Origin of the sequence: Methanothermobacter defluvii, from assembly GCF_003385755.1 — an archaeon.
Taxonomy (GTDB): Archaea; Methanobacteriota; Methanobacteria; order Methanobacteriales; family Methanothermobacteraceae; genus Methanothermobacter; species Methanothermobacter thermautotrophicus.
Window position 1 is genome coordinate 498,811 of sequence record NZ_QREL01000001.1, and the last position, 57,000, is coordinate 555,810.

Genomic DNA, 57,000 nt, shown 5'->3' on the forward strand with positions numbered 1-57,000 from the left:
CTGCAGGCGACGCCATCACCGTTTCAGGCAAACTGGTTGAGGTGACCTCCCTTGAACTCAAAGGTGGTAAGAGGGTTGATAGGGCCACTGCAGACGATATCGAGACGGTATGGGCAGTTTCACTTGAGGCACCTGCACGTGTCGGTGTCTCGGTTGACCTCCATGGTGAGGTCTACTCAAGGAAGGTTGAGATCGACAGGGATTTCATCTTCAGGGTTGGTGACGTCCTGAAAATCGGTGAACACGTCTTCAGAATAAAGAGCATGAAGACAGGGGACAGGATGATAAGGAGGGGCTCAGCACCCGCACACAACATTAAGAGGATCTACGGAGTCCCGGTTAATATGAGGTTCACCCATGACCTGACAGACAGGGTGGTGTGATCCCTGAATTTCGGCTGATCTGCTGTGGTCACATGATGGATGAGAGAAGGAGAATGGTTCAGGACCTCATGGAGAGGGGATACATAAAATCTGAGGCCGTCAGGAGGGCCATGGAGAGGGTGCCCAGGGAGGAGTTTGTCCCTGAGGATGAGAGGCACAGGGCCTACATGGACATGCCACTCCCCATAGGCGAGGGTCAGACCATATCGGCACCCCACATGGTTGCCATGATAGCTGAGATCCTTGACCTTGAACCCGGGATGAAGGTCCTTGAGATAGGCACCGGCTGCGGCTACAATGCAGCTGTTATAGCTGAAATCATAGGACCCGAGGGACACCTCTACACCGTTGAAAGGATAGGGAGCCTCTATGAAAGGGCCCGCAGAAAACTCAGAAGCCTTGGATACGATAACATAACGGTCATACACGGCGATGGCAGCCAGGGATTCGCTGATGAGGCACCCTACAGCAGGATATACGTGACTGCAGCGGCACCGTACATCCCGGATCCCCTCATGAAGCAGCTGGAGATAGGGGGAAAACTTTTAATACCCGTGGGTTCTGATAAATTCTATCAGGAACTGGTTCTGATTGAGAGGACCTCCGCCGACGACTACAGGTCCAGAAATCTCGGCGGGGTCGCCTTCGTCCCGCTGATAGGGAAGCATGGATGGAAATTCCACTGAACTGGAGACCACAAATCCATTTTTTTCAGGTTAACATTTAAAGAGTGATTTCCAATGGATGGTATCAGGGTTTATATAGAGACATTTGGATGCACATTCAACCAGGCAGACTCTGAGATCATGGCAGGCGTCCTCAGGGAGGAGGGCGCTGTGCTCACAGGAATCGATGATGCTGACGTCATAATTATCAACACATGCTATGTTAAGCATCCCACGGAGCACAAGGTTATAAACAGGATAAAAAAGATACAGGAGACCTACCCTGAGAAGGGCCTTGTTGTGGCTGGCTGCATGGTCGAAATAGACCCCTCTAAACTTGAGGCCATCTCAGGGGATGCCTCATGGCTCGGCCCACACCAGCTGAGAAGGGCGCCTCAGGCTGTAAGGGCCGCCAGTAATGGTCTGGTTGAGCGCATAACCGGATTCACGTCAGATGTGAAGGTGAAGGTCCCAAGGGTCAGGTCAAATCCTCTTATACACATCATACCGATATGTGAGGGGTGCAATGGTAGCTGCAGTTACTGCTGCACCCGGTTTGCCAGGGGAAGAATCCAGAGTTATCCATCGGACCTCATCATCAGTGAGGCAAGGGAGGCAGTGGCCAGTGGCTGCAGGGAGATACAGCTCACAGCACAGGACACAGCCGCCTATGGGGTGGATACCGGCGAAAAGCTCTCAAACATCATAAAGGGGATATCAGGGATCCCCGGGAATTTCAGGATACGTGTGGGTATGATGCACCCTGCAAGCGTCCTCAGGGATCTTGATGGACTTGTTGAGGCATTCAAATCAGAGAAGGTCTACAGCTTCCTTCATCTCCCGGTGCAGAGTGGCAGTGACCGCGTACTCGGGGATATGGAGAGGGGACACACAGTGGATGAGTTCCGGATGATTGTTGAAAGGTTCAGGTCAGAGATCCCTGACATATCCATCGCAACGGACATAATCGTTGGCTACCCCACAGAGGAGTGGGAGGACTTCATGGATACATGCAGCCTCCTTGAGGAGGTTAAACCCAGCTTCATACACCTCTCAAAGTACCGGCACCGCCCACGTGCCAGGTCATCTTCACTTGATGAGATAGACTTCAGGGAACTCCGCAGACGTTCCAGGGCCCTTGAGGAACTCAAGATGAGGATAACTGAAGAGGAAAACAGACGGCTGGTGGGATCATTCCAGGAGATACTCGTTGTTGAGAGGGGAAGGAAGGGGGGTTTCATTGGAAGGACGGGTTCATACATCCCGGTTGTTACAGAAACCGGTGAGCCAGGGTCCTTCAGGAGGGTCAGGATAAGGGATGCCACGGGGACATACCTCCTGGCTGATTAGAATCCCTCATTCAATGGATTCTGCGGTCCTCTCCTGACTAATTTTTAAAATGATGGGTTTTCAGTGATTAAGCATATGCTTTGGATCTTCTCACGAGACCATCGCAAAAATAGAAGATGAACTCCATCTCCGATAAACACAGATAAGCTGGTCACAGAACTGGTTTTTAAGAGTCAGTTGATAAGTAGTTGCTATAAATTAATTTTTTAGGGTCTCAAAAAAACCTTAATCAAAATATAGAGGTGGTTATAAGTGCCGTGGGCCGGACTTGAACCAGCGACATCCAGATCTTCAGTCTGGCGTTCTCCCAACTGAACTACCACGGCATGATGGGCCGGACGAGATTCGAACTCGTGATCACCTCCGTGTCAGGGAGGTATCATACCCCTAGACCACCGGCCCGTGTTCCTTCTAAAGTATGGAAGTGGTCATATATAACCTTTTCCCTTCATGGGGGGTGATCCGATGATAAAGGCACCCTTTATGCCTGTAAAGGGTGTGATGGACACATTAGCTCAGGTGGAGTTCATCCACCGATACAATTTTGAATTGGAGCGTTGAAGATTCATTTATCCCATCAGATTCTGTTAGATATTCAATGGTAAATGTCTGTCCATGGAACAATTTAAGCTAATGTTAAATTTGATGGTTTAACTTTAAGTATAACCTTGTGAATAATGTAACTTGAAACCATAAATCCATGTGATCACATCTAACATCATCATCTGATTAAGCTGGTACACTTTGATGGGGGATGTTTCTTGACCTACAAGAGTCTTCCTGTTGCAGAAAAGATACAATCATACTGGAATAGAAGAGCCCGGCTGGTAATTGTCACATCATTCACCATACTCTGCGCAGCAGCCACCATCTACTTTCACATGATCCTCGGCGTTGAAATAGTATTCACCCACCTATTTTACATACCCATGGTATTCGCTGCGGTATGGTTCGGGAGAAGGTCTTTCCTAGTGACGGCCTTTCTTGGCACCGTGCTCCTTGTGACTCATGCCCTCGCATCCCTCGGTGGATTCCAGGATGATGCCATGCGTCTGTCTGTGATGTTCTTTGTTAATGCCATCACCGTGATCCTATCAGAGTCCATTGGGGAATCAGAGGAGGCACTGGCAGAGAGTGAGGAGAAATACAGGACAATAGTCGAATCTGCAAGGGACGCCATAATAACCGTTGATGGGAATGGGAGTATTGTATCATGGAACAGTGCAGCGGAGAAGATATTTGGTTACAGAGCAGCTGAAATGATGGGTAGGCACATCGACACCATAATCACAGAGGAAAACCTTGAAAAGCACGATTTCAACAGGATTATTGACAGAGAAATTTCCATCATGGTAACAGATGTTGAGGGTGTACGGAAGGATGGAACAAGGGTGCCGGTGGAGATATCTGTCTTCAGCTGGAATTATATGGATGAAAAATTTATAACAGCCGTCATAAGGGATGTAACTGAAAGAAAAATGGCAGAAAATGCCTTGATTGAAAGTGAAAGAAAATTCAGAGCGGTTTTCGATGGAGTTGAGGACATAATAACCATCGTTGAGATCAGGGAAAATGGTCTTCCCGGTAAATATATTGAGGTTAACAGGGCGGCAGTTGAAAAGCTGGGCTATTCCAGGGATGAATTCCTCAGCATGACACCTGCCGATATGGGGGTAAGCAGGGAACAGTCATATGATATCATAAAAAAACTCCTCAGAAGTGGGAGAGTGACATTCAACAGGACCTACATCTCCAGGGATGGCAGGAGGATACCTGTTGAGGTTAACTCAACACTACTTGAACTTGGGAAGATGAAGGTGGCTGTATCGGTTGCAAGGGATATAACACAGAGACTGGAGAACGAAAGGAAACTGCGAGAGAGTGAGGAGAAATACAGATCCCTCTTCAACCTCTCACCAGAATACATACTCCTCCTGGATCCTGAGGATGGGAGGATACTTGATATGAACTCAACCCTCGCCGGGACCCTAGGAATTCCATCAGAGGAACTGAGGGGAAGATCCATCTATGAACTGGAATTCCTTTCTGATGATGTTAAGACGGAATTCAGGTCCAAAATTGAGGTGATAGAGAGGGATGGCACTCTGGAACCCTATGAGATGGTCCTTACAGATCCATCTGGAAGGGAATACACCGTGAGGATATACAACAAGCTCATACACGCAGAGGGAAGGGAATGCCTCCTTATTGTATTGAATGACATCTCTGACCTCAAGAGGACCCAGAGTATGCTTGAGAAGTCCCTTGCTGAGAAGGAGCTCCTCCTCAAGGAGATCCACCACAGAGTCAAGAATAACCTCATGATAATATCAAGCCTCCTCAGCCTCCAGTCCAGACAGGTCAAGGACAGGGAGACCATGGATCTTTTCAGGGAGAGCGAAAACAGGACACGGTCCATGGCCCTGATCCATGAGAGACTTTACCGTTCAGAGGATCTGAAGAACATTGACCTTGCAGAATACCTGGGTAGACTCGCATCGGAGATATTCAGGAGTTACTCTGCGGATTCACGTATCCGGCTGAACCTGGAGATAGATGAATTAAAGGTTGATGTGGAGACGGCTGTCCCCCTGGGTCTCATAGTAAATGAACTTTTAACAAATGCCGTGAAGCATGCATTCCCTGATGGGGAGGGCACGGTAACGGTTTCCCTCAGTAAGAGGAACGGCACGGTTACCCTTGAGGTCAGTGATGATGGTGCAGGTTTTCCAGAGGATATTGACTGGGAGAGTAGCCCATCACTCGGACTGCAGCTTGTAAGAAGCCTCACTGAACAGATCGATGGTAAGGTCGAGATGATTTCAGATGGGGGGACAACCTTCAGGATAATATTTACAGAGAAGGGTCTGGTCCTCAATAATTCTGGTTAGTGGCATTTAATACAAAGTTTCTGGGACTTTAATCTGCTGTGAATATGCTAAAAGAAAGTTGAGGTTAATCTATCTTTTTGAACTCGTCCTTTGGAGCTCCACAGATAGGGCACCTTGAAGGAGCCTCGCCCTCAACGGTGTTACCGCACCAGTTGCAGACGTAGTAGTCCACCTCAACGTTACTTCCAAGGTTCTCCAGGGCCTTCTTGTACAGCTCTGCATGGATCTTTTCAACCCTGTTTGCAACGTCGAAGCTCCAGCGAGCCTGTTCATGGCCTTCGGCTTCGGCCTCCTCAATGAAACCAGGGTACATATCCTCGAATTCAGCTGTTTCTCCCTCTATTGCCTCCCTGAGGTTCTCCTCGGTACTCCTGACAGCATCCATGGCATCAAGGTGGTTCATCGCATGGACGGTCTCTGCCGCCGCGGCTGCACGGAAGAGCTTTGCGACCTGGTGGTATCCCTCTTCATCTGCCTTCTTTGCAAAGGCAAGATACTTTCTGTTTGCCTGGGACTCCCCTGCAAAGGCTTCCTTCAGGTTATCCATTGTTGACATAAAAAATCACCTCACTGCTTATACCAGTAATAATATATTATCATCAGTTATATATCTTTATTGCAGATACAGAAGGGACTGGAGATACAATCAGGAAGCAGAGGCCCTAAAATTAGATTAAAATTTGCAGTGTCCCTAAAAATAAATAAATAGTAGTAATAAGACCTAATTATAACTGTTTAGCGGCCATTTCTATGTCTGTGGCTTTAACAGTTTTTCTGCCGGCGTGTTTTGCAAGTTCAACGGCTTTGCGTGAGATTTCTTCACCCATTTCTTCAAGGGCCTTTGCTAAAGCCTCTTTTGCATCATCACTTATTCTCTGGGCACCGGCATTTTTTATTATTCTACCTACTGGTGCAATTGGTAATTCAGCCATAATTTCACCTCCAAATTAAGCTGGTACGCTCTAATATTTAAATTTATTGGTTACGGGTGATTAATGGACCACATGGACCATATGGGGTTGAATGGGTGTGGATCTCACAAAAACCAAAAATTTTAAACTTGCATAACCAGATACTAAATCGCATGTTTGGCACCATGAACATCAAAACCCGCACAAAAAAAATACTTCAGAAGGCGATGGATGAGCCAATCACAAAGGAAGAAGCCCTCTATTTGATGGGAGTAACCGGCAGGGATCTCCAGGCCCTTATGATAGCTGCAGATATGGTTAGGGAGGCCGAAGCCGGTGACAGGATAACCTACATCGAGAACTGGAATATAAACTTCACCAACATATGCTCGGGGCAGTGCGGGTTCTGTGCATTCAAAAGGGATGCTGTGGATGGTGACTCCTACTACCTTGAAACAGAAAGGATCCTTGAAATCGCAGCAGAGGCCATTGAGAAGGGGGCCAGGGAGCTGTGCATACAGGGAGGTCTCTACCCGGGACTCGACACCTACTTCTATGAGGACCTCATAAGGACAATAAAATCCGAGTTTCCGGACATCCACCTCCACTCCTTTTCCCCAATGGAGGTCTATTATGGGGCTCAGAATGCTGAATTAACGGTTGAAGAGGCCCTGAAAATACTTAAGAGGGCTGGCCTTGGTTCAATGCCAGGAACAGCTGCAGAGATACTGGATGATGATGTCAGGGCAGTCATATGCCCCACCAAGCTGAGTACCGCTGAATGGGTTGAGGTCATAGAGACAGCCCACCGTGTGGGGATACCCACCACCTGCACAATGATGTACGGTCACATAGACGGGCCTGAACACCGTGTTGAGCACATGGATATACTGAGGAGGATCCAGGAGAAGACCGGGGGCTTTACAGAGTTCGTACCCCTCCCCTTCATGCACCCACACGCACCCATCTACCGTGAGGGGCTGGCAATGCCCGGAGCAACGGGTGCAGACGACCTCAAGGTTTATGCAATATCCAGGCTCATGTTCAGGGGTCTCATTGAGAACATACAGGCCTCATGGGTTAAACTGGGATTCAAATTTGCCCAGGTGGCCCTCCTTTCAGGTGCCAATGACATAGGGGGCACGCTTGGTGAGGAGAACATTTCAAGGTCCGCCGGGGCATCACATGGTGTGAGGACAGAGCCTGAAGAAATAATAAGGGTTGTGAGGGACATAGGAAGGATCCCTGCAAGAAGGGACACCCTTTACCGTGAGATAGAGGATGTCTAGCACATCCGTAATGTAATTCTCCAGAATAAACCCTTCCTTTTCTATTGTAATAGATCTACTTCCCTTCCTATTGGGATGAATTCAGGGAGGCTCACCCCCTTTCAGCAGGTTACTCTTCCCTTTCTATTATTATCCTGTCACCCTCATCCACACTGAAGAAGAGCTCAAGGTTTTCGGTTACCCTGCCTATGTGGTTCACAGGTGAATAGGGCTGTGTTGATCCAAAGAAGATGCACAGGGCATAACCGGGCGGCCAGTAGGAGATGTCACCAGGGGAGGCACTATCAGAGGGGTTCTCATAGTCAAGGTCGAGGGGTATGTCAAAGTAGACCTCTTTCATCCAGAGGAGGGCCCTCCCCTCAATAGGAAGGCTATCATAGATTCTACTTGCAGATTCAGGGTTTCTATCATCAAGTTCACCGATGGCATGGCCCTTACCCTCAACGGTTATCCTTATCCTCATGGTCCTCACCAGCCACTACCTCCATCCCTCGATTATCTGTACACCGGTTGATGTCCCGATCCTGTCTGCCCCGGCATCTATCATCGCAAGGGCTGTTTCAAGATCCCTTATTCCCCCGGATGCCTTGACTCCCATCTCATCACCCACCGTTTTCCGCATGAGCATCACATCCTCAACTGTGGCGCCGGCCAGTCCACCATAGGCTGTTGATGTTTTAACGAATGCCGCACCAGCCTCCTTACTTATAAGGCAGGCTTCAACCTTCTCCTTGTCTGTGAGATAGGCTGTTTCAAGTATAACCTTGACGGGGACGCCGGCGGCATCAACAACGCCGCTGATATCCCTGTATACGAGCTCCCTATTGCCTGACTTCATGGCCCCGATATTCATGACCATGTCCACCTCACCGGCCCCGTTCTCAACAGCCTCAGAGGCTTCAAGGGCCTTAACGCGGGGTGTACTGACGCCTGCCGGGAAACCAACAACTGAGCAGACCGTCACATCGGTCCCCTCAAGGAGCTCAGCCGCCAGCCTGACATTGGTGGGTGTGACCACCGCGCACCTGAAGCCGTAGCTGACTGCCTCCCTGCATAGCCTCTCAATATCATTTTCTGTTGCATCAGCCCTCACATTGGTGTGGTCTATAAGTGATGCAAGTTCCTCCCTTGTTTCCACATTCATTTTAACCACCTAAAGTTTCTTTGCCATGTAGGGGCCCTCCCTCCGGTATCCAAATTTGCTGTAGTATTCACGGGCACCTATCCCACTTGTTACAAGTATCTTCTCCATTCCATTATCAGCCGCCAGGGACTCTGCCCTTGCAAGTAGCTCCTCACCGTAGCCCCTGTGCTGACCAACTGCATCCCCCCTTTCTCCTATGGGGAGCATTGAACCGTATACATGCAGTTCCCTTACAAGGGCTGTTTTATCATCGACCTCGGGGCGGTGGGCCTCCTCTGATGGGAACCTCAGCCTCAGGAAACCCACAAGGACGTCATTCTCAGGGTCCTCCTGGGAGAGGAAGAACTCCCGCCCACCGGTGGCTTTGTACTCCTCCACCATGAGGGTAACAGCATCCTCGTCGACCCTCACACCCCTCCTTGACATGTGTCCAACCTCACGGCACCTTATACACCTGCACCTCACCCCCTCCTCCTCCAGGCGCCTGTAGACCAGTTCACCGAGGTTGGACTTCCTGACACCGTCCACTATGAGCTGTGAGGGAATATCCCTCTGTATCCTCATGGTCCTCACCCACTTCGGCATCATCTTCTTTATCTCCACGATAAGTTCAACCGCCTCCTCAGTGGAGTAGGGCTTATAGAGGCCCCTCTCCCATAGGCTGTAGAGTTCGCTGCCACGGGTCACAAGGCAGGGGTATATCTTGATCATATCCGGTCTGAAGGAGGGGTCCCTGAATATCCTCCTGAATATGCGCAGGTCCATTTCAAAGTCTGAGAACAGGCCGGGCATGAGGTGCATGGCAACCTTCACCCCGGAGTCCCTGAGGATCCTGTTGGATTCCACCACATCCCTTATGCTGTGGCCTCTCTTGATCCTCTGGTAGATGTAGTTGTATATGGTCTGAACTCCCAGCTCGACCCTGGTAACCCCCAGGCCCAGCATCCTGTCCACGTCCTCCTCCCTGCAGTAGTCTGGCCTTGTCTCGAAGGTCATGCCAACGCATCTCACCGGCGAGGACTCGTTTAGTCTCTGGGCGTCCTCAACCTTCACGTATCCATGGTGTTCTGGCACATCCACCCTGATGCCCCTGAGTTCCGCCCCGAAGTCCACCATGGCCTTGAGGCACATGGAGATGAACCACTCCTGGTAGCAGAGGCTGTGGGAGGGGAAGGTCCCCCCCATAACTATGAGTTCAACCTTATCCACGGGGTGACCTATGCTGTGGAGCTGCTCCAGGCGGTTGTAAACCTGCCTGTAGGGGTGGAAATCGTACATCCTAGCCCTCAGGGCTGCAGGTTCCTCTCCAGTGTAACTGGGAGGTGCCTTTTCACTCTCCGGACAGTACAGGCACCTCCCATGGGGGCATTCCCGGGGCTGGCACATTACAGCGACGACAGCAACCCCTGAGATAGTCCTTGTGGGTTTTTTTCTCAAGAGGCCCTCTATAACCTTTTTCTCCTTAGGAGTCGCATGTTCAAGGATTTCAGAGTTGCTCATGAATCTCTCAAGTCCCATTTCACGGCAGACCCTGTGCTTGAACCTCTCAAGGTCCTTCCGGGTCCTTATTTTACCTGAAATTATTTCATCGATTATGAGGCGTGACGCGTCCTTCATGATCCTGATCCCCTGTTTATAGGTGTTCATCCATTACGTCGGTATTCATTCGGTTGTTCATCCATCGAGTTTTTTTGTCCTGGTTATTTGGTTTTTTTGTTCATCAGGTTGAGTGTTCTGACTATATCTGTCCTTGAAATTATACCTGTGAGTTTACCGTCCCTCATCACAGGGAGCCTTCCAAGCTGCAGCCGGTTCATCTTCTCAAGGGCTCCTGTAACCTCCTCATCATCTCCCACTGTAACAACGTCCCCTGTCATGACATCCTCCACCCTGAGGTCCCTGCTGGCATCAGATATATCATGGAAGGTAACAATACCCCTCAGTTCACCGGCCTCGGTCACAGGATAACCCATGTGCTTTTCACGGAACATCACATCGAGGGCCTCCTTAACCGTCATATGAGGGTGAAGGGTCACAGGGTTCTCTGTCATAACATCTGCCACCCTGACACCCTCCAGGAGTGATGAGATGAGGGTTGCCTGGTACTCCTGCTCTGCTCCGATGTAGATGAAGAAGCCGATGAGTATCAGGAAGAAGTTGTAGAAGAGACCGGTTACGGCCATCAGGACCGCTATGATTTTTCCGAGGTTCGAAGCTATCCGGGTGGCCCTGATGTAACTCAGTCTCTCAGCCAGGATGGCCCTCAGTATACGGCCACCATCCATCGGGAAGGCAGGTATGAGGTTGAAGATTGCAAGAAGCAGGTTCACAGCAAGGAAGTCACCTGCGAAAGTTGCAGCAGCTCCTTTCAGACCAAAGAAGAGCGGGACCGCCGTGATGAGGGCCATGAGTATATTTGTGAGGGGCCCGGCGATTGATATCATGAACTCCTGGCGTGGGATGCGGGGTATCTCCTCCATCCTTGAAACCCCACCGATGGGGAGCAGAAGTATGCTCTTTATCTTCACACCGAACCTCAGGGCAACGTAGGAGTGGGCCAGTTCATGTATCACCACGGTTACAAATACAAGGGTTATTAGAACTGCAAGGTTCACTGAGAGGAATCCAAGGTAGGCGAGGATGTATATGAACAGCATCAGCAGTAGAAATGAGAAATCGAGTTCAATGGGTATCCCTGAGACACTGAATATTTTAACTGAAGTCATGTTCTATTATATGGGGTGCTATGAATAAATCATTTTTTATAGCATGACTGACATAACACTTTATGGTGTTCAAATGAAGGTGACGGAGTTCCTCGGTCTTAAGGTGCTGGATAAAAATGCAATGGAGATAGGTAAGGTCTCTGACCTGGAGGTGGATCCGGAGGAGGGCCTCATAAAGTCCCTCATAATATCCAAGGGTGAACTGTCCCTCAAGCAGAGGACCTTCATCGTTGATATGGAGAGTGTCAGCCGGGTCGGCGATTACGTCGTCCTTGCAATAGCTGCAGATGAGGCAGAGGAGGCCCCCGAAGAGGAGGAATCCATGGAGATATCCCCTGAATGAGGGGTTGAATGGCATGGAGGTAAAGGACATAAACGGAAATGTGCTGACGGTGGGAATGGCTGTACGTTACACTGGAACAGGGACCACCGGTGAGATCTCAGCCATCAAGGTTGAGGATGGCGAGGGATGGGTCCGCCTTGAGGACTCAGACCTCTGGTACAATACAGGATACCTGGAGGTTGTGGATAAATCCGAACTCCGGAGGGCGGTCAGGAAGGGGGGTCGCGGTGACACCATTGACCGCATCAGGAAGATGAAGGAAGACTTTGAGGATGTGGATATGGGTTCAGAGGTATGTGATGGTGGTGGTTGATCTGCATCACCTTTTCTTTTCCTGCTGAACCATCTACTGATTTTTTTCTATCTGGATTTGACCTCTTATTAAATTCATATTAGTATATACAATGAAAGGGGGGTGAAAGTGTGTCTGATACAAAGATTCCAGGTCTCATATCTCTGATCCTGGGGATCCTTGTGATTCTTTTCCCGGTGTTCTCAGTGTTTACCCTGAGTGTCCTCACGGGTGTGGCAGTGCTCTTTGTTGCTATCTGGCTCTTCCTGCTTGGTTCTGGAACATGGAAGGTTAGCAGGGGAGCTGGGGTGCTCTACATTCTGTTGGGGGTGCTTGGTGTAATCGTTGCAGCGACCATTGCAGGTAATGTGGCTCTCTTCAGTTTCCTAGCGGCATTCTGGATATACATAACGGGTATAATCCTTATAATTGCAGGTATAACAGCTCTTTTCTCAAGGGAACACAGGGCTGGAAGGGCTGCAGCCATATCTGTTGTGGTTCTGGGATTCATCTATATAATCCTGGGGATATTCGTAAGCAACCCGGTATTCCTGGCCTTCCTGATAGGCCTATCACTGGTAATTGATGGAATCGGTCTCCTGATGTATTAGGAGATAAGAAGAGAGAATAACCTGCTTTCAGGCTTCTGGTACGGGTCTCGTGACGTATCAGGAGATATCAGGGTCCTGGATGCTGACACAGAAACGGCAGAGGGCACCGGGAGTGTTTATCTGTCTGTCCTTGACAGGACAGTAGAAGACATTTCCCTCCCTTCTAACCGTGAAACCACCGGGAAAGCGGGTCCCCACTGGATGAACGGGTTCCTTCCTTACGAATGTGACGTAGATTGTTATTATACGGGCGATCTTCTGAAAGCACCTTTCATTTTCTGTTTTTGCCTGGCTTAACTGCTGGTCAAGGAAGTCTATGAATTCCTTTAACCTTGCGGTGTCAACATGACCCGGGTAGATGTTTTCATCATTCTTTATATCCCTTATCCTGTTAAAGAAGGCCCTGGTGAACCTTTCGATGAACTCCTTCTGTTCCCTGGGCGGCAGGTACCTGGCGTCTTCCCTCAGGTAGACCGATGCACTCATTATATCCTTTATATGGACAGAGGATGCCTCCTTTTTAAGCATTTCAAGGAGCTGCATCTCTGTCATCTTCTCTGGAATATCACTGCTTCTTATCATCTGCTCACGACCTGCACTCTGGACGATTTCGGGATATTTTTTCTGATGATTTGCTGAGGGTATCCCTATTTATCACAGTAGACAAGGGCTGAATCCTCCTGGAAGATCAGGGAAGTGGGGTCTGTCTGGCGATACAGATATCACATAGGGCTTCCGGGTTATCCTTCTGTTTATCCTTAACAGGACAGTAGTAGACACCATCCTTTTCTTCAACCTCAAAACCTCCAGGAAATGGTGTTCCTGGAGGGTGCAGCGGTTCCCCCTTAACATAGGTTCTGTATAAAACTGTTAAACCAACAATTTCCGGAGCATGGATTTCATCCAGCCTTTTAAGGGCATCCCTGAGGCTGTAACGTGCATCATCCATTTCAGGCGTCCCTGAGAACCCTGCCTTAAGGTCAAGCACGGAGTCGACAACCATGGACATATATGCATCCACATATATTGCCCTGTATCTCTCCTGAACAAATCTGCAGCTCCTTTCTAGGAAGACACGCACCTCCATCAGATCATACACACCTAGAGTGGCTGCCATGTTCCTCAGAGCCATTATGAGGGCATCAGAACCTTTCACAGTACCTTCTAATAGCCTCTGCCATTTTTGGTCCGATTCCATCAATACGTTTAAGTTCATCTTCCCGCACATGTCGCAGATCCTCACCAAAGGTTTTGATGATCCTACGGGCCCGGACTCTTCCAAGCCCTCTCACACCAACCACAAGGGGTATGGCATCCTCTTTCACACCATAATAGAGCCTTGCAGAAAGAATTTCGAGTTGACTGGAGTGCCTGTATACTCCCATTATCTCGCAGATCTTACCAAAGAATTTAACGATTTTTGAGGCTTCGTAGGCCGAGCGCCTCGTTGAAGCAGCGTAAACATGAAACGCATTCTCTATTTCATATTCTGTTCTCTCATTGATCCACTCAATCAGAGCAGCTGCCGTCGCCTCTTCGTTCCCGACGTCCATGAGGAAGAGCCCATGTTCCATCAGCTTATCACGGACAGGGTCCCGGCTCTTCCTCCCCTTGAATGATATCAGGGGCATGTCAGGTGTCCTTGTTATCTCATAGATGAGGCGGTATATGTCCATCTCATCCATCTCTGATGCAAACTGGTGGAGTTTGATGGCTGTCTCCACACTGTAATTGGATTTTGCTATGAGGAGACCGAACTCTGTTGCTGAGAATCCTTCAGGGCCAGGGTAGAGGATTCTGTTCCTCATAAGGTACTCTGTGGCGTTCTCGACCTCATACTGGATAGCGTCCATCCCGAATGAATCACTGAAGGGACCCTCAACCATCTGGTAACCATAGAATGTGTTCCTGAAGAAATCTGCCAGCTCCTCCGTGGTTCCTGAGAGACCGGAGGCGACCTGTGCAATTATCTGTCTGTAAAGGGCGTCCCTGTTCTCTATGATGCGTGAGGTGGTCCTCTCGACTTCACCCCTGATGTAGTACTCCTCCAGATCCAGGGCCTCATCATGGCTCCTGGCTATGAGGTAGGAGTAGCCGGCATCATCATACTGGGGCCGCCCGGCCCTACCAGACATCTGCTCATAATCAAATACAGGGATCCTCCTGGGGCCCTGACTCGTCCACCTTGTGTAGTCCCTTATCACAACTGTCCTTGATGGGAGGTTGACTCCGTACATGAGGCTGGGGGTGGCGGTTATCATCAGTATATTCCCATCCCTGAACTCATCCTCTATTATCTCCCGCTGCCTGTTGAAGAGTCCTGCATGGTGGAATGCGATCCCTGCCTCCAGGCATTCTGCAAGTTTCAGGCAGGTGGAGGTTGGAGGGGATCCCCTGGACTTTGGAACCTCAAGAACCTTCCCGGCCACCTCCCGGAACCTCTCCACCATGTCAACAGGTATCCTCCCTGATATCTTATCTGCAAGGTGGGATGCGAGGGACTCTGTGAACCTCCTGGTGGATACGAAGGCGAGGGTCTGGCTCCCATCCTCAAGGGACCTCTCAAGAACCTTGAGGACAACATCGTTCTTTTCCCTGACCCCGAACATCTCAGTGTCAAGGACCTCCCGATGAAGGGGAACAGGCCGGTAGTCGTGCTCCACAACCCTTGCGTCGAGCCATCCGGCTATCTCATCCATATTTGAGAGGGTTGCAGAGAGTGCAACTATACGTACTGATGGATTCAGGGTCCTTGCCCTTGTAATTGCAGACTCGATTACCGGGCCCCTCGTGTACTCTCCTATCATGTGGAATTCATCAACGATGAGGAGGTCAACCTCCCGGAGGATATTCCATGAGAACTTGGTGAGGCTGTCGAAGGATTCAAAGACCATGACCGCGATGTCAGAGGTCCGCGGGTCCTTACCGACCCTTATACCGTGTTCTTCAAGTTCGCGGAATTCCTTTATCTTTTCGTTCTGGATGGATAGAAGGGGCACTGTGTAGATCACGCGCCCACCTTCCATGACCGTTTTCAGGGCTGCAATGATACCCAGGAGGGTCTTTCCGCTGGCGGTGGGTATGGCTATTATGTAGTTGTCCTCTGATTCAAGGTAACCCGCTTCAATGGCACTCCTCTGGGCAGGGTTCAGCTCCCTTATATGGGGGTAGCAGTCCCCGAGGATCTGTCTCATTTCAGGTGGGAGGGACTTCATATGAACACGCCTCAGAGTTCCAGCTTTTCCTTTTTAATGACTCTTATGTTGCTGATGGCCGTTTCAGGGTACTGGCCATCATCGTCCTTCTCAACACTTTTGACCATGTCCCATATTGTGAGCAGGGCAACGGATACACCGGTTACGGCCTCCATCTCAACACCAGTCTTCCCATCGCATCTCACAGTAACCCTGGCGGTGATCCGGTCATCATGCAGGTCAAATTCAACATCAACACCTGTGAGGGGGAGGGGATGGCAGAGGGGTATTATTTCCCAGGTCCTCTTAACGGCCCCTATGGCTGCTATCTGGGCCGTTGCAAGCACGTTCCCCTTTTCAATCTTCCTTTCACGGATTAAGTTTATGGTGTCTTTACGCAGGAGTATATGGCCCTCGGCTGTTGCGGTTCTCCTAACAACTGGCTTTGAGCCCACATCAACCATGCGGACCCCCTTTTCATCTGTATGGGTGAATTCTTTCATTATCATCACTCATGAATTTCTTTGATGGATTCTAAAATACTTCAGTAAATCTGTGGTTCCTTTTAGTCTTGAAGTTTGAGTTGAGGATCCGGCCATCCAGGCTGAAAATCAGGACATCGGTATCAAAGGAGAACCTCTCATTGAATCTCTCCCTTATGGCATCTGCTATGCTGTTGAAGACCCTACCTGTCAACCCTTCACCCTCGAGTTCAGATATCATCTCCTCAACGGTCCCATCGTTGAATATTCTGGTCACCGTATCTCTGGAGGCACCCATGAGGGCTGCATGGGCAGCCATTATCTCGCGGCGGGCATCTGCATCTGAACTCCGGGTCTGGAATATGCCGGCAGACAGCTTGATCAGTTTACCTGCATGGCCCATGAGTATTATCCGCTCAATCCCCCTGCCATCGGCCTCCTCCAGCATGTAGCCTGGGAAGTTGGCCATCTGGATTATCCTCTCATCCTCGATGGATTCAAAGTACTCCCTGGCGAATCTCTCCCCTATGTTACCCGGTACAAATACGAGTTCCCGGAAACCCCTGGCGGTGGCGATATCGATCTGACAGGCAAGGGATTCCCGGTATGCCTCGGTGGACATGGGCCTGGCTATGCCTGTTGTCCCAAGGATGGAAATACCCCCGATGATCCCGAGACGGGGGTTCATGGTCCTGGAGGCTATCCTATCCCCCCCGGGCACAGACACTGTGACCACAGCACCCTCATCATCCCTGAGGTGTTCCCTGAGGTTCTCCTCTATCATTCTCCGGGGGACAGGGTTTATGGCTGCTTCTCCGGGGGGGACCTGGAGACCGGGCTTTGTGACGATTCCAACACCCTCACCACCCCTTATCATGATTTCAGGGGTCTCTGTGATCTGAACAGTGGAGATGATCTCAAGATTCACGGTGACATCAGGGTCAGGGTAGGGTCTCTTGATGACACAGGCCCTGGCGGTGTCACCTGAGATGCGCTCAACATATTCAACGTCAACCTCCAGGATCCCGGATGGGGTCCTGACCCTGACCTTACTGGCTTCACAGCCCTTCAGACACAGGAGTGAGGCGAGGGCTGCTGCGGTGGCAGCTGTTCCAGTGGTAATCCCGAATACCCTCTCATCATTCATCAGAAAAATCCTTAAAAATTAATTGAAAAAGAAGTTATTCCATCTCATCATTTATGGCTTCAAAAAGTTCTTCCCTGCTTGGGGCCCCAACGAACCTGACAACACCGTTGATTGCTATGGCAGGGACAGCCATCAGACCATATTCTATGGCCTTTTCCCGGTCAACCATTATGTCGATCTTTTCGACATCAATTTTGTCTCCGAATTCCTTTTTGGCCTCATCAACGACCTCGATTGCCATTGGACAGTAAGGGCAGGTTGGGGATGTGAAAACCTCTATATTAACAACCATTTCTTAACCTCCGTGAGAGTAATATAATTATCTTCTTCCCCTTTTTAGATAAATACTTATCCTTTTCCACCTTCATCAATGGAGCTGCAGCTCTTCTGTTGTGTTCCCTGAGGCAAATCCCAGCCTTGAGAACATGCTGGAAAGGACCCTGAGGAAGCCAGAAGGAGGCTCAAGGGTTATCGTGTTATAGTTCTTCACACCTGCGAGCTTCGCAGCCACCTCAACTGCATAGTCCTTCCCTCCAGTGAAATCCACCAGCCGGTTGCGTACAGCCTGTCTGCCTGTGAATATCCTGCCCTCTGCCAGGCTCTTCACGTAGGAGACGCTAAGGTTTCTGTTGGTAGCCACGGTCTTTATGAAGTAGTCGTACTCCTCATTGACCATTGACTGCAGCATCTGTCTCTCCTCATCGGTTATCATGCGGTAATCGGCACCCATGTCCTTGTATTCACCGGCCTTTATGGCGTACTTGTTTATCCCCATCTGTCTGTACATCTGGGAGAGATCCGTCAGGTCGAGTATGACACCTATGCTTCCAACCCATGCTGAGGGACTTGCGACTATCCTGTCAGATGCTGATGCTGCAAGGTATGCTCCTGAGGTCCCTGAATCACTTATCCAGCTCACCACAGGCTTTTTTGATTTATTTATGGCATCCATTAGTTCCTCACTTGCCACAGGTGTCCCTCCTGGGCTGTTTATGTCGAGGACAATGGCCTTAACTGATGGATCACTGTTGGCTTCAGCGATGAGCTCCTTTATATCATCCGGGTTCACGCCATCAGTGAACCCTGCCGTGTCATAGGCTATGGCTCCGTGGACAGGTATTATTGCTATCGTACCCTCGCCGCCCTCCAGCAGAGCGGCTAATGAAAGCACCAACCCTGCGATCGAGAGGACCACGACGAGGCCAATGACTATCTTGCTGTTTCTATCCATGGTATCAGACCTTTTTGCCTCCAGTCACCTTTTCAGGAGTTTTTGTTATATCAGACATCCATGTACCATCCTAAATTTTTCACCATTTTTATTAATAGAATGTCCACCACTATATAAATATTGCACTTAGATACTATTTAATTGATGAATACACTTTGCAGTGTTTGATAGCTTGAGGTGCTCTCTGGAGTGCTTTCCTAATCTATTCAGTGAACGATCATAGAATCCGGGAGTGATTGTTGTGAAGAAGACTGTAAGGTCCCCTGGATCCGCAACCGTGATTAATGCGATTGCAACTGGGAGGGGCTCAGCATTTGGCATAGGACTCAGGGTGGTGGCAGAGGCAGAGCTGATTGACTCCGGGGTGGAGTGCATCTCCCGGGAGGGAGCTGACACGGCCCTAATGGAGCTCTGCACAGGGATGGTGATTGAATATTACGGGGTGGATGCAGGTGTCAGGGTCGTAACATCCTCGAACCTCCCAGTTGCCAGCGGACTTTCAAGCAGCAGCGCGGCCTCCAATGCCACTGTGATGGCAGTCTCCTCCCTCTTATCAGAGGAATTCTGTCTTGAACCCATGGAGGATCTTGAGATGCTTAACATGGCAGTTGACGCATCCCTCAAGGCGGGTGTGAGTGTTACCGGGGCCTATGATGATGCAAGTGCATCATTCTACGGTGGCTTAACCGTGACAGATAACATGGAAAGGCGCATAATCCTCAGGGAGCAGATGGAAAATCAAAAGGTATTAATATATATGCCGGACAGAAAATCACTGACTGCACAATCAGATGTCCCGCGGATGAAACTGCTGGCCCCCTGGGTTGATATGGCCTTCAGGGAGGTCCTTGATGGAAGGGTACACAGTGCCCTAACACTCAACGGGATACTCTACTGTGCATCCCTGGGATTCGATCCGGGAATAGCCCTTGATGCCCTTGAGGCGGGTGCCCTTGCAGCAGGTCTCTCAGGAACCGGGCCATCCTTTGTGGCCCTGGCTCATGAGGACTCTGAAGCTGATATCATTGATGCCTGGGAGAACCTTGAGGGGGATGTGCTTGTAACATCAGTGGACAACGAGGGTACACGCATCCTTGAATAACTCCATTGACCCTTAAGCAGAAGAAAGGGGAATGATTTATGGATGAGTACAGAGCACGGGAGGTCCTCAGAAGATCCAGGCAGAAGATAGATGGAATAGACAGGGACATACTTGACCTCATAGCCTCAAGGATAGCCCTTGCACGGGAGATAGCAGAGGCCAAGGAGGTCCTTGGAATGGAGATCCTGGATCCTGAAAGGGAACTCCAGATTATAGAGAGAACCCGGAAAATCGCCAGGGAAAATCGTATCGATGAGAATAAACTTATAGAACTGATGAAGATTCTGATGGATCTCAGTAAAACGGAACAGAAAGAAATGTTAAGGAGGCAATGAAATGGGAAACATAAGGACATCCTTTGTAAAAAGAATAGCTAAAGAGATGATAGAAAATCATCCAGGGAAATTCACAGACGACTTTGACACTAACAAGAAACTTGTGGAGGAGTTCTCAACAGTAAGCACCAAACACCTCAGAAACAAGATAGCAGGTTACATTACAAGGATCATCAGCCAGCAGAAATAAGACCAGAATTTTTCATTTTTTTCCCCAACATTTAAAAGGTTGTGAAGGTTAATGGAGTTAATAGTTGCTAAATTTGGCGGTACATCAATAGGAAATGGTAGGCGAATTAAGAAGGCGGCCCGTTCAGTTGTGAAGGAGTACATGAAGGGCAGGAAGGTCGTTGTCGTTGTATCTGCCATAAACAAGACAACCGATGAACTCCTCCAGATAGTGGACGAGGCAATGGAAGACGCTGTCACAGAGAAGCAGCTGGCTGAGATAGTATCCATGGGTGAGATGACCAGTGTCAGGATATTCTCATCCGCCATAGAGGCACTCGGAGTCAAATCCGAATATATAGACCCCTTCATGGATGAATGGCCAATAATAACCGACAGCAACCTTTTAAATGCTAAGGTGGATTTTGAGGCAACTGAGGAGAAATCAAAGGAACTGCTTAAACTCCTTGATCAGGGAATAATACCCGTGGTTTGTGGCTTCCTTGGAAGGGACCCCAACGGCTACATAACCACCCTGGGGAGGGGTGGAAGTGACATAACAGCATTCCTCCTTGGTCACTGCCTTAAGGCAGATGAAGTTATAATAGTAACAGATGTTGGGGGTGTCATGTCCACGGATCCCAACAAACTTCAGGGTGCCAAGAAACTTGATAAGATATCAGTTGAGGAGATGAGGGACCTTGCAACCCATGGGGCCCAGGTACTCCATCCCCACGCCCTAAAATACAAGGACCCGGATATAAAGGCAAAGATAATAGGATTTGAACACGGGGACCTATCCGCCCCTGGAACCGAGATAATCGGACCCTCAAAGAACAAGATGGTCAAGACAACAACCCTCAACCCGGATCCAATATCCGTGGTCGCTGTTGTGGGTGAAAAGATACTGAACAAGCCAGGTATACTGGCCAGGTTAACATCAAGGCTTGCAGAGAACTCCATAAACATCATAGGAATTTCAACAGGACAGAACTCGGTCACAATATTTGTTGACAAGAAGGACGCCGATGAGGCCCACAGGCTCCTCCACGATGTGGTCATTGCAGACGATGACCTCAGCTCACTCTCACTGGGAAGAGACATCGCAATGATAACCATATCAAGCCCGGATTTCATAGACACACCCGGCATAATATCTGAAATCACCGAACCCCTGCGGGATAATGACCTTAACATAGTTGAAATTTCATCCTCACAGACATCTGTGGTTATCTTTGTTGACTGGAATGATGGTAAAAAGGCATATGAACTTGTAAGGGGTGTTCTTGAATGAAGATTGAAGGCACAGTAGTGGCCATGGTGACTCCATTCACAGAGGACGATGTGGTGGATGAGGCCGGGCTGCGGGAGAACATAAACTACCTTATAGAGAACGGGGTTGATGGCCTCCTGGTTGCCGGAACAACCGGTGAATCAGCGACAATAACCCACGAAGAGCAGAGGAGAATGATCGATATACTGGTGGATGAGGTCAACGGTCGCGTCAGGACGGTTGCAGGTGCAGGTAGCAACTCATCCAGGGAGGCAATGGGCCTTGTGGAGTATGCAGAGGACGCCGGTGCAGACGCAGCCCTTGTCATAACCCCCTACTACAACAAGCCCCAGCCCCACGGACTCATTGAACACTACACCATGCTGGAGGAAGCCGCCGACATACCCCTCATAATATACAACGTTCCCTCGAGGACAGGTACCGACATAGATGTTGACACAGTCGCCGAACTCGCAAAGCTGGAAGGTATAATAGGGATAAAGGAGGCCAGCCCTGACCTGGACAAGGTGTCCATGCTCAGGTCAAGGCTAATGGACCTCGGCCTTGATGACTTCACCATCCTCTCAGGAAACGATAACCTTACACTCCCAATGATCTCCATGGGCGCTGAGGGAGTGATATCAGTGGTTGCAAATGTCGACCCGGCTCGCATGAGCCGGCTTGTTAACGAGGCCCTATCAGGGGACTTCGAGTCTGCAATGAAAACACACTATGAACTTTACAGCCTTATGAAGGCCCTTTTCATTGAGAGCAACCCGGTACCGGTCAAGGAGGCCCTTAACATGATGGGCAGACCTGCGGGTCATGTGAGGATGCCCCTGGCACCCCTGCAGGATGCAAACCGTAAGAGGCTCAGGATGGTCCTTGAGGAACTGGCACTGATCTAGGGGTGTTATGCTTGATAAGGGTCGCAGTTACAGGCGCATGCGGGCGCATGGGCTCAGGGATAATAAGGAGGATCCTCGAGGAGGAGGACATGGAACTGGTGGCAGCCATTGAGGCTCCAGGGACACCCCTCAGTGGCAGGGACATCGGAGAGTTCACAGGCAGGGGTATGGTTGGAGTTGAGGTGACCGACGCATCAGACCTTGCTGATACCCTCGCAGATACAGAACCCGACGTTCTCGTTGACTTCACAGTAGCACCTGCAGCGGTCAAAACAATAAAGACTTCAGCCGAGGCAGGTGTTAACCTTGTGGTTGGCACAACCGGATTTTCAGAGGAGGAGATGCAGACAGTAAGGGACTGCATAGGAAGGTCAGGTGTGAGGGCTGTGATCGCACCGAACATGGCGGTTGGGGTCAACGTGTTCTTCAAGGTCCTCAGGGACCTTGCACCGATCCTCTCTGACTATGACGTTGAGATCATCGAGGCACACCACAGGCACAAGAAGGACGCACCATCAGGTACAGCTGTACGTGCACTGGAGGTCATCTCAGAGGCCACAAACAGAAGGGCCGAGGAGGTTGCCGTCCATGGCCGCTCTGGACTTACAGGTGAGAGGAGTAAAGAGGAGATAGGTGTCCATGCAGTGAGGGCTGGTGACATCGTCGGGGACCACATCGTCCTATTTGCAGGTGACGGTGAGCGCCTTGAGATAGTTCACAGGGCTCACAGCAGGGATGCATTCATAGGTGGAGTTATAAGGGCCATAAGGTTCATTGAGAAAGCAGAACCTGGAAGGATAATGGATATGGGGGATGTGCTGGGAATAAACTGATAAGGTGATGTTATGGTTAATGTGGGTGTTCTGGGAGCAACAGGAATGGTTGGACAGCGTTTCATTCAGATGATTGATAAACATCCTGAATTTGAACTTACAACACTGGCGGCTTCTTCACGATCCGCAGGGAAGCCCTACGGGGAGGTGGCGAACTGGTACCTCGACTGTGAGATGCCAGAATCTGTGAAGGACATGGAGGTCGTTGAAACAGACCCCTCAAGTGTGGGAGACGTTGATATACTCTTCTCAGCCCTCCCTGCAGGTGTGGCGAGGAAGGTTGAACCAGAATTTGCAGAGAAATACATAGTGGCATCAAATGCCAGTGCAATGAGAATGGAGCCGGATGTCCCCCTCGTGATACCCGAGGTCAACCCCGAGTTCCTTGACCTCATAGAGGTGCAGCAGAGGAAGAGGGGTTGGGACGGTTTCATAGTCACCAACCCCAACTGCTCAACAATAGCCCTGACCCTCACCCTCAAGCCCATCTACGACGCCTACAACATAAAGAGGGTCTACGTATCAACCATGCAGGCGGTTTCCGGTGCCGGTTACAATGGAGTCCCCTCAATGGCCATACTTGATAACTTGGTGCCATTCATAGGTGGTGAGGAGGAGAAGATTGAAACAGAGACCCTCCACCTGCTGGGAGAACTCGATGATGGTGTGGTGAAACCAGCAAGCTTCGGCGTGAGCGCATCCTGTCACCGTGTACCCGTAGTTGACGGCCATACCGAGGCGGTCTTCATTGAACTGGATGATGACTTTGAAATTGATGATGTAAGGGAGGCAATGGATAAATTCAGGGGGCTCCCGCAGAAGTTGGGCCTCCACTCTGCCCCTGAAAAACCTGTGGTGGTCAGGGATGAGGAGAACAGGCCCCAGCCAAGGATGGACAGGGACAGGGACGGTGGAATGGCTGTCACTGTTGGAAGACTCAGGAAGGACGCTGCATTTGAAAACAGTTTAAGGTACGTCCTTGTGGGTCATAACACAGTGAGGGGTGCTGCAGGGGCATCTATTCTTAACGCTGAACTCATAAATGAGATACTGTAGGATACCATGCACCCCAACCTTCTGGGAGCTGATCTATCCATCCTCTATTTTTTCAATTCATTCCTGAGTTCGCCATTCCTTGACCTTTTAATGCCGCTTTTAACCTTCGGCGGGACCCAGGTCTTCTGGGTGATACTCTGTCTCATCCTGTACCTACTTGGAGGCGAGGATGAGAAGGAGGCAGCATTCATAGCCCTCACAGCTCTTGTAATGGGCTTCTTTCTGAGTGAATCCCTGAAGATGGTTATCGCAAGGCCACGACCCTATGAGGTGATTGGGTGGGTGAGGCACACCACAGTCGCTGGGGGCTATTCTATGCCATCGGGTCATACGGTGGCCGCCTTTGCCGGCTTCATCTCCCTCTACTTCAAATTCGGTAGCCCATGGCTTTTCATCATCCTCGCATCACTTGTGGGGACTTCAAGGATATACCTTGGCCTCCATTACCCAAGTGACGTTCTCGCGGGTGCTGTTCTTGGGGTTTTATGTGCATTCACCGCCCTGAAGATAGAGGAAAGGGTTAAATGTTTTGGTCTCTGCCGTTTTGACAGGCTGCAGCAACATTAGGCGCATTTTAAAACCAGGCAAACTTCTTCTGATTTCAGTGTTCTTTTCTGTAATGATGGAATCGTCATCCTTTTCAGGACCCCTCTGGTGTCATGGGAATCAGATGCTCATCGGCAGGGACTCATATATGCTTTGAGAGGTTTTCCTTGTTAATGCAGCTACGGTGATCCACGGGCTTCATTTGGGAAGGTTTTTAAGTTTTAATGTGATATCTATTAAATGGAAAGGGATACCATGAGGTTCATGAGGGATTCAGAAAAGGAACAGCTCAAGCTTCTTGTAAAGGCGTGCATGCTGGAGATAAGCAAGCTAAAGATGGATCTCCGGAAATGCCGTGAGAATTCAGATAACTGTGAGATGGTTAAGGAACTTGAGGATGCACTTAAAATCAGGGACAGGCGTATAGATGAACTTGAAAGAATCATGGCTGAAAAGGACAGGGTGATACAGGAACTCAAGGGCATCATAGCAGATAAGGAATCCCAGATATCTGACCTCAGAAGGTACAGGGAATACTTCCAGGCCCTTACACAGAAACCTGAAAAGGATTTAACATCATTCCAGTCACAGATCTACCGTCTGCTACCCGATGAGAGGGCCACCACAGAGGAGATGCTTGACTTCATAAATGAGATAGGATTTAAGGACCTGAAACTTGAGAACATGGTCCAGATACTCAGGAACCTTGAGAGGAAGGGATACTTCAGGTCGGTGAGTGAGGGCAGGAGAACCCTCTGGGAGAAGGTTAAGAGATGAGTTTTGCAGCTGGAATGAGCTTCTATCTATTAGTTGATACACCTTTCAGAGCCTGTAACTGCAAATACCCTTGCAGGGGATGCTTCGGCTTTCACAGAGAGTGGAACAATGAATAATCTGAATTTAGGTGGTAGCAGGTCAGTGTTTGTTATGTTCTCCACAACCCATATCCCATTTTTGAGGAGGAGTCTGTGGATATCTGTTTCTCCGGGTCTGTCAACACTGGGGCCGTCGATGCAGACGCCCAGAACTTCATGTTCCACCAGTTCCTCTGCAAGATGTCTCTTTATACCCGGGTAGTTCTGGAAGTACTCCTCCGAGCCCCACCTTGAGCTCCAGCCAGTTTTTATGACGGCTATATCGCCCCGGGTTAACATCTCTCCCCCGGATACAAGGAAACCCGCACCTGTGAGTTCCTCCAGTCCTATTCCATCAACGGTGAGGGCACTGCAGCGCGCATGGAGGGGGGCGTCTAGATGGGTCCCGCTGTGCATACCAAGAGATAGTGAGGAGGTAATGTAATCTGCATCTGAACTTTCAGTTCTCAGTTTAACGGGTGGATCACCCGGGAAGACAGGCATGGAGTCCTCTATTTTATGGGTCAGGTCGATTATTTTCATAATGATTGTTTCATCTGTGAAAATATTAACTGTTTTCTAACTGCAGGGACGAAGATCCTTATTAAAGCCTGTATTCAGTGAGTACCTCGTTGACCCTCGAGACAGTTGTGTTCCAGTTACTTACATGTCCTAGTCTGTTGAGGGAGTGTGTTGCGTCTGCAGTAACCCATCCATGACCCCTTATCCATACCTGGGCCCATACATGGGAGTACCAGTTCCCGCTTATGAATCTGCAGTAACCACGGACGTAGCGCGCGGGTATACCACTGGTCCTTGCAAGGGCTACCATGAGGTGTGTCTGGTCAACACAGTTACCCTCCCTTAACCGGAGTGTACCCGAGGCACCGTAACGTGTCCTGTAGTAGAAGGAGTAGTCGACACTGTCACGTACCCAGGTGAAGAGGTTCAGTGCAGTGGCGTAGCTGGTGTTTCCTGAGAGTTCACGGGCGAGGTATACCACATTGGGATCCGTGACGCTGCAGTAGGCTGTTGAACTCAGATACCTCCTGAGGGATGGGGGGACATACCATGGGCTGTTCTTAAGGCCCTCATAGTATCTGAGTTGCCCCCTAAGATAGTTGTATCTATTCTCAAGTGACCTGAGTTTGTTCTGAAGCATGGTCCTGGTCCTGATGTTTCCTGTGGTTCTTATTCTTATTCTGATCCTCTTGATGAGGGAAGATGTCTTTCTGATTTCAGAGTTTATACTCCTTATCCTGGAGTCAACGGTCTGGGAGTTGATCCTGTATGCATTGAGGGGTACTGGAGTCCTTATATACACGTCTGTGGGCATCCTCCCCTTCTGGTATCTGTAACGCCCAATCTTTGAGAGGAGGTAGACGGTATTGTAGAAATCGATTTTACCTCCACTGTAGGATAACGTGGAGGGGCATCTACTGTATTTATCTGTAAAGTCCCTGAATCTTACTGTTATCTCATTGTACCGTGTGCTGCTCAGTTTCAGGGATATGCGGCGAATATTGAGGGCGGGTGAATTCACAGTTCTGTATTCAACGGTTTTTGAGCCACTAAGTACCCTGCTAAGTGCATATGTGTAGGATGCACAGTCAAGAGTTCTGTTTCCAGCACTTATATTTTCAGGGAGCCTCTGATAGTTCTCCATGAAATTAGCTACCCTTAAACTTGCCTGCAGGACATCAGAACTGTTTAGGGGTTCTGAATCATTTTCAATGGCATGAGAACCTTCCATGGCCACAATCAGAATGAGGGTCACGGTAAGGTATACCGAGGCTTTAATGAGCTGCCTCATATCAATCACATATTAATATTAAGATTTATCTTCGTTAAATACTCTCCCAAAGATCAAACGAAAACTATTTATAGAACCTCTAACCCATTGATAACTGCATACTGATTTATAATAAAACTGAGGTGATTGAATGGCACAGGGACAGCAGCCAATTCTTGTACTACCCGAAGGTACAAGCAGGTATCTTGGAAGAGACGCACAGAGGATGAACATCCTTGCGGGTAAAATACTCGCAGAGACCGTGAGGACAACCCTTGGACCTAAGGGTATGGACAAGATGCTGGTTGACTCCCTTGGGGACATTGTCGTAACCAACGACGGTGTCACAATACTCAAGGAGATGGACATAGAGCACCCAGCAGCAAAGATGCTCGTCGAGGTTGCAAAGACCCAGGAAGACGAGGTAGGGGACGGTACAACCACAGCAGTCATAATAGCAGGGGAACTACTCAAAAAGGCTGAAAACCTCCTTGAAATGGAGATCCACCCAACAATAATAGCAATGGGTTACAGGCAGGCCGCTGAAAAGGCTCAGGAAATACTCGACGACATTGCAATCGATGCCAGCGACAGGGACACCCTCCTGAAGGTTGCAATGACAGCAATGACCGGAAAGGGAACAGAAAAGGCAAGGGAACCACTGGCACAGCTCATAGTGGATGCGGTCAAGCAGGTTGAAGAGGATGGCGAAGTCGAGAAAGACCACATAAAGATAGAGAAGAAGGAAGGCGCAGCAGTGGACGACTCAACACTCGTCCAGGGTGTCATAATCGACAAGGAAAGGGTCCACCCAGGAATGCCAAAGAAGGTTGAAAACGCCAAAATAGCACTCCTCAACTGTCCGATCGAAGTTAAAGAGACAGAGGTTGACGCAGAGATCAGAATAACAGACCCATCACAGATGCAGGCATTCATCGAACAGGAAGAACAGATGATCCGCGACATGGTCAACTCAATAGTTGACACAGGCGCAAACGTTCTCTTCTGTCAGAAGGGTATTGATGATCTGGCACAGCACTACCTGGCCAAGGCAGGAGTCCTTGCAGTGAGGAGGGTCAAGAAGTCCGACATGGAGAAACTCTCCAAGGCCACAGGAGCAAACATAGTCACAAACATCGAGGACCTCAGCCCAGAGGACCTGGGTGAAGCAGGAGTCGTATCAGAGAAGAAGATCTCAGGCGAAGAGATGATCTTCGTTGAAGAGTGCAAGGAACCAAAGGCAGTGACAATACTTGTCAGGGGATCAACCGAGCACGTTGTGAGCGAAGTTGAAAGGGCAATCGAAGACGCAATAGGTGTCGTCGCCGCAACAGTTGAGGATGGTAAGGTCGTCGCAGGAGGCGGAGCACCTGAAATAGAAATCGCAAAGAGGCTCAAGGACTACGCTGACTCAATAAGCGGCAGGGAGCAGCTGGCAGTATCAGCCTTCGCAGACGCCCTTGAAATCGTGCCTAAGACCCTTGCAGAGAACGCAGGTCTTGACAGCATCGACGTCCTCGTTGACCTCAGGGCAGCCCACGAGGAATCACCCTACATGGGAATCGACGTCTTCGATGGTGAAATCGTCGACATGAAGGAAGCAGGAGTAATCGAACCACACAGGGTCAAGAAGCAGGCCATACAGTCTGCAGCTGAAGCAGCTGAGATGATACTGCGCATAGACGACGTCATAGCCGCATCATCATCCAGTTCCAGCGAGGAAGGAATGGAGGAAATGGGCGGAATGGGCGGAATGCCTCCAATGTAAGGCATCCCCCACCCTTTCTATTTAAACCATCAGTTCACGTCCAGATGGACTTTTTTTGATTACTGAGAGATTTACCTGATGTAGGGGCAGAGATCTTTTCTTTTTAAGAAAATTTTCTGTAAGTCGGGATCATTTATTCTGCTCTGGCAAGGCAGAGACTCATCCTACAATAAAAGGAAGTTAACTCAGCTGTACTCCTTTCTAACACTGGTTTTCGGATGTAGGGGACCTACTCAGTTCAAAAGGTCTGGTTCCCTGCTGTCTGGAATGAGAAAAAAATCGACCATTTAAATAGATCTGAGCCGTTCTTAAATTAATAAAAAAAGGTTGAATGGTTATTTACCTTGAAAATATGTGGACCGCCGCTGTTCCACCGGTTCCACCGATGTTGTGGGTCATGCCGATCTCAGCACCTTCCACCTGTCTCTTACCGGCTTCACCACGCAGCTGCCATACCACCTCGGCTGCCTGGGCTATACCGGTGGCTCCAAGGGGATGACCACGTGCCTTGAGCCCACCTGATGGGTTAACGGGTATGTCACCATCAATCCTTGTCATACCATCCTCAAAGGCCTTTCCACCTTCACCCTTCCCAACGAATCCAAGGTCCTCAACAGCCAGTATACCGTTTATGCTGAAACAGTCATGGACCTCAACGAGGTCTATGTCCCCTGGCGTCAGTTTGGCCATATTGAAGGCCTTTCTGGCTGCATTAACTGTTGCATCAATCCTTGTTATGTCCCTCCTATCATGGAGTGCGATGGTACCTGAGGCCTGTGCAGATGCCTTCACATATACAGGGGTGTCTGTGTACTCCCTTGCCATCTCTGCGGGGCACAGTATAACTGCTGCAGCCCCATCAGATATCGGTGAACAGTCGAGGAGCCTGAGGGGATCCGCTACCATGGTGGAGTTCATGACCTGTTCAACCGTGACCTTCATGGGGAACTGGGCTCGGGGGTTTTTTGAGGCGTTCTCATGGTTTATCACTGAGACCATGGCGAGCTGTTCCCTTGTTGTACCGTACTCATACATGTGCCTCCTCGCCATCATTGCATACAGTGATGGGAATGTGACCCCCTGCTGGGCCTCCCACTCCTGGTCAGAGGCTGTTGCAATTGCCGGTGTTGGGTCAACAACGTCGGTCATCTTCTCAACACCTGCAGCTATCACGATGTCATGGTAGCCTGATGCAACCGCCATTATACCGCTCCTGAGGGCCAGTCCCCCTGATGCACAGGCAGCCTCAACCCTTGTGGATGGTATGGGTGTCAGGCCAGCATGGTCTGCGATGAGCGAGGATATATGCTCCTGTTTTATGAATAGACCGGCTGACATGTTACCAACGTACATAGCATCAAGGTCGGCGCCCTCCACTCCGGCGTCCTCTATGGCCCCAAGTCCGGCCTCGGTTATCATGTCCCTGAAGGAGACATCCCAGAGTTCTCCAAATTTTGTCTGTGAAACTCCAATAACTGCTACATCCCTCATATTATCACCCTCTTAAGCCATCCTGAGTTTGCCCTTGAATTTGGCGTATATGGCATAGTCGACGTACCTCTTATTTTTGATGATCTCGGCCACGGATGGTGCAAGGTTACGCCTCTCTTCTATGAGGTCATTCACCTCTATTATGAAGGCGTCGCTCCCGGCACCTGAACCATAGGACACTGCCAGTATCCTTGCGCCTGGCTCTGCAACGTCAAGGGTTGCTGCAAGGCCTATTGGTGTTGCACCTGAGTAGGTGTTCCCTATCACAGGTGTCAGGAGTCCTGGTTTTACCTGTTCGCTTTCAAATCCCAGTTTGCGAGCGGCCTTCAGGTAGAATTTTCCGTTTGGCTGGTGGAAAACAGCGTAGTCGAAGTCATCTGCGCTGAGGCCGGTCTTCTCCATCATACCCCTCGCGGCTCCCAGGACATGCTTGAAGTAGGCGGGTTCACCGGTGAATCTTCCGCCGTGTCGGGGGTAGGGCATTCCCTCCCTCCTGTAGAAGTCGGGGGTGTCTGTGGTGAAGCTGTAGGTTTCCTTTATATCTGCAAGACAGTTCTTTCCACCTATAACATAGGCTGCCCCGCCTGCTGATGCAGTGTATTCGAGGGCATCGCCTGGGGCTCCCTGGGCTGTGTCAGCGCCGACTGCAAGACCGTAATCTATTATGCCTGAGTCAACAAGCCCCATGCAGGCCTGTATACCCGCGGTACCTGCCTTACATGCGAATTCAAGGTCAGCTGCTGTCATCTCGGGGGTTGCATCAACAGCCTCTGCAACGATTGTTGCTGTTGGCTTAACAGCGTAGGGGTGGGATTCGGATCCCACATAGACAGCTCCTATCTCTGAGGGATCTATCTGGCTCCTCCTGAGGGCATTACGGGCAGCTTCAACTGAGATTGTTGCTGTGTCCTCATCAGGACCAGGGACTGATTTTTCCTCCACAACCAGCCCCCTTGATATGGCCTGGGGGTCGTCTCCCCAGACCCTCGCGATTTCTTCAACCTTTATTCTGTATGATGGAATGTAAACTCCATATCCGACTATTCCAGCCATGAATATCACACCATAATATTAGTCTGGATCCTGTTATTATTCTAAAATTAAAGTATTTATTCCTTGCTCTACTATCGTGGCTTCTGATATATATAGATGATATATGGCACCTGCGTTAGAGAATCGCATGTAAATCTGAAATGGGGCCTATACTCTTTAAACTGGATGCAACCCCCGAATCTGAAATCAGATGGGCATTGAATCAATAGAACAGAATCGGTGTACGTGGAAGTCTAGGAGGACTTATAGAATCAGTTTATATGCGGTTGCCGGGATTTGAACCCGGGTCGCGGGCTTGGAAGGCCCGAGTCCTAACCAGACTAGACTACAACCGCTATGCGGCGTCCGGGATTTGAACCCGGGTCGCTGGCGTGGCAGGCCAGTGTCTTAACCAGGCTGGACTAACGCCGCAATTCGTAGGCATAGAAAAGATTTGAGGTCATCTTATATAAAGTTTTCTATTTTTCTTTTGATTCTGTCAGGAGCCAGAGCATCTGCTTTTATCCTCAAGGGTTTCATATATTAAACGGAGATCCGCATGGGTACACTTCATGCAACTGAAAGGTTCTGGGAGGTCGATGCACTTAGGGGTGCTGCTGTCATGATGATGATCGTATATCATACCCTCTTTGATCTTGACTTCCTGGGTGTGCTGGATCTTGACATGGGGTCCCCGGTGATCTGGTTCACAGGCAGGCTGACGGCGTTCCTTTTCATATTCCTCGTTGGGGTATCCCTCACCCTGAGCCATTCAAGGAGGGGTACCTCCAGGTGGCATTACATCATAAGAGGCCTGAAGATATTCCTCTGGGGGATGATCATCACCGCCGCAACATGGATCTACCCCCACAACGGTTTCATTGCCTTCGGGGTCCTCCACTTCATAGGCCTTGCAGTGATACTTACACATCCCCTTGCTGGAAGGAGAACCGCTGCACTTGCATTATCGGCTGTTGCGATCACGGTGGGGGTCCTGATGTCAGGGCTGCGGGTTGAAACTCCACTCCTTATGTGGCTTGGAATCAGACCCCATAATCTTTACACCCTTGACTACTTCCCGCTTTTTCCATGGCTGGGTGTTGTGCTCCTTGGAATTTTCACCGGGGACACCCTCTACAGGGGATACCGTAGAAGATTTAGATTAAGGGCATGGAACCCATCTCTGCTTCAGGTGATTGGAAGAAACTCACTGAAGGTTTACCTGGTCCACCAGCCGGTGATAGTGGGGATAATCTGGGCAGCCATGTATCTGACCTCTTAAATGACTGAAAAGAAAGATTCATGGCTTAAATAACCTCCTGTAAATGGCCTGGACGATACTCATCAAAGGTTTATTAACCGGTAAAAATCAAAGCTTATTAATAGAAAAGTAATAGAAAAGTTTATTAATTACTAAAAAGGAAATTGGCCTTAGGTTTTGATCTCGTAGTTTGTTACTGATAAAAAGCAAACCAGGTTTAAACTTGTTAATGTATCTATTATCTTGTGGAGGTAATATTACGGATGCCAGAAAAGGATTTATTCTGAGCCTTTTATTGGCCCTTGCAGTATACCTGGTACCACTACCGGGTCTGAGGGCTTCAGGACACGCAGCACTTTCTTTACTTGTTTTTGCAGTTACAATGTGGGCAACAGAGGCAGTACCCCTGGCCGTGACATCACTCATAATACTCTTTGCACAGCCACTTATTGGTGTTGAGAGCTTTGAAAACGCGGTTATAGGCTTTGCAAATCCCATACTCTTCCTCATGATTGGAGGATTCATAATGGCAGAGGCCCTAAGGAAGAGCGGTCTCGCCCAGAGATTCACCTACTACCTCCTGGGGAGGCTTGGAACCTCACCGGAGAGGGGACTGTTTGTAAGCATATTCTCGACGGGTCTTCTCTCTGCATGGATTGAGAATGTTGTTGCCTTTGCAATGCTCCTCCCCATCATAAAGGAGATCGTGGATATAATGGGCTGCTCTGAACCCGAGCGGGGAAAGAGTAACTATGCAAAAGCCATGATACTCGGGGCATCATTCGGGTCCCTTGCCGGTGGATTCGGTACAGAGATAGGAACTGCCCCCAACCTCATGGCAGCGGCCTACACCAGCATACCCTTCCTTAACTGGATGATATTCGGTCTTCCACTTTCGATTGCAATGCTACTTGTCACATGGTTCATCCTCATGAAGATTTTTCCAAGCGAGGTAAGGGCCCTAGAGAATGGGGAGGCCCTGATAGGTGAGAAGATAAGGATGATGGGTTCATTGAGCAGGGATGAGAAGCTCAGCGCAGGGATACTCCTCTTCGCCATCCTGCTATGGGTTACAGCGGGCTTCACAGGTATCAACAGCTACTCAGTGTCACTTATAGCTGCTGTGATGTTCATATTCGCGGGTGTAATAACATGGAAGGACGCACAGAAGAACATTGACTGGGGTCTTGTGGTGTTCTTTGGAGGGGCACTCTCCCTTGGAAGCGCACTCCTCAAGACCGGGGCAGCAGCATGGATAATTGATAAACTTGTGGGCATGCTTGGTTCAGACCCATCGCCTGTAATCGTCATGCTCGTGCTGATGGCTGTGGCAGTGATCATCACCCAGGTGATGTCCAATATAGCCCTCTCAGCCATCCTTGTCCCCCTCTCCGTGACCCTTGCATCTGCGCAGCACCAGCCCATTGGAGTATATGCTGTACCCGTTGCAATCGCATGTTCACTCTCATTCATGCTCCCGATGGCAGACCCAACAGTTGCAATGGCCTACGGTTCCGGCTACGTTAAGTTGAGGGACATACCGAGGGCCGGGATTCCCATCATAGCTGTGGGTGTCATCCTGACGGTCCTTGTGATCACAACCCTGGCAGTGCCCTTCATATCATGACCGTAGTCTCCAGCTACTTCCCCCTATTTTTTCTGATGATGATCCTCTCTAAATGCGGAACTTCAAAAAGAATTCTGTAGAGATTGAGGGGTCCAAAATTTAATCCTGGCAGAATGTCTGTTTTTGTTTGCATGGAACAGTCTCTTTTAAAATATGCTGACGTCCTTTAATCCTTTAAGAATTGAGATAAGATAATTATATGAAGAATGAGCACTGGGTCCTTAAAATCTATCTTTCAAGGATTTCCTCGATGATGGAGAGGTCCATGTTTTCCTCAACGATCTCTGCCAAGAATCTATCTTTCAAGGATTTCCTCGATGATGGAGAGGTCCATGTTTTCCTCAACGATCTCTGCCAGCCTGTCAATTGAGAACCTTCTTGATGCACTGAAGTTATCGTCCACGTACTCAAGTGGCTCAAGGCCCTTCCTCTCCCTGAGGATATTTGTGAAGTACCTCCTGAATCTGAAGTTATGGAATATTCCGTGGAAGTACGTGCCGGCCACGTTTCCATTGACTGCCCCATCGAATCCGCCACTCCTGGTGTTCCCGAAGCCCCTATCAACCCTCAGAAGGGGTTTCACATCACCGAGGACTGTGGTCCCCTCATGGAGTTCATAGCCATCCACAGTCTCTCCCCTCATACCCCTGAAGATCCCGTTACCAAGGACCCTTCCCCTGCTCTGAGATATTATCTTACCCTTCCCTGTAAAGCGGGTTTTACAGTCAAGAAGACCAAGACCATCAACACTGCCTTCACGGGACTCCTGCCGGGCATCATCAATTATCCTCTTCCCCAGCATCTGAAAGCCGCCGCATATGCCAAAGACGGGTATCTCACGGCTTAAGTCCCGGATCTCGTCAGCAAACCCCTTCTCCTCAAGGTGGATGAGGTCGCTTATGGTGTTCCTGGTCCCGGGGATTATGATGGCGTCAAGGTCATCAAGGCTGTCACCCGTCTCTATGAGCCTCACAGCAACATCCTCCTCGTACTCAAGGGGGTCTATATCTGTGAAGTTTGATATCCTGGGCAGCCTCATAACCCCAACCCTTATATCCCCACTCCCCCTGTACTTCCTCTGGGAAAGGGATGCTGAGTCCTCCTCGGGGAGTTTCAGACCTTCATCGTAGGGCAGAACCCCCAGTACAGGGACTCCTGTGATTTCCTCGATCCTCTCAATGCCTGGCATCAGTATGTCAATGTTACCACGGAACTTGTTTATGACAACACCCTTTATCCGGGACCTGTCACGTTCATCAAGGAGCATGAGGGTGCCTGCAATTGATGCGAAGACACCCCCACGGTCTATGTCAGCCACCAGTATAACGTCGGCATCTGCGAGGTGGGCGATCTCCATGTTGGCAAGGTCCCTGTCCCTCATGTTTATCTCAGCGGGGGATCCGGCCCCCTCTATCACTATAAGCTCATACCTGCTCTTAAGGTACTCAAGGGACTCCCTTATCGCCTCAAGGGCAGTATCCCTGAATTCTGTCTGGTACTCCTGGAAGTTCATGTTTCCTGCAGGTCTCCCATGGACTATTACCTGGGATGTGAAGTCCTCCTTGGGTTTGAGGAGGACGGGGTTCATGTGGTGTGATGGCTCTATCCCTGCGGCCTCTGCCTGGAGGACCTGGGCCACCGCTATTTCCCGGTTCTCAGCTGTTGTGAAGGAGTTCAGTGACATGTTCTGGGATTTGAAGGGCGCAACCCTGTATCCCCTCCTTGAGAATATACGGCAGAGAGCTGCAACCATTACGCTCTTACCTGCACTCGATGACGTGCCCTGAACCATTATACACTTTGCACTCATGGCCTCACCCTGATCCAGTGGACAATGCCCCCTCAACGGTTTTCTGTTTATAATATTATGAGGCTGGTCCTGACCAATTAAACTGGAGTCTGGTCCTAACAATATTGAACACTAAAATCTTAAATACATTGCTGGCGAAAATATTACTCAAGATGTTCATTGTGGGAGATGGTTAAATGGCCTCTGTTCCTCCTGAAGTTCCTGACCTGTCAGAAGATGATCTTAAGTCAATTCTTGAGACCGTTATCAGTAAAAGTCCCGACGGCATTATCACGGTTAACATGGATGGCGTTATAGTCTTCTCAAACCCTGCAGCAGACAGGATGTACGGATACCCGTCCCTTAGGGGTAAAAATCTGGACGAGCTGGTCCCGGAACTCATGAGGGAGGATCTCCACATTAAAATGGAGGAGTACCGTGCTGAGGGTATACATGAGCTCAGCGGGAGGGTCTTTGAGACGGTTTCCCTCAGAGCTGATGGGACCGAATTCCCTGTTGAGATGACCATCAACCCTGCAGAAACCCCTGCCGGACGGTATATAACTTCAATAATAAGGGACATCTCCCAGAGAAAGGAAATGGAGGAGGAACTTAGGAACCGTGAGGAACAGTTCAGGGACCTCTTTGAGAACGCCAGTGACATGATACAGGCCGTTAACCCTGAGGGAAAATTCGTCTATGTTAACAGGGCCTGGAAGGAGACCCTCGGCTACACTGACAGGGACCTCGAGGAACTCACACTCTTCGATGTGATACACCCCGACAAACTTGATGAGTGCCGTGAACTCTTCAGGAGGGTGATGTCTGGTGAGAGGATACCCACCGTCGAGACGGCCTTCATAACCAGTGACGGGGAGAAGGTATTCGTCGAGGGGAACGTCAATGTCCGGATGAGGAACGGGGAGGTGGAGTACAGCAGGGCGATTTTCAGGGACGTTACAGAGCGAATGAAATTCCAGAGGGAACTTGAGAGGCTGGCAGCCATAGTTGAATCGTCGGGTGACGCCATCGTGAGTTACGACCTTGAGGGCAACATAATGGACTGGAACAGGGGAGCCGAGATGGTCTATGGCTACAGTGCAGAGGAGGTCAGGGGAAAGAACATCTCCATCCTCATGAGTGAGGAGGAACTCAAGAAGCTGCGGGGCCTGATATCAGAGGTTAAATCAGGAGGTTTAGTTTCAAACTTTGAGGCAAAGCGCATAAGAAAGGATGGTGAGGAGATCTGGGTTTCAATCTCCATGTCACCATTACGTGATTTTAACGGCGAGATCATCGGGATTTCAACCATTGCAAGGGACATCACCGAGATGAAGAGGACTCAGGCGGCACTGGAGGCGAGCGAGGAGAAGTACCGCAAGATCGTTGAGAAATTCATACAGAACGCCCTGGCCCTTATATCTGAGATAAACCGCTGAACCCTGCATTATGGTGGAGATACCTTTATAAGGGGAACCCCCATATATTAAAATAAAAATTTGTAAGTAAAATATTTTAAGTAGGAGAAACAATTGATAACTGTGATTTTAATTTTAACCACTTCACTTAATGGAGGCATTTGAATAGAAATGAAAACCACCATTAAAAACTCCAGAACTCAGGAATCTGTTTCATATGAGGGTAAAGAGACTAAAAAGGGAACCGGGGAGACCCTATCATATGAAACATCAAAGGATATAGAAGTCCCCGAAAGACTCATAGATCAGATCATAGGGCAGGAAGAGGCCGTTGAGACAATAAAAAAGGCGGCTGAACAGAGACGTAACGTTTTACTGATAGGTGAACCAGGTGTGGGTAAATCCATGCTGGCAAAGGCGATGGCAGAGCTGCTGCCACGTGAACAGTTACAGGACATACTGGTCTACCCAAACATAGAGGACCCCAACAACCCACTCATAGGTGCTGTGCCTGCAGGAGAGGGCCGTAAGATCGTGATGAACCACAAGAATAAGGCAAGGGCCCAGGATGAGAAGAAGAACCTCTTCATGATGCTCATAATATCCTTCATCCTTGTCCTGGGGTTCATGATGAACCAGTTCCTGGCGGCTATAATAGCTGCAGGTATAATATTCCTGGCACTGCAGCAGTTCAGGCCACGTACAACGGTCATGGTCCCGAAACTCCTGGTGAACAATGAGGGAAGGCAGGTCGCACCATTCGTCGATGCAACCGGAGCCCATGCAGGGGCCCTCCTGGGGGATGTGAGGCATGACCCATACCAGTCAGGTGGTCTTGGCACACCTGCACATGAGAGGGTGGAAGCAGGGATGATCCACAAGGCCAACAAGGGTGTGCTCTACATAGATGAGATAGGGACAATGAAGATGAAGACCCAGCAGGAACTCCTCACGGCCATGCAGGAGAAGCGGTACTCCATCACTGGCCAGAGCGAAACAAGCAGCGGCGCCATGGTACGCTCACAGGCGGTTCCCTGCGACTTCGTACTGGTGGCTTCAGGTAACCTCCAGGTACTTGAGGGCATGCACCCGGCCCTCCGTTCAAGGATAAGGGGGTACGGATACGAGGTCTTCATGAAGGACACGATGCCCGACACACCAGAAAACAGGGACAAACTCGTTCAGTTCGTTGCACAGGAAGTTGAAAAGGATGGAAGGATCCCCCACTTCAGCAGGGAGGCAGTTGAGGAGATAATAAGGGAGGCCCAGAGGAGGGCCGGTAAGAAGGATTCACTGACCCTGAAACTCCGTGAACTGGGGGGCCTTGTAAGGGCAGCCGGTGACATAGCCAAGAGCCGTGGAGCAGAACTTGTGGAAACAGAGGACGTTATAGAGGCAAAAAAACTTTCAAGGACCCTTGAACAGCAGATTGCAGATAGATACATTGTCCAGAAGAAGAAGTACAGTGTCTTCAAATCAGAGGGTGGAGAGGTCGGCCGCGTCAACGGCCTTGCAATAATCGGTGACAGAAGCGGAATCATACTCCCCATAGCTGCAGAGGCCGCCCCCGCCCAGAGCAAGGAGGAGGGCAGGATAATAGCAACAGGTAAACTGGGTGAAATCGCAAGGGAGGCTGTGCAGAACGTGAGTGCCCTCATAAAGAAATACACCGGTACAGACATATCCAACTATGACATCCACATACAGTTCCTCCAGGCCTATGATGGTGTGGAGGGGGACAGTGCAAGTGTCTCCGTCGCAACAGCAGTCATATCGGCCCTTGAGGAGATACCTGTGGATCAGTCAGTTGCCCTCACCGGCTCACTGAGCATACGCGGAGATGTTCTCCCTGTTGGAGGAGTCACAGGGAAGATAGAGGCAGCTGCAGAGGCGGGAATAAGGAAGGTCCTGATACCTGCATCCAACATGGGTGATGTGATGATCGAGAAGAAGTACGAGGACATGGTTGAGATAGTACCCGTTGAGACCCTCGGGGATGTCCTTGAACACGCACTCATTGGTAAGGGAAAGGAGAGCCTGATTCAGAGGATGCAGAAAATAAGTGATATTGTGCCTTCAATCATGAAGAAACCAGCCATGCACTGATCCTCTGCATTTACTTTTTCTTTTCGGAAGTTCCAGCCTGTTTTCAGGATTTATCTTTGCTCTGGCGAAATAGTTCTAATGGGTTATTTAGGATATATGTCTTTCTTATACTGAGCTCCCTTTCATGTGCGCAGGTCCAGATGATTCTTAAAAAAGTTAATAAGGGCCGGGAACTGAAAAAATATCTGAAATGGGTTAAATTAATCTTTTATGACCTCTGCAATAAGCGGTGCAACTGAGATCTCGCTAACATCAGATTTGAGGGTGTCCGTTGCAATGACCCTCTCAACACCGGCTGAGAATATCTTCAGGAGGGCGTCCTCCACAAGGACCGGGTGGACACAGCAAACAGTTATGCTTGAGGCTCCACATTTCCCTAAAATCCCGGCGGCGTTTACTATGGTCCCACCGGTGCTTATGATGTCATCAACAACCACAGCATCCTTTCCTTCAACATCAAGGTCACTCACACGGGTCTCAACCACCTCAGGGGATATGCGGACCTTCTCCATGTAGTCACATTCACATCCAAGTATATCACTGACCTCCCGGGCATGACCTAGGGCACCCTTATCAGGGGCGATGATTACCGGGTCATCAAGGAATGAGATGTGTTCGGCGATGAGGGGCATTGCAGAGAGTTCCCTCACAGGTACACGGAAGAACTCACTCAGGCAGTTCTCATGGAGGTTCACAGTTACAATTTCATCTGCACCGGCGGCCTCAAGGAGGTGGGCGACTATTTTCGCCGATACGGCTTCACCACTCTTGAAACGCCTCTCCTGCCTCCCGTATCCAAAGTAGGGTATGGCTGCACGCAAATAATCCGCCCCCAGATCTTTAAGGTTCTCTATCATGAAAAGGAGTTCCATGAGGTTTTCATCCTGGGGGTAACCCGTTGACTGCACAACGGTCACCTCTCCCTCCACTTCCTCCTTAACCCTGATGTAACGTTCCCCATCAGGGAATTTACGGGTTTCAACGGGGCATAAAGGTTCATCTAGTAAATCTGCAACTGAGGCAGCAAGTTTCTGTGATGCTGAACAACCTATTATCATGAAAATCACCCTTCAGGTAATTAACAATTTTTATATAGATAACTCTATTAATTCTAATTATAAAATTTTGTCAGACTAAAGAGGTGAAATGGGTGCATGAACTATCCATGGCCGATGCAATTGTGAGGACGGTTATCGATGCTGCAGAGAAGAATGACGCCGTCGAGGTCCTTGAGGTCACGGTTGAGATCGGCCAGCTTACCCTGCTGAACCCGGAACAGATAGAATTTATGCTGGACGTCCTCAGCGAGGGAACAATACTTGAGGGCGCCAGGTTCAACCTTGAGGTTGTCCCCGTGGAAATAGAGTGTGAATGTGGATATGAGGGCGTGGTCGAGGCCGATGAACTTGACCACTTCGCTCCGGTCATAAAATGCCCCGCCTGTGGGGGCCATGAGTTCCATGTCAGGGCTGGCAGGGAATGCAACGTTAAAAATATAAAGATTGAGAAGAAGGACTAGAGGAGGAATTTCATGCATAAAGTAGCAGAGGTTGAAATTCAGAATGACATCCTGCTTGCAAACAGGAAACTCGCCAGAAAGAACCAGAGACGCCTTGACAGGGCAAATGTCTTTGCAGTTGACTTTCTGGGTGCAATAGGTTCAGGAAAAACAACACTCATAGAGAAACTCATTGAGAACATGGACAGGAAGGTTGCGGTTATTGCAGGGGACGTTATAAGCAAATTCGACGCTGGAAGGTTTGAGAAGTACGACGTACCTGTTGTCGGGCTCAACACAGGTAAGGAGTGCCACCTTGATGCCCACCTCGTTGAGCACGGACTTGAGGACCTCCCCCTTGATGATGTGGACCTGCTATTCATTGAGAACGTCGGCAACCTCATCTGTCCGGTGGACTTTGATCTTGGATCCCACATGAGGGTTGTTGTTGTAAGCTCCACAGAGGGCGACGACACAGTCGAGAAGCACCCCCTCATATTCCGGGAGGCGGACCTTGTTGTTATTAACAAGGCGGACCTTGCAGAGGCCGTTGGCGCGGACCTTGACAAGATGGTTGATGATGTTAAGAAGATCAACCCGGAAGTCAGGGTAATAAAGACCAGCCTCAAGACAGGTGATGGTGTTCAGGAGATCATAGAAGCCATTGAAGGGGCAATGGCAGATTAAAATCTTTTTTGGTGGTTTTCATTGAAGATATGGATTGATATTACCAACGCCCCTCATGTCAGGTTTTTCAGGGATGTGATAACATACTTCCAGGAGGAGGGCGAGGATGTCATAATCACCGCCAGGAAGTTCGGTGATATACACAGGCTCATGAAGCTCTTTGGCTTTGAGTTCACATCAATAGGTAAACATGGCGTAACCCTCTCTGAGAAACTCATTGAGAGCACAAAGAGGGCATATAACCTCTCAAAATTTATAGCAGAACAGAGACCAGATGTTGGTCTTTCAAAACACTCCATAGAACTCCCAAGGGTAACCTTTGGTCTTGGAATCCCAAGTGTCTATGTACTTGACAATGAGCACGCACTGGCAGCAAACAAGCTAACACTCCCTCTCTGTGACAATATAATAATGCCTGAGGTCATTGACCTCTGGGACATAATGAAGACAGGTGCTGACCCAAACAGGATAAGGAGATACAGGGGAACCTCTGAGATAATCCACTTCCAGAACTTTGAATACAATGAGAACATCTTCGAGGACCTGAACCTGAAACTTGAAAGGGAGAAGACAATACTCATGAGGCCGGAGCCGTCACTGGCATCCTACCTTGATGCTGACTGTCATGAATCGGTCCTCACGCCGATAGTGGAGATCCTGAAGGATTACGCCAATATACTCATAATACCCAGGTTCAGGGAACAGGCAGAGATCTTCGAGGGATATGATAATGTTACCATAATAAAGCCACCAGTTGACACCTTCAGCCTCATGAAGAGATGTGACCTTGTTATAGGCGCCGGCGGGACCATGAACAGGGAGGCGGCTCTCCTTGGCACACCAGTCATATCCTGTTACCCTGGAAAGCCCCTTTCAGTGGACAGATTCTATATAGACAATGGCCTCATGTACCGATCCACCGACGTGGATGAAATCGTAAACACGGCCCTGAGACTCCTTGTATCAAAGAGGGAGCAAAAGAAACTCAGAACAGATGACCTCTTCAGGATAATAGTGGACATGGTCTACGAGGCCGCTGAATCCAGTTAGGGCCCCCAGTGACTCCCTTTAAACTTAAAAAATCATTGGGCACTTCCCTGTGGCCTGGAATGATTTTTTTATTTTAATAAGGAAACCTGAAAAACTTCATTTAATCAGTAAAAATAAATGAAGGACAATAAAAACAGTTTAAAAACAGTTTTGAGTGGACTGGCCGGGATTTGAACCCGGGGCCTCCGCCATGCCAAGGCGACGCTCTACCAACCTGAGCTACCAGCCCCAACAAAGTATACATTAAGCCTTTTAATATTTAAACTTAACCTTATTAAATCTTCGACGGATAATTAATATGGTGATTGGTGTGATGGTGAGGAAAGCAAGGGAGGAGGACTTCCTGGCCATAGCTGAACTGGCACATGAATGCCCACCTATGGTTACAGAGAGAAACTCCATCTACCATATATTCACGAGGTTCTTCAGCACAACCTCATTTATTGCTGAGGATGGGGATGAAATTGTGGGGTTCCTGCTGGGGTTCATATCACAGGATAACCCCTCCGAGGCATACATCCATCTCCTCTGTGTTTCACCGTCCCTCAGGGGAAGTGGAATCGCCGGAAGGCTCCTTGAAAGGTTCGCAGGGACCGTGAAGGGTATGGGTGCAAGGGAGATCTACCTCATTACAAAGCCATCAAACGACCGTGCAATAAGGTTTTACCTTAAAAACGGTTTCAAGCCAGTTAAAGAGGGCAAAACAGTTGAATCCGGTTCTTTAGTGGCTGTGGCAGACTACAATGGTCCCGGTGAGGATATGGTTGTCTTCCGAAAATCCATACCTGGCGGAAAAACTTTTTAAGATAACCCTCAATATATGATCTAGTTGCAATCCCTATATCTCTGGTTTCAGGGTCCGGATTTTTGCTCTGAAACATGTTTGCAGTACCCTATCATCAACATCTCTGGAGGATTAAATTGGCCCTTATAGCACAGAATCACCTTCAGCTCATAATTGAGGTTGGCATAATACTCTACGCAGCAATGGTTTTCATACTCAACCTTGCACCAATGTCCCTCAGCATGGTTCTATTCATCTGCATAGTCCTTGGAATAGGATTCAACATAATCTTCGGACTTGACGTTGTTGCACTCTTCATGTCGTTCGGTCAGAGTGAGTTCACCCACCCCTTTGGCCCAATAGCCCTGCTTGTGACAGTGTCATCCCTTGCAGCCCTTGCAATCATGGAGGAATCAGGGGTTGATGTGAGGGGCCTTAGAGGTTTTGTTTACCTGCTCATGGCAGGCATAACCCTCTTTGGGGGTCTTATGCACAGGTCATTCCTCCTTCTATGGCTTCTGGGCCTTTTTATGGGACTTTTCATAATATCAAAGTCCATGAGGCAGAGGTCCATCATCACGGTTAAGCGTGTCGCCGGTTTCGCATTAATAGCAGTGGCTGGATTCGGGGGCCTTGAGTTAATCTCAAGGGTACTGGGGATGACTGTTCTAAGCCCTCTTCTACGTATAGAGAGACTCGAAACATTTTCACTCCCGAGCATGAAACTTGTCATCAAGAACACCACCCTCCTGGGCCATAATCCAATGTCTTCCTACTGGGGTGAACTCTCAAGTGGATTTGCCGATGGATACATTTCACTTCCACTTCAGCTCATACTCTTCTTTGGTCTGCCCTTCCCGGTTTTCTATGGCATACTCGTCAACAAGAAGGACGTGATAGATTACATGGTGCCTGGAGTATTTGGGTGGGCCTATGACTTTGGTTACATTACCATGCTCTTCCTTCTAATCTGGTGTGTTAGTATCATTATAATGGGATTGAGGGTGCTCAGCATATACCGTGAAAGGCGTGAAAATGGCTCAAGAAGCTACCTTGGAAGGGAGGTTCTGCTGACAGGGGCCCTCGCAGCCTTCATGTCGCAGGCCATAATAGGACTCTTCGTGATAAACAGGACAATAAACGGGACAGCCCTCCTGACCTTCATCTTCCTCAGCTCACTCATATTTGCAAACTCTGTCGGCGTGAAGGAGTAGGCGGCCCCAGCTGGTGAATGATCACGAACCCATAAGGGGAGATAATCATGAAAACTGAATCAACAGGGAAGGCTTTAATGGTACTGGGATGCCCGGAATCACCGGTTCAGATCCCCCTGGCAATATACACATCACATAAACTCAAAAAGAAGGGTTTCAGGGTGACGGTAACAGCCAATCCAGCCGCACTCAGGCTTGTCCAGGTTGCTGACCCTGAGGGTATCTACACGGATGAAATGGTGGACCTTGAATCATGCCTCAACGAATTAGCTGAAGGTGACTACGAATTCCTCGCAGGCTTTGTACCCAACGATGCTGCAGCAGCATACCTTGTGACCTTTGCAGGGATACTGAATACAGAGACCCTGGCAATAGTCTTTGATAGGGACGCGGATGTCCTTGAGGAACTCGTTAATGAAATAATGGAGACCCTTGACGCGGAGATCATTGCTGCAAGGGCACACCACAACCCGGCACCCCTGCGTGTGAGGATAGACAGGTTCATGGAGGAGAAACCATGACGTTCTGCCTGGAGACCTATCTGCAGCAGTCAGGGGACTATGAGATCCACATGAAGAGGGCCGGTTTCAGGGAATGTGCAGCAATGATAGAAAAGAAGGCACGGAGGGTCGTCCACATAAAGCCCGGTGAGAAGATCCTCGGCGCAAGGATAATCGGCATACCACCCGTACCCATCGGTATAGATGAGGAAAGATCAACCGTCATGATACCATACACCAAGCCATGCTACGGTACAGCCGTGGTTGAGCTCCCGGTTGATCCAGAGGAGATAGAGAGGATCCTTGAGGTGGCAGAACCCTGAGGGTGATGGTGTGATCACAACAGTTGTTGGAAGCTACCCCACAGAACCCAGGGGTCCTGAGACACTGGGTGAACGTGTGCTGAATTTTTTTGGCTCCTACGATAGATACAGACCGGCCATAGAGGCTGCTGTGAGGGACCAGTTCAGGGCGGGAGTTGATATAATCTCTGATGGTCAGGTCCGTGGCGACATGGTGGGACACTTCGCAGCGGCAATTGGAGGCATGAAGATCGAGGACGGCACATCAATCATATACTCAAGGATAACACCGCCTGCAGGTTCCATAGGAGCAGCTGACCTCAGATATGCATACCGGATTTTAAGGGGCCTCACAGATGATGAATCAAGGGGTGTTAAGGGCATAATAACCGGACCATCCACCATGATCTACGCATCCAGGATAGAGGGGTTCTACGACCCCCAGAAGAGGGATCGGGCTGTCATGGACATGGCAGGAGTTCTTAAAATAGAGGCAAAGCACCTCCAGGATGCAGGGGCTGCAATGATACAGATAGATGAACCCTTCCTCTCAACGGGAATTGTTGACATGAAAACAGCGGGGAGGGCCATAGATCACATTGCAGCCGGCCTGGACATTGAGGTCTCACTGCATGTGTGTGGAGACATAAGGAATGTGCTCTCTGATCTGCTCAGATTTAAGGTTGATGTCCTGGACCTTGAATTCGCGGGAAGACCATCCAACCTGGAGGTCCTTGAGGAGAAATGGAGGGGTGATAAGGGGGTAGGATTCGGATGTGTGGATACCACAACCGAGAGGGTTGAATCCATGGAGGAGATAAGAAACCTTATTAAAAGGGGTGCTGATATAGTTGGAGAGGAGAACCTCTACATCGACCCTGACTGCGGAATGAGGAAACTCCCGAGGAAGGCGGCCTTCAGCAAACTCCGCAACATGGTGATGGCAGCAGGTAATTGAGGGTGTTCATGATGGCCTACAGTATAGAAGTCAATGAAATTGCAGATGGCTGGAAGAAACTCGTTGAGAAGATAATGCGTGATGGGCGGGAGATAAGGGATGAAAGGGGATCCCTTACAAGGGAGGTCATGAACACCGTTGTGACCATAAAGAAGCCCCTCGGTAAATCAGATGACTTTTACCATATCAGGAGGGGTTCGCTGCTCAACATAAAGGTCCCTGAGGGCTACTTCTGGAGCGGTGAAAAACTTGAGAAGTACTCTGAACAGTTCCTCTCAGGGGACAGGAAGGGATTTGTCTACACCTACGGCAACCGCCTGAGGGCACACTTCGGAGTGGACCAGCTGGATGAGGCCATAAGGAGACTTAAAAACTGCACAGAATCAAGAAGGGCCACCATGGTAACCTGGGATCCTCCTGAGGACACTGCGAGTGATGAGGTTCCCTGCATGATCCTCGTTGACTTCAAGATAAGGGATGGGAGGCTCTTCACAACGGCCCTCTGGCGCAGCCATGACATCTACGGGGCATGGTTCCCAAATGCTGTGGGCCTTGCCTATCTTGCTGATCACGTCGCAGCAGAGGTGGGTGTTGAAGTGGGTCACATAACCATCCACTCAATTAGCGCTCATATATATGAGGTTAACTTCAAAGAAGCAGAAGAGGTGATCAAATGGTAAGTGTAAACCTTGAGGCAAAGAAGATAGTTGACAGAATGATTGAAAAGGCAGACGACCTTAAAATAAGGGTTGATAAACTTGAAAATGGTTCAACAGTCATCGACTGCGGAGTTAACGTTGACGGCAGCATCAAGGCAGGTGAACTCTACACAGGGGTCTGCCTGGGAGGACTTGCAGATGTTGGGATCTCCATACCCGGCGACCTTTCAGAGAGGTTCGCACTTCCATCCGTTAAGATAAAGACAGACTTCCCTGCCATATCAACACTGGGAGCACAGAAGGCTGGATGGTCAGTCAGTGTGGGCGACTTCTTTGCACTGGGTTCCGGACCTGCAAGGGCCCTCTCCCTGAAACCTGCAGAGACCTATGAGGAGATAGGATACCAGGATGAGGCAGATGTTGCAATACTCACCCTTGAGGCAGATAAACTCCCTGGTGAGGATGTCACAGACATGATTGCAGAGGAGTGTGACGTGGCAGCAGAGAACGTATACGTCCTGGTGGCCCCAACATCATCCCTGGTTGGTTCAATACAGATCTCAGGCCGTGTGGTTGAAAACGGTACCTACAAGATGCTTGAGGCACTCCACTTCGATGTTAACAAGGTCAAATATGCTGCAGGTATAGCACCAATAGCCCCGGTTGACCCTGACAGTCTTAAGGCCATGGGTAAAACCAATGATGCAGTCCTCTTCGGCGGAAGAACCTACTATTACATAGAATCCGAGGAAGGAGACGACATAAAATCCCTGGCAGAGAACCTCCCATCATCTGCATCTGAGGGTTATGGTAAACCCTTCTATGATGTCTTCAGGGAGGCCGAGTATGACTTCTACAAGATAGATAAGGGAATGTTTGCACCTGCAGAGGTCGTTATAAATGACCTCAGGACAGGAAATGTCTTCAGGGCAGGATTTGTCAATGAAGAGCTCCTCATGAAATCCTTCGGACTTTAAACATCCCTGAACACTTCTATTTTTTCTGGAGCACCTGAAAGATGAAAGGGATAGCGGTATCAGAGTGCCATTCCTATGACCCTGAGGAGGTAAGGGAGTCGGTCACTGAGTGTATTGAACTTCTGGGAGGAGCCAGAAGGTTCGCATCCAGTGGGGATAGGGTTCTCCTCAAACCGAACATGCTCATGGCAGCATCACCGGATAGGCACGTCACAACCCATCCATCAGTCATCGAGGCTGTGGCAGAGGTATTTCTGGACCTTGGGGCTGAGGTATCCATAGGTGACAGCCCCGGTGGTTCATTCAGGAATATAGAAAGATTCTGGAGGGCCACAGGCATACTTGATGTGTGCAGGAGACTGGATATTGAACCCGTGAATTTTGAGGCCTCTGGATCATACATTATGGGTTCAGGATATCCCATTTCAAGGCCGGTGGTGGACAGTGACCTTGTCGTTAACCTCCCCAAGCTGAAGACCCACAGCATGACCATATTCACATGTGCCGTTAAGAACATGTACGGTGCAGTGCCTGGATTCAGGAAGGCGGATTACCACAGGGAGCACCCCAGACCATCCGAGTTCGCCAGGAGGCTCCTTGAAATTTACCTCCTTACAGAACCAGCCCTCACCTGGTTGATGGGGTTGTCGGGATGGAGGGAAACGGTCCATCGGGTGGAGACCCCAGGGAACTTGGAATCATCCTGGCATCAGAGGATGCCATTGCACTTGACGTATACATCCCCTGGCTGCTGGGCATGGACCCCTTCAGGGTCCCTGTTAATGAGGCCGCCAGGAGAGAGGGACTCGCCCAGGATCCTGCTGAACTTGAAATTGCAGGGTATGAACCTGAAAGGGTGAATGACTTCAGGTGGCCCTCAAACATCTATTACACCCTTGACCTCCTACCATCGGGCCTTGCACGCGCCATCATGAAGCTCTGGTGGTCGAGACCTGCCATAGACCCGGAGAGGTGCAGGAACTGCAATGTCTGTGTTGAGAGCTGCCCGGTTGAGGCTCTGAAGGCGGGTGCAGTCATACCGGAGTTCGATTATTCCCGCTGCATCAACTGTCTCTGCTGCATGGAGGTATGTCCACACGCAGCATTCTATCAGGACAGGAGTCTCCTTTACAGGTTCACAGGCCTATTTTCAGGGGTGCTGAAGTAGCCAGCAATGCGGCGAGTATTCGCTTCAGGCTGATCCATCAATTATCCAGCTCCCGTCCCATCAGAATCCCGCAGGACTCCCTTCACTCCACACTTTCCCGGGTGAAGCTTTTATTAAAATGAGGGACATAAATGAAATGTGGTGTTTTTATGGAAGTCTATACACAGGAACTCCCCCTGAGGACATCCCGAAGGGTTGAGCTCATTGACATAACCTCCATGGTCTCGGGTGTTCTTGAGTCCTCAGGGATAAGGAACGGCATACTGAATGTCTTCTCAAGGCATTCAACATCAGCGATATTCATAAATGAAAATGAAAGCAGACTCCTCAGCGACATTGAATCCATGCTTGAGGGCACCGTACCGGTGGATGCATCCTATGGACACAACGCCATTGACAACAATGCCGACTCCCATCTGAGGGCCGTGCTCCTCGGGGGAAGTCAGACGGTTCCGGTTATCAACGGATCAATGGACCTTGGGACCTGGCAGAGCATCTTCTTCGCAGAACTCGACGGACCCAGAAACAGAAGGATAAGGGTATCAGTGGCTGGAAAGCCCTGAAAGTCCATATTCCATTTATTTCTCCTTAAATTCGATTTCAAGTGCAATAACAGGATATTCCAGGTTGAAGTTTGTTACAACCTCAGGATGGACCTCACCGAAGAATCCACCTATGGCTGAGGATTTGCCCTCAGATTCTATGGCTGCACATCTTCCCTCTATGAAGGATGGGTGTTCAAGGGGCTCTATCCTGAACTCGTAACCGAGGTTCTCAACCACAGCCGCTGCAAGGGACTTTATCTCGGTGAAACCTGCACTGGAGTGCGTGACTGCGCATGCAAGCTTCTTAACCACCCTGCTACGGGTCTCAGATTCAGGGTCAATGTACACCACATCCCCGACCTCGAATATCTTCTGTGGAAGATCCTCGTGCTTGTTGTCCTCGAAGAACTCAAGGAGGCCGTTGAGCAGACTCTTGCGGATCATGGTCCTGTCCTGGGAAATGGGCTGGGCAACCTCAACCCTTTCATCCTCCTCAAGCCTCATCCTCCTGTAGTGGCTCTCCTCACTGGTTAACATGAGGCTCATAACCTCCTGGAATCCGAGGCCCACCATGACCTCCCTTATAGACGCGTCTGCCCTGCTCCAGGTGTCCTCCTCTGCAATGGTCGCTACATCAGGAAGTTCTGGTTCAATCCTCCCGATGCAGTGCTGCACAGCTATGTTCTCAACAAGGTCAACCTCGTGGAGTATATCCACCCGGTAGGCGGGTATAACCGCAACCACCTCATCATCTGAGGTCCTCCGGGCGTCCATCCGGGCCTTCATGAGGAGATCCATGACCTCATCTGCACTGAGTTCAAGTCCGGTTATCCGTGAGGCTTCTGAGACAGATACCCTCATCTCACGTGGTGTGAGGTCTGGTAGATGCAGCTCCCCATCAGGACGCTTAACCCTCACCGAGCCTATCCTTCCACCCGCCTCTGCAAAGGATGTGCATATGATATTCAGGGCCTGTCTGACAGCCCTATCATCGGTTCCCGTGACATCCACAAGTATTCTGCGGGTGTTCACGGTTAACTTGGTGAGCTCCCCATTTATTATGGGGGGCATGGAGAGAACGTCCCCATTCTTATCTGTTATCAGTGGGTAGCGGTCATGGTCCCTGAGGAGGTGGGCGTAACTGACACCCTTGGGGTGCTCCTCGAGTATTTCATGGGGTGTCATCTCACATACACTGTCAAGGGGTGTGAATGTGACCCCCTCCGGTTCAACGCCACTGTAGAGGAAGGGTGGCTCGACACGGTCAAGGTCATGGATACCTATGGCCACCTTCCTGCGGTCCCTGCCTATGACCCAGTGCAGGTCCTCCTGGAACTCCATGACCTGTTTAAGCTTTTTATCGGTGAACTGAACGTCCTCTATGACGGCCATTCCAAGGTAGGGCCTCACATCAAGTACAGACTCATCTACTGTGACCTCCACCCCGGAGTCATGGACATCATAGGATGGCATACCCTTTTCAATTCCAAGGAATCCGCGGAGGCTCCTTGCAACACCCTCAACCGAGAGCAGGTCAGGACGGTTGGGAAAGAACTCCACCTTAATGCTTTCGTCATCAAAGTCCTCTATATCGCTTCCCATCATCGGCAGAACGTCAAGGAGCTTCTCCCTATCAATATCAATGCCCAGTTCCTTCAGGTCATCGTAATCAAACGTTATAACAGGCATGGTGATCCTCCAGTAAATGTGATGTTTGAATGTTATCATGGTATCAAATAAATAATTAACCGCCACCAGCGAGTCCGTGGGTGTGGGCTGCATCAACGAGTCCACAGGCAAATAAATTATCTTAAGGATTTCCAGGGGTTGGTTTTTCCATTCCTCCGGCACACACCCAGTTATATATGCATCAAAATACAATTAAATATTAGAGATTTCCTGGGGGGTGTAGTATGAATAAATACTGGGGGGTTGCTTTTCTGATTTTCCTTGCAATCTCCCTTGGAACGGCTTCAGCAGCCACTGAAAATGATACATGGAGTAGATGGGGGTCCAAAGGTAACCACTCCCATATTAAAGCCACCTCTAATTGCTGTTCAGTCATCGTCAACGTAAATGATACATGCGCGGTCTTCGCCTACCGGAGGGATTCGACCTACGCAGCGACCCTCAAAATCCAGAGGACGGTATGGAATGGCAGGGAGACCCTCAAGGAATACAAGACAACCAACGGTTACTTCTTCCACACAGTAATCTCAGAGGGCGGCTGGATGATGGGTGCCGGGGGGCCCGATATTGTATGGATAAACCGGGCACTTGAGTCCATTGGCGGTGACATTATCAGAAGGGGTAATGTGACCTCCTATGATATGAAGAGGGCCCACAGCCTTGTGAGAAGACTGGGACTCGGTCACTTTGTTATAAGAGGTCCAGGTGGACAGGCAGGAGTTTCAATTTACCGGAGGGGATATTCAAGGCTCTCAGTCTTCAGGTTGAAAAGTGGTGAATACCTGAGTGTCCCGAACAGCCCTTCATACTACCGGAGGGGCTACTATTCCAGGTGGAGCAGGGACCCACTGAAGGCCGCTGTTTATGCGGCAGGAACAGACAGGTGGGGTATTAACAGGAGAAACATACTGCTCTATGAGACACGTTCAGAGAAAAACTCAACATCTGTGAAGGTCCATGTAACCTTCGATGGAGGAAGGCTCATAGGAAGATACAGGGGAAGGGCTGATAACATACTGTTCCTTGGAAAATACATTTCAGCATCATCAATTCCCAGAATACCCAAAACAAGGTTCCTTGGAACTGTAACCCTTGCAAGAAGGATTAACTGATTAAAAGGGTATCAAGGGACTTCAGATGGACCTTCCTTTATTTTTATTTTTTATGCCTGTAATCACCTATATCACGTATCAGCTCGTAAATGGTGTCTTTTTCATTTCATGATAGGTTCAGGCTGCTGAGAAGATCATTATAAAGAAGAGGGATTCAACCGTGAAGTGAAGCGCCCTGTGGTACAGCCATCCATGATCAACCCCGCTCAGCTGGTGGTACAGATCAACAACCAGGTGTATTGTGGCTGCAAGGAACCCGATCTCGAGGGATAAAAACACGACCGACAGGATCACAAAGTGGAAAAGGGCCTCCAGACACTCGTGGACCAGCCAGAGCTGTATATTCGATGAGAATGTCTCCTTGAGAATCCCGGCCAGGAGTATGTAAAAGTCAAAGAACACATTCCAGAGTATCTTTGTATGTATCTCATCACTTATTGCAAGGAAAAGTGCTATGTAGAACCAGATTAACTCCATCGGTATTCACCATATGAGAACTTGCTTCCCCTTATTTCTCCTACAAGGTTAGAGTATTCAAACATCTTTATAAAGATTGGGTAGTGAATATTATCTATAACTACCGCAGCACTAATCACAGCTTCTATCAGGGAGAGAATAAGATGACCGATAATCAGATCCCGAAGGATTACAACCATAAAAACGAGGTTAAATGGCAGAAAAAATGGCAGGAAGAGGACATATACCGCTTCATAGGGTCAGGGACAAAGCCAAGGTACATTATAGACACACCACCACCCTACCCCACAGGCTCAATACACATGGGCCACGTGCTCAACTGGGTCTACATGGACATAATAGCCCGTTTCAAGAGGATGAGAGGTTTCGATGTTCTCTTCCCACAGGGATGGGACTGCCACGGCCTCCCAACGGAGGTTAAGGTCGAGGAGACCCATAACATCAAGAAGAGCGATGTTTCACGTGAAGAATTCAGGCGCCTCTGCGTGGAGCTCACACAGGAAAATATAAGGATGATGAAGGAGCAGATGCAGCGCCTTGGCTTCAGCCAGGACTGGAACCATGAATTTGTAACCATGACCCCCGAGTACATGAGGAGGACGCAGCTATCATTCCTCCGCATGTACAGGGATGGACTCATATACCAGGGTGTGCACCCTGTGAACTGGTGCCCGAGGTGTGAGACTGCAATAGCCTTCGCAGAGGTTGAATACATTGAGAATGAGACAAACCTCAACTACGTCAGGTTCCCTGTTGAGGGTGCAGATGAGCACATCACAATAGCAACAACAAGGCCAGAGCTCATGGCTGCCTGCGTGGCCGTTGTTGTGCACCCCGATGATGAGCGGTTCAGGGAATTTGAGGACAAACTCATAGAGGTGCCCCTCTTTGGACAGAAGGTTAAACTCATAAAGGACCCTGAAGTGGACCCTGAATTCGGTACAGGGGCCGTTATGGTATGCACATTCGGTGATAAAACTGACGTGAGCTGGGTCAACCGCCATGGACTTGACGTGATAGAGGCAATAGACGAAAGGGGTTACATGACAGAGGCCGCAGGTAAATACCAGGGGCTTACCATAGCAGAGTGCAAGGAGAAGATAGTGGAGGACCTTGAGAATGAAGGCTTCCTCTTAAAGAAGGAGCCTGTCAGACAGAACGTTGGGACATGCTGGAGGTGCAAGACACCCATCGAGATCCTTGTTAAGAAGCAGTGGTTTGTGGCTGTCAAGAAACTCATACCACAGGTTAGGGAAGCTGCAGAGGAGATGAAATGGGTACCAGGGCATATGAAGACAAGGCTCCTCAACTGGACAGGTTCAATGGACTGGGACTGGTGCATATCACGTCAGAGGATATTCGCAACACCCATACCCGTCTGGTACTGCAGTGAATGTGGCAGGGTCCACGTGGCCGATGAGGAAATGCTGCCAGTAGACCCCACAAGGGATGGACCCGGGATAACATGTGAATGCGGGAGCACAGAATTCATAGGAGAGGAGGACGTCCTTGACACATGGATGGACAGCTCGATATCACCCCTCTCAGTTGCAGGATGGCCCGATGAGTCCTACAGGGAACTCTTCCCAGCCGACCTGAGACCACAGGGCCATGACATAATCCGTACCTGGGCCTTCTACACGATACTCAGATGCATGGCCCTCACAGGCGAGAAACCATTCAGTGAAATAGTTATAAATGGTATGGTATTCGGAGAGGACGGCCACAAGATGAGCAAGTCCCGTGGGAACGTGATAGCACCAGAGGAGGTCCTGGAGGATTACGGTGCCGATGCCCTTAGGTTATGGGCGGCAGGGAGCGTGCCGGGATCAGATGTCCCCTTCGCATGGAAGGACGTGAAGTATGGCTATAAGTTCCTGAGAAAATTCTGGAACGCCTTCAGATTCATAAGCATACACCTCACAGAGAACCCTGAGGTTGAAGCCAGACCCATGGACCGCTGGATACTCTCCAGGCTCATGAACCTGGTGGCTGAGGTGACAGAGAGCCTGGATGATTACAACTTCGCAGCAGCGGTTAACCGTGTCCAGACCTTCATCTGGCATGACTTCTGCGACGAATACATTGAGGCAGTGAAATACAGGCTCTACTCAGATGAGGATCCCGAATCAAGGATGGCGGCCCAGAACACCCTCAGAATGGTACTTGACACATGCCTGAGGCTCCTGGCCCCGGTGGCACCCCACTTCACAGAGGAGGTACACCAGCACGTGGGAGAGGGATCCATACACCTGAGGGCCTGGCCAGAGCACATACCTGAAATCGTTGACCCTGAAATCGAGAGGAGCGGAGACCTTGCAGTTGAAATTATAGGAGAGATCAGGAGGTTCAAGTCCTCCTCCAAGATGCCCCTGAACGCACCACTCAAAGCAGCCACCATCCACACCGATAATGAATCCGCAGAAATGATAAAACCCTTCCTGGACGATATTGCAGGTACAATGAACATAGATGATATCAGCCTCGTGGCTGGCAAACCCGAGATAACCGAGAGGGCCGTGGAACTTGAGCCAAGGATGGAAAAAATAGGTCCTGAGTTCAGATCAGATGCCCCTGCCATAATATCCTGGCTCACAGGTGCTGATCCCCATGAGGTCTACGAGGAGATCCAGAGGAACGGTGAAATCGAGGTTGAGGGTAACAGGCTCACCATGGATCATATAAGCTTCAGGAAGGAGGTCATCGGAACAGCAGGCGAGAGGGTCGATGTTCTAAACCTGGACGAACCAGAGGTCATAATTGAAATAGTGCGCTGATCCATCTGAAGGTATCTGCAGGTGTTTTTATGGATCTCACAGTTGAAAAATCAGGTAACCTTGAAGGAGCCGTTAAGGCACCCCCATCGAAGAGCTACACCCACCGGGCAGTCATAATCGCAGCACTGGCAGAGGGGGTATCAGAGATAAGGGACCCCCTCATAGCAGAGGACACCCTTTCGTCCCTGAACGCCTGCAGGGCCTTCGGTGTAAGGGTTGATGAGGGGGATGCCTGGACCGTGCATGGAAGCGGAGGGGAACTTGAAACCCCTGATGACGTTATCTATCTGGGGAACTCTGGCACAACCCTCCGCCTCATGACCTCTGTGGCTGGCCTTGCAGAAAACTACACGGTACTCACGGGGGATGAATCCCTCAGAAAAAGGCCAATGCAGCCACTCCTTGATGCCCTGAGACCCCTCGGTGTCGAGGCACTGTCATCACGGATGAATGGACTTCCACCGATTATCGTAAGGGGCGGTTTAAGGGGTGGCAGCACATCCATCAGGGGGGATGTCAGTTCACAGTTCATATCATCCATCCTCATCGCAGCACCCCTCACCGACGGTGTTGAGTTGATGGTGG

58 protein-coding genes, 5 tRNA genes and 1 pseudogene (2 of these 64 cut by a window edge) are annotated in these 57,000 nt (G+C 49.6%); 38 read left to right on the plus strand and 26 right to left on the minus strand.

The genetic code is table 11. The annotated features are described in order from the left end of the window. The 3 genes in view from C7452_RS02755 to C7452_RS02765 are tightly spaced (at most 54 nt apart) and all read left to right on the plus strand, a layout consistent with a single transcriptional unit that may run on beyond the window. Positions 1-383: the 3' portion of an HVO_0476 family zinc finger protein gene (locus C7452_RS02755; protein ID WP_115892152.1), read on the plus strand. Its footprint begins 226 nt before the window's first position; only the last 383 of its 609 coding nucleotides appear in the window; its start codon lies beyond the left edge, outside the window; it ends in the stop codon at positions 381-383. A 32-nt stretch (positions 384-415) separates the two neighbouring features. After that, a complete protein-coding gene (locus C7452_RS02760; protein ID WP_173402629.1) occupies positions 416-1,069 on the plus strand; it encodes a protein-L-isoaspartate O-methyltransferase in 654 nt (217 codons plus the stop codon). A 54-nt stretch (positions 1,070-1,123) separates the two neighbouring features. Then, positions 1,124-2,398 (plus strand): tRNA (N(6)-L-threonylcarbamoyladenosine(37)-C(2))-methylthiotransferase, encoded by a 1,275-nt coding sequence (locus tag C7452_RS02765; protein ID WP_115892153.1) that lies wholly within the window; start codon positions 1,124-1,126, stop codon positions 2,396-2,398. 253 nt (positions 2,399-2,651) lie between these two features. On the opposite strand, the gene C7452_RS02770 is transcribed toward C7452_RS02765, so the two are convergent. Together C7452_RS02770 and C7452_RS02775 are read right to left on the minus strand one after the other, a co-directional pair. Next, a tRNA-Phe gene (locus tag C7452_RS02770) sits at positions 2,652-2,724 on the minus strand. Positions 2,725-2,728: 4 nt separating this feature from the next. Beyond that, positions 2,729-2,800: transfer RNA gene (locus C7452_RS02775), tRNA-Val, on the minus strand. Between the two features lie 359 nt (positions 2,801-3,159). On the opposite strand from C7452_RS02775, the gene C7452_RS02780 reads away from it, so the two are divergent. Next, entirely contained in the window at positions 3,160-5,289 is a 2,130-nt protein-coding gene (locus tag C7452_RS02780) for a PAS domain S-box protein (protein WP_115892154.1), read from the plus strand. Positions 5,290-5,353: 64 nt separating this feature from the next. Here the strand turns inward: C7452_RS02780 and C7452_RS02785 are convergent, their stop codons facing one another. Beyond that, positions 5,354-5,845, minus strand: a complete 492-nt coding sequence (locus tag C7452_RS02785; protein WP_010876457.1) for a rubrerythrin family protein — start codon at positions 5,843-5,845, stop codon at positions 5,354-5,356. 169 nt (positions 5,846-6,014) lie between these two features. After that, positions 6,015-6,221 (minus strand): histone HmtA1, encoded by a 207-nt coding sequence (gene hmtA1, locus C7452_RS02790; RefSeq protein ID WP_010876456.1) that lies wholly within the window; start codon positions 6,219-6,221, stop codon positions 6,015-6,017. A 152-nt stretch (positions 6,222-6,373) separates the two neighbouring features. On the opposite strand from hmtA1, the gene cofH reads away from it, so the two are divergent. Beyond that, positions 6,374-7,489, plus strand: coding sequence for a 5-amino-6-(D-ribitylamino)uracil--L-tyrosine 4-hydroxyphenyl transferase CofH (cofH, locus tag C7452_RS02795; protein ID WP_115892512.1), 1,116 nt, complete (start codon positions 6,374-6,376; stop codon positions 7,487-7,489). Positions 7,490-7,598: 109 nt separating this feature from the next. Here cofH and C7452_RS02800 read toward each other — a convergent pair whose 3' ends face one another. The 4 genes from C7452_RS02800 to C7452_RS02815 all read right to left on the minus strand — a co-directional run bounded on the left by C7452_RS02800 (position 7,599) and on the right by C7452_RS02815 (position 11,359). Further along, complete coding sequence (locus C7452_RS02800; RefSeq protein ID WP_115892155.1) at positions 7,599-7,952, minus strand: cyclophilin-like fold protein; 354 nt, start codon at positions 7,950-7,952, stop codon at positions 7,599-7,601. Positions 7,953-7,967: 15 nt separating this feature from the next. After that, on the minus strand, positions 7,968-8,633 hold the full coding sequence (deoC, locus tag C7452_RS02805) for a deoxyribose-phosphate aldolase (protein WP_048060904.1): 666 nt from the start codon (positions 8,631-8,633) through the stop codon (positions 7,968-7,970). 9 nt (positions 8,634-8,642) lie between these two features. Then, complete coding sequence (locus C7452_RS02810; RefSeq protein WP_115892513.1) at positions 8,643-10,250, minus strand: tRNA uridine(34) 5-carboxymethylaminomethyl modification radical SAM/GNAT enzyme Elp3; 1,608 nt, start codon at positions 10,248-10,250, stop codon at positions 8,643-8,645. Positions 10,251-10,333: 83 nt separating this feature from the next. Beyond that, a complete protein-coding gene (locus C7452_RS02815) occupies positions 10,334-11,359 on the minus strand; it encodes a M50 family metallopeptidase (protein ID WP_115892156.1) in 1,026 nt (341 codons plus the stop codon). Between the two features lie 73 nt (positions 11,360-11,432). Here C7452_RS02815 and C7452_RS02820 point away from each other — a divergent pair, with 73 nt between their 5' ends. The 3 genes from C7452_RS02820 to C7452_RS02830 all read left to right on the plus strand — a co-directional run bounded on the left by C7452_RS02820 (position 11,433) and on the right by C7452_RS02830 (position 12,605). Then, positions 11,433-11,702 carry a PRC-barrel domain-containing protein gene (locus tag C7452_RS02820; RefSeq protein WP_048060903.1) on the plus strand — a complete coding sequence of 90 codons (270 nt, stop codon included), beginning with the start codon at positions 11,433-11,435 and terminating at the stop codon, positions 11,700-11,702. A 13-nt stretch (positions 11,703-11,715) separates the two neighbouring features. Next, entirely contained in the window at positions 11,716-12,015 is a 300-nt protein-coding gene (locus C7452_RS02825) for a DUF2098 domain-containing protein (protein WP_048060902.1), read from the plus strand. 110 nt (positions 12,016-12,125) lie between these two features. Further along, positions 12,126-12,605 (plus strand): DUF308 domain-containing protein, encoded by a 480-nt coding sequence (locus C7452_RS02830; protein ID WP_115892158.1) that lies wholly within the window; start codon positions 12,126-12,128, stop codon positions 12,603-12,605. Between the two features lie 57 nt (positions 12,606-12,662). Here C7452_RS02830 and C7452_RS02835 read toward each other — a convergent pair whose 3' ends face one another. From C7452_RS02835 to sppA, 7 genes are all read right to left on the minus strand, one after another. Further along, on the minus strand, positions 12,663-13,187 hold the full coding sequence (locus C7452_RS02835; protein ID WP_115892159.1) for a DUF2115 domain-containing protein: 525 nt from the start codon (positions 13,185-13,187) through the stop codon (positions 12,663-12,665). 106 nt (positions 13,188-13,293) lie between these two features. Further along, on the minus strand, positions 13,294-13,761 hold the full coding sequence (locus C7452_RS02840; RefSeq protein ID WP_115892160.1) for a DUF2115 domain-containing protein: 468 nt from the start codon (positions 13,759-13,761) through the stop codon (positions 13,294-13,296). Then, positions 13,748-15,820 carry an ATP-dependent DNA helicase Hel308 gene (gene hel308, locus C7452_RS02845; RefSeq protein WP_048175506.1) on the minus strand — a complete coding sequence of 691 codons (2,073 nt, stop codon included), beginning with the start codon at positions 15,818-15,820 and terminating at the stop codon, positions 13,748-13,750. Before hel308 ends, C7452_RS02840 begins: the two co-directional genes overlap by 14 nt. A gap of 11 nt (positions 15,821-15,831) precedes the next feature. Further along, positions 15,832-16,305, minus strand: a complete 474-nt coding sequence (moaC, locus tag C7452_RS02850; RefSeq protein ID WP_197538717.1) for a cyclic pyranopterin monophosphate synthase MoaC — start codon at positions 16,303-16,305, stop codon at positions 15,832-15,834. Between the two features lie 28 nt (positions 16,306-16,333). Further along, on the minus strand, positions 16,334-17,428 hold the full coding sequence (gene cbiD / locus C7452_RS02855) for a cobalt-precorrin-5B (C(1))-methyltransferase CbiD (protein ID WP_115892161.1): 1,095 nt from the start codon (positions 17,426-17,428) through the stop codon (positions 16,334-16,336). Positions 17,429-17,462: 34 nt separating this feature from the next. After that, positions 17,463-17,720 (minus strand): MJ0307 family thioredoxin, encoded by a 258-nt coding sequence (locus C7452_RS02860; RefSeq protein WP_010876442.1) that lies wholly within the window; start codon positions 17,718-17,720, stop codon positions 17,463-17,465. Between the two features lie 75 nt (positions 17,721-17,795). Next, positions 17,796-18,659, minus strand: a complete 864-nt coding sequence (gene sppA / locus C7452_RS02865; protein ID WP_115892162.1) for a signal peptide peptidase SppA — start codon at positions 18,657-18,659, stop codon at positions 17,796-17,798. 241 nt (positions 18,660-18,900) lie between these two features. Here sppA and C7452_RS02870 point away from each other — a divergent pair, with 241 nt between their 5' ends. From C7452_RS02870 to C7452_RS02910, 9 genes are all read left to right on the plus strand, one after another. Beyond that, entirely contained in the window at positions 18,901-19,761 is an 861-nt protein-coding gene (locus tag C7452_RS02870) for a shikimate kinase (protein ID WP_115892163.1), read from the plus strand. A 38-nt stretch (positions 19,762-19,799) separates the two neighbouring features. Next, positions 19,800-20,096: a chorismate mutase gene (locus tag C7452_RS02875; RefSeq protein WP_115892164.1), complete on the plus strand. Its 297-nt coding sequence runs from the start codon at positions 19,800-19,802 to the stop codon at positions 20,094-20,096. Between the two features lies 1 nt (position 20,097). Continuing rightward, positions 20,098-20,286, plus strand: coding sequence for a 30S ribosomal protein S17e (locus C7452_RS02880; protein ID WP_115892165.1), 189 nt, complete (start codon positions 20,098-20,100; stop codon positions 20,284-20,286). Between the two features lie 51 nt (positions 20,287-20,337). Further along, a complete protein-coding gene (locus C7452_RS02885; protein ID WP_115892166.1) occupies positions 20,338-21,558 on the plus strand; it encodes an aspartate kinase in 1,221 nt (406 codons plus the stop codon). Next, positions 21,555-22,445: a 4-hydroxy-tetrahydrodipicolinate synthase gene (gene dapA, locus C7452_RS02890; protein ID WP_115892167.1), complete on the plus strand. Its 891-nt coding sequence runs from the start codon at positions 21,555-21,557 to the stop codon at positions 22,443-22,445. Before C7452_RS02885 ends, dapA begins: the two co-directional genes overlap by 4 nt. Before the next feature lie 11 nt (positions 22,446-22,456). Beyond that, positions 22,457-23,278 carry a 4-hydroxy-tetrahydrodipicolinate reductase gene (gene dapB / locus C7452_RS02895; protein ID WP_115892168.1) on the plus strand — a complete coding sequence of 274 codons (822 nt, stop codon included), beginning with the start codon at positions 22,457-22,459 and terminating at the stop codon, positions 23,276-23,278. 12 nt (positions 23,279-23,290) lie between these two features. Continuing rightward, positions 23,291-24,334, plus strand: a complete 1,044-nt coding sequence (asd, locus tag C7452_RS02900; protein ID WP_115892169.1) for an aspartate-semialdehyde dehydrogenase — start codon at positions 23,291-23,293, stop codon at positions 24,332-24,334. A gap of 6 nt (positions 24,335-24,340) precedes the next feature. Next, on the plus strand, positions 24,341-24,901 hold the full coding sequence (locus tag C7452_RS02905) for a phosphatase PAP2 family protein (RefSeq protein ID WP_115892170.1): 561 nt from the start codon (positions 24,341-24,343) through the stop codon (positions 24,899-24,901). 219 nt (positions 24,902-25,120) lie between these two features. Next, positions 25,121-25,657, plus strand: a complete 537-nt coding sequence (locus tag C7452_RS02910) for a hypothetical protein (protein WP_115892171.1) — start codon at positions 25,121-25,123, stop codon at positions 25,655-25,657. A 29-nt stretch (positions 25,658-25,686) separates the two neighbouring features. Here C7452_RS02910 and C7452_RS02915 read toward each other — a convergent pair whose 3' ends face one another. Beyond that, positions 25,687-26,277 (minus strand): cyclase family protein, encoded by a 591-nt coding sequence (locus C7452_RS02915; protein ID WP_115892172.1) that lies wholly within the window; start codon positions 26,275-26,277, stop codon positions 25,687-25,689. Between the two features lie 61 nt (positions 26,278-26,338). Next, on the minus strand, positions 26,339-27,547 hold the full coding sequence (locus C7452_RS02920) for a transglutaminase-like domain-containing protein (RefSeq protein WP_245942808.1): 1,209 nt from the start codon (positions 27,545-27,547) through the stop codon (positions 26,339-26,341). Between the two features lie 130 nt (positions 27,548-27,677). Here C7452_RS02920 and thsA point away from each other — a divergent pair, with 130 nt between their 5' ends. Beyond that, positions 27,678-29,294 (plus strand): thermosome subunit alpha, encoded by a 1,617-nt coding sequence (gene thsA, locus C7452_RS02925; RefSeq protein WP_115892174.1) that lies wholly within the window; start codon positions 27,678-27,680, stop codon positions 29,292-29,294. Between the two features lie 339 nt (positions 29,295-29,633). Here thsA and C7452_RS02930 read toward each other — a convergent pair whose 3' ends face one another. From C7452_RS02930 to C7452_RS02945, 4 genes are all read right to left on the minus strand, one after another. Continuing rightward, entirely contained in the window at positions 29,634-30,785 is a 1,152-nt protein-coding gene (locus C7452_RS02930) for a thiolase domain-containing protein (protein ID WP_115892175.1), read from the minus strand. A gap of 12 nt (positions 30,786-30,797) precedes the next feature. After that, positions 30,798-31,838 carry a hydroxymethylglutaryl-CoA synthase gene (locus C7452_RS02935; protein ID WP_115892176.1) on the minus strand — a complete coding sequence of 347 codons (1,041 nt, stop codon included), beginning with the start codon at positions 31,836-31,838 and terminating at the stop codon, positions 30,798-30,800. A 261-nt stretch (positions 31,839-32,099) separates the two neighbouring features. Then, positions 32,100-32,173, minus strand: a tRNA-Gly gene (locus C7452_RS02940). A gap of 2 nt (positions 32,174-32,175) precedes the next feature. After that, a tRNA-Gly gene (locus C7452_RS02945) sits at positions 32,176-32,249 on the minus strand. A gap of 127 nt (positions 32,250-32,376) precedes the next feature. On the opposite strand from C7452_RS02945, the gene C7452_RS02950 reads away from it, so the two are divergent. Together C7452_RS02950 and C7452_RS02955 are read left to right on the plus strand one after the other, a co-directional pair. Beyond that, on the plus strand, positions 32,377-33,099 hold the full coding sequence (locus C7452_RS02950) for a heparan-alpha-glucosaminide N-acetyltransferase (protein WP_115892177.1): 723 nt from the start codon (positions 32,377-32,379) through the stop codon (positions 33,097-33,099). A 208-nt stretch (positions 33,100-33,307) separates the two neighbouring features. Then, positions 33,308-34,705: a DASS family sodium-coupled anion symporter gene (locus tag C7452_RS02955; RefSeq protein ID WP_281270432.1), complete on the plus strand. Its 1,398-nt coding sequence runs from the start codon at positions 33,308-33,310 to the stop codon at positions 34,703-34,705. Between the two features lie 295 nt (positions 34,706-35,000). On the opposite strand, the gene cobQ is transcribed toward C7452_RS02955, so the two are convergent. Then, complete coding sequence (cobQ, locus tag C7452_RS02960) at positions 35,001-36,515, minus strand: cobyric acid synthase CobQ (RefSeq protein ID WP_115892179.1); 1,515 nt, start codon at positions 36,513-36,515, stop codon at positions 35,001-35,003. 176 nt (positions 36,516-36,691) lie between these two features. Between cobQ and C7452_RS02965 the strand changes: the two genes are divergently transcribed. After that, positions 36,692-37,933: a PAS domain S-box protein gene (locus tag C7452_RS02965; RefSeq protein ID WP_115892180.1), complete on the plus strand. Its 1,242-nt coding sequence runs from the start codon at positions 36,692-36,694 to the stop codon at positions 37,931-37,933. Between the two features lie 150 nt (positions 37,934-38,083). Next, positions 38,084-40,018 carry an ATP-dependent protease LonB gene (lonB, locus tag C7452_RS02970; RefSeq protein WP_115892181.1) on the plus strand — a complete coding sequence of 645 codons (1,935 nt, stop codon included), beginning with the start codon at positions 38,084-38,086 and terminating at the stop codon, positions 40,016-40,018. Positions 40,019-40,218: 200 nt separating this feature from the next. Here the strand turns inward: lonB and C7452_RS02975 are convergent, their stop codons facing one another. Next, complete coding sequence (locus C7452_RS02975) at positions 40,219-41,076, minus strand: ribose-phosphate diphosphokinase (RefSeq protein WP_115892182.1); 858 nt, start codon at positions 41,074-41,076, stop codon at positions 40,219-40,221. A 92-nt stretch (positions 41,077-41,168) separates the two neighbouring features. Between C7452_RS02975 and hypA the strand changes: the two genes are divergently transcribed. The 3 genes from hypA to C7452_RS02990 are packed head-to-tail and all read left to right on the plus strand — an operon-like array spanning position 41,169 to position 43,253. Further along, positions 41,169-41,537 carry a hydrogenase maturation nickel metallochaperone HypA gene (gene hypA, locus C7452_RS02980; RefSeq protein ID WP_048060898.1) on the plus strand — a complete coding sequence of 123 codons (369 nt, stop codon included), beginning with the start codon at positions 41,169-41,171 and terminating at the stop codon, positions 41,535-41,537. Positions 41,538-41,549: 12 nt separating this feature from the next. Continuing rightward, a complete protein-coding gene (hypB, locus tag C7452_RS02985; protein ID WP_010876419.1) occupies positions 41,550-42,203 on the plus strand; it encodes a hydrogenase nickel incorporation protein HypB in 654 nt (217 codons plus the stop codon). Positions 42,204-42,224: 21 nt separating this feature from the next. Then, positions 42,225-43,253 (plus strand): DUF354 domain-containing protein, encoded by a 1,029-nt coding sequence (locus tag C7452_RS02990; protein WP_115892183.1) that lies wholly within the window; start codon positions 42,225-42,227, stop codon positions 43,251-43,253. A gap of 155 nt (positions 43,254-43,408) precedes the next feature. Here C7452_RS02990 and C7452_RS02995 read toward each other — a convergent pair. Next, positions 43,409-43,482, minus strand: a tRNA-Ala gene (locus tag C7452_RS02995). Between the two features lie 84 nt (positions 43,483-43,566). Here C7452_RS02995 and C7452_RS03000 point away from each other — a divergent pair. The 10 genes and pseudogenes from C7452_RS03000 to C7452_RS03040 all read left to right on the plus strand — a co-directional run bounded on the left by C7452_RS03000 (position 43,567) and on the right by C7452_RS03040 (position 50,378). Continuing rightward, positions 43,567-44,058, plus strand: coding sequence for a GNAT family N-acetyltransferase (locus tag C7452_RS03000; RefSeq protein ID WP_245942809.1), 492 nt, complete (start codon positions 43,567-43,569; stop codon positions 44,056-44,058). A gap of 116 nt (positions 44,059-44,174) precedes the next feature. Further along, positions 44,175-45,251 carry a hypothetical protein gene (locus C7452_RS03005; RefSeq protein ID WP_115892185.1) on the plus strand — a complete coding sequence of 359 codons (1,077 nt, stop codon included), beginning with the start codon at positions 44,175-44,177 and terminating at the stop codon, positions 45,249-45,251. 47 nt (positions 45,252-45,298) lie between these two features. Next, positions 45,299-45,772, plus strand: a complete 474-nt coding sequence (locus tag C7452_RS03010) for a DUF1890 domain-containing protein (protein WP_115892186.1) — start codon at positions 45,299-45,301, stop codon at positions 45,770-45,772. After that, a complete protein-coding gene (locus tag C7452_RS03015; RefSeq protein ID WP_048175488.1) occupies positions 45,769-46,074 on the plus strand; it encodes a DUF1894 domain-containing protein in 306 nt (101 codons plus the stop codon). Before C7452_RS03010 ends, C7452_RS03015 begins: the two co-directional genes overlap by 4 nt. Positions 46,075-46,084: 10 nt before the next feature. Next, positions 46,085-47,011 carry a methionine synthase gene (locus C7452_RS03020; protein ID WP_115892514.1) on the plus strand — a complete coding sequence of 309 codons (927 nt, stop codon included), beginning with the start codon at positions 46,085-46,087 and terminating at the stop codon, positions 47,009-47,011. A gap of 11 nt (positions 47,012-47,022) precedes the next feature. After that, positions 47,023-47,691 (plus strand): thymidylate synthase, encoded by a 669-nt coding sequence (locus C7452_RS03025; protein WP_048176572.1) that lies wholly within the window; start codon positions 47,023-47,025, stop codon positions 47,689-47,691. After that, positions 47,685-48,647 (plus strand): methenyltetrahydromethanopterin cyclohydrolase, encoded by a 963-nt coding sequence (gene mch, locus C7452_RS03030; RefSeq protein ID WP_115892187.1) that lies wholly within the window; start codon positions 47,685-47,687, stop codon positions 48,645-48,647. The genes C7452_RS03025 and mch overlap by 7 nt, the downstream gene beginning before the upstream one ends. A gap of 185 nt (positions 48,648-48,832) precedes the next feature. Beyond that, a pseudogene (locus C7452_RS09130) lies at positions 48,833-49,326 on the plus strand (DUF362 domain-containing protein); the annotation flags it as partial. Between the two features lie 177 nt (positions 49,327-49,503). Further along, on the plus strand, positions 49,504-49,815 hold the full coding sequence (locus tag C7452_RS09135; RefSeq protein WP_245942863.1) for a 4Fe-4S binding protein: 312 nt from the start codon (positions 49,504-49,506) through the stop codon (positions 49,813-49,815). 149 nt (positions 49,816-49,964) lie between these two features. Next, on the plus strand, positions 49,965-50,378 hold the full coding sequence (locus C7452_RS03040; RefSeq protein ID WP_048060896.1) for a secondary thiamine-phosphate synthase enzyme YjbQ: 414 nt from the start codon (positions 49,965-49,967) through the stop codon (positions 50,376-50,378). A gap of 15 nt (positions 50,379-50,393) precedes the next feature. On the opposite strand, the gene pheT is transcribed toward C7452_RS03040, so the two are convergent. Beyond that, positions 50,394-52,049 (minus strand): phenylalanine--tRNA ligase subunit beta, encoded by a 1,656-nt coding sequence (pheT, locus tag C7452_RS03045; protein WP_115892188.1) that lies wholly within the window; start codon positions 52,047-52,049, stop codon positions 50,394-50,396. A gap of 224 nt (positions 52,050-52,273) precedes the next feature. Between pheT and C7452_RS03050 the strand changes: the two genes are divergently transcribed. Beyond that, the gene (locus C7452_RS03050) at positions 52,274-53,161 is read left to right on the plus strand and encodes a hypothetical protein (protein ID WP_115892189.1); all 888 of its coding nucleotides are present in this window, start codon (positions 52,274-52,276) and stop codon (positions 53,159-53,161) included. A 117-nt stretch (positions 53,162-53,278) separates the two neighbouring features. Here C7452_RS03050 and C7452_RS03055 read toward each other — a convergent pair whose 3' ends face one another. Next, positions 53,279-53,638, minus strand: a complete 360-nt coding sequence (locus C7452_RS03055; protein ID WP_048175483.1) for a hypothetical protein — start codon at positions 53,636-53,638, stop codon at positions 53,279-53,281. Positions 53,639-53,781: 143 nt separating this feature from the next. Between C7452_RS03055 and valS the strand changes: the two genes are divergently transcribed. Together valS and aroA are read left to right on the plus strand one after the other, a co-directional pair. Continuing rightward, positions 53,782-56,415: a valine--tRNA ligase gene (valS, locus tag C7452_RS03060; protein WP_115892190.1), complete on the plus strand. Its 2,634-nt coding sequence runs from the start codon at positions 53,782-53,784 to the stop codon at positions 56,413-56,415. Positions 56,416-56,444: 29 nt separating this feature from the next. Further along, on the plus strand, positions 56,445-57,000 hold the start of the coding sequence (gene aroA, locus C7452_RS03065) for a 3-phosphoshikimate 1-carboxyvinyltransferase (protein ID WP_115892191.1). The gene runs 704 nt beyond the window's last position; only the first 556 of its 1,260 coding nucleotides appear in the window; it begins with the start codon at positions 56,445-56,447; the stop codon falls past the right edge of the window.

Excerpts from the sequence above, each read along its gene's own strand:
- C7452_RS02760 (WP_173402629.1), top strand. The coding sequence starts at position 416 with ATGATGGATGAGAGAAGGAGAATGGTTCAGGACCTCATGGAGAGGGGA.
- C7452_RS02765 (WP_115892153.1), top strand. The coding sequence starts at position 1,124 with ATGGATGGTATCAGGGTTTATATAGAGACATTTGGATGCACATTCAAC.
- C7452_RS02785 (WP_010876457.1), bottom strand. The coding sequence starts at position 5,845 with ATGTCAACAATGGATAACCTGAAGGAAGCCTTTGCAGGGGAGTCCCAG.
- hmtA1 (WP_010876456.1), bottom strand. The coding sequence starts at position 6,221 with ATGGCTGAATTACCAATTGCACCAGTAGGTAGAATAATAAAAAATGCC.
- cofH (WP_115892512.1), top strand. The coding sequence starts at position 6,374 with ATGTTTGGCACCATGAACATCAAAACCCGCACAAAAAAAATACTTCAG.
- C7452_RS02800 (WP_115892155.1), bottom strand. The coding sequence starts at position 7,952 with ATGAGGATAAGGATAACCGTTGAGGGTAAGGGCCATGCCATCGGTGAA.
- deoC (WP_048060904.1), bottom strand. The coding sequence starts at position 8,633 with ATGAATGTGGAAACAAGGGAGGAACTTGCATCACTTATAGACCACACC.
- C7452_RS02810 (WP_115892513.1), bottom strand. The coding sequence starts at position 10,250 with ATGAAGGACGCGTCACGCCTCATAATCGATGAAATAATTTCAGGTAAA.
- C7452_RS02815 (WP_115892156.1), bottom strand. The coding sequence starts at position 11,359 with ATGACTTCAGTTAAAATATTCAGTGTCTCAGGGATACCCATTGAACTC.
- C7452_RS02820 (WP_048060903.1), top strand. The coding sequence starts at position 11,433 with ATGAAGGTGACGGAGTTCCTCGGTCTTAAGGTGCTGGATAAAAATGCA.
- C7452_RS02825 (WP_048060902.1), top strand. The coding sequence starts at position 11,716 with ATGGAGGTAAAGGACATAAACGGAAATGTGCTGACGGTGGGAATGGCT.
- C7452_RS02835 (WP_115892159.1), bottom strand. The coding sequence starts at position 13,187 with ATGATAAGAAGCAGTGATATTCCAGAGAAGATGACAGAGATGCAGCTC.
- hel308 (WP_048175506.1), bottom strand. The coding sequence starts at position 15,820 with ATGAAGTCCCTCCCACCTGAAATGAGACAGATCCTCGGGGACTGCTAC.
- cbiD (WP_115892161.1), bottom strand. The coding sequence starts at position 17,428 with ATGAATGATGAGAGGGTATTCGGGATTACCACTGGAACAGCTGCCACC.
- C7452_RS02860 (WP_010876442.1), bottom strand. The coding sequence starts at position 17,720 with ATGGTTGTTAATATAGAGGTTTTCACATCCCCAACCTGCCCTTACTGT.
- sppA (WP_115892162.1), bottom strand. The coding sequence starts at position 18,659 with ATGGATAGAAACAGCAAGATAGTCATTGGCCTCGTCGTGGTCCTCTCG.
- C7452_RS02875 (WP_115892164.1), top strand. The coding sequence starts at position 19,800 with ATGGATGAGTACAGAGCACGGGAGGTCCTCAGAAGATCCAGGCAGAAG.
- C7452_RS02880 (WP_115892165.1), top strand. The coding sequence starts at position 20,098 with ATGGGAAACATAAGGACATCCTTTGTAAAAAGAATAGCTAAAGAGATG.
- C7452_RS02885 (WP_115892166.1), top strand. The coding sequence starts at position 20,338 with ATGGAGTTAATAGTTGCTAAATTTGGCGGTACATCAATAGGAAATGGT.
- dapA (WP_115892167.1), top strand. The coding sequence starts at position 21,555 with ATGAAGATTGAAGGCACAGTAGTGGCCATGGTGACTCCATTCACAGAG.
- asd (WP_115892169.1), top strand. The coding sequence starts at position 23,291 with ATGGTTAATGTGGGTGTTCTGGGAGCAACAGGAATGGTTGGACAGCGT.
- C7452_RS02905 (WP_115892170.1), top strand. The coding sequence starts at position 24,341 with ATGCACCCCAACCTTCTGGGAGCTGATCTATCCATCCTCTATTTTTTC.
- C7452_RS02910 (WP_115892171.1), top strand. The coding sequence starts at position 25,121 with ATGGAAAGGGATACCATGAGGTTCATGAGGGATTCAGAAAAGGAACAG.
- C7452_RS02915 (WP_115892172.1), bottom strand. The coding sequence starts at position 26,277 with ATGAAAATAATCGACCTGACCCATAAAATAGAGGACTCCATGCCTGTC.
- C7452_RS02920 (WP_245942808.1), bottom strand. The coding sequence starts at position 27,547 with ATGAGGCAGCTCATTAAAGCCTCGGTATACCTTACCGTGACCCTCATT.
- thsA (WP_115892174.1), top strand. The coding sequence starts at position 27,678 with ATGGCACAGGGACAGCAGCCAATTCTTGTACTACCCGAAGGTACAAGC.
- C7452_RS02930 (WP_115892175.1), bottom strand. The coding sequence starts at position 30,785 with ATGAGGGATGTAGCAGTTATTGGAGTTTCACAGACAAAATTTGGAGAA.
- C7452_RS02935 (WP_115892176.1), bottom strand. The coding sequence starts at position 31,838 with ATGGCTGGAATAGTCGGATATGGAGTTTACATTCCATCATACAGAATA.
- C7452_RS02950 (WP_115892177.1), top strand. The coding sequence starts at position 32,377 with ATGGGTACACTTCATGCAACTGAAAGGTTCTGGGAGGTCGATGCACTT.
- C7452_RS02955 (WP_281270432.1), top strand. The coding sequence starts at position 33,308 with ATGTATCTATTATCTTGTGGAGGTAATATTACGGATGCCAGAAAAGGA.
- cobQ (WP_115892179.1), bottom strand. The coding sequence starts at position 36,515 with ATGAGTGCAAAGTGTATAATGGTTCAGGGCACGTCATCGAGTGCAGGT.
- C7452_RS02965 (WP_115892180.1), top strand. The coding sequence starts at position 36,692 with ATGGCCTCTGTTCCTCCTGAAGTTCCTGACCTGTCAGAAGATGATCTT.
- lonB (WP_115892181.1), top strand. The coding sequence starts at position 38,084 with ATGAAAACCACCATTAAAAACTCCAGAACTCAGGAATCTGTTTCATAT.
- C7452_RS02975 (WP_115892182.1), bottom strand. The coding sequence starts at position 41,076 with ATGATAATAGGTTGTTCAGCATCACAGAAACTTGCTGCCTCAGTTGCA.
- hypB (WP_010876419.1), top strand. The coding sequence starts at position 41,550 with ATGCATAAAGTAGCAGAGGTTGAAATTCAGAATGACATCCTGCTTGCA.
- C7452_RS03000 (WP_245942809.1), top strand. The coding sequence starts at position 43,567 with ATGGTGAGGAAAGCAAGGGAGGAGGACTTCCTGGCCATAGCTGAACTG.
- C7452_RS03010 (WP_115892186.1), top strand. The coding sequence starts at position 45,299 with ATGAAAACTGAATCAACAGGGAAGGCTTTAATGGTACTGGGATGCCCG.
- C7452_RS03015 (WP_048175488.1), top strand. The coding sequence starts at position 45,769 with ATGACGTTCTGCCTGGAGACCTATCTGCAGCAGTCAGGGGACTATGAG.
- C7452_RS03025 (WP_048176572.1), top strand. The coding sequence starts at position 47,023 with ATGGCCTACAGTATAGAAGTCAATGAAATTGCAGATGGCTGGAAGAAA.
- mch (WP_115892187.1), top strand. The coding sequence starts at position 47,685 with ATGGTAAGTGTAAACCTTGAGGCAAAGAAGATAGTTGACAGAATGATT.
- C7452_RS03040 (WP_048060896.1), top strand. The coding sequence starts at position 49,965 with ATGGAAGTCTATACACAGGAACTCCCCCTGAGGACATCCCGAAGGGTT.
- pheT (WP_115892188.1), bottom strand. The coding sequence starts at position 52,049 with ATGCCTGTTATAACGTTTGATTACGATGACCTGAAGGAACTGGGCATT.
- C7452_RS03050 (WP_115892189.1), top strand. The coding sequence starts at position 52,274 with ATGAATAAATACTGGGGGGTTGCTTTTCTGATTTTCCTTGCAATCTCC.
- C7452_RS03055 (WP_048175483.1), bottom strand. The coding sequence starts at position 53,638 with ATGGAGTTAATCTGGTTCTACATAGCACTTTTCCTTGCAATAAGTGAT.
- valS (WP_115892190.1), top strand. The coding sequence starts at position 53,782 with ATGACCGATAATCAGATCCCGAAGGATTACAACCATAAAAACGAGGTT.